The sequence below is a fragment of the Massilia sp. Root335 genome, from assembly GCF_001425685.1.
Taxonomy (GTDB): domain Bacteria; phylum Pseudomonadota; class Gammaproteobacteria; order Burkholderiales; family Burkholderiaceae_D; genus Telluria; species Telluria luteola.
Genome location: NZ_LMCY01000028.1, coordinates 56,402 through 111,848, shown reverse-complemented (window position 1 = coordinate 111,848; position 55,447 = coordinate 56,402). Strand labels below are relative to the sequence as shown.

Below are 55,447 nucleotides of genomic sequence, written 5' to 3'. Positions count from 1 at the left end.
GCGCCCCCGCGGCGGGCGGCGGCGGGAACACGGGCGGGTCGACGCCCGCCCCACCCGCCGCGGCCGGTCCGGCGATCACGTCGCAGCCGGTCCCGCAATCGGTCGTCGCGGGCCAGGCCGCCACCTTCGCCGTCGCCGCCGACAGCACGACCGTGAGCTACCAGTGGCAGCGCGACGGCAAGGACATCCCGGGCGCCACCGGTCTGACGTACACGCTGGCCCATCCACAGGCCGCCGACAACGGCAGCACATTCACGGCCGTCGCGACCGGGCCGCGCGGCAGCACGGCCAGTACCGCGGCGGTGCTGAGCGTGTCGGTGCCGAAAGGGCTGGCGCTGGTCGCCGGCACGCCCGGCGGGCCCGGCACCCTCGACGGCACGGACGGCCGCCTGGCGCTGCCCGGCGTCCTCGCCATCCAGCCGTCGGGGGCACTGTACCTCGTCGACGCCGTCGCCCTCTCTCCCTTCACGCCGGGCGTGCGTGCGATCGACCTCGCGACCGGCGCGATCGCCACGCTGGTGCGGAACCCGGCGCTGCTCGAGGCCCTCGCCATCGCCGTCGACCCCGCCGGCAATCTCTACGATGCGGCCCGGCCGACCGGGACGGCCACGGCGATCTACCGCACGGCGCCGGACGGCACCCGCACGCTGTTCGCCGGTGCCGCCGACCAGGCGGGGAACGCGGACGGACCCGGCGCGAGCGCGCGTTTCACCGACGCGCGCGGCCTCCCGATGGACGCCGCCGGCAACCTGTACGTCAACGACGGCGGCAAGACGATCCGCAGGGTCGCGCCAAACGGCACCGTCGTCACCCTGGCGGGCGGCGGCGGCGGCGACATGAACGACGGCACCGGCGCCCAGGCGGCATTCCAGCAGATCGGTGCGATCGCGGCCGACCGCGCCGGCAATCTGACGCTGATCGACAACGGCGTACTGCGCAGGGTGTCGGCGGCCGGCGTCGTGACGACGCCCAGGCTCGTCTTCGCCGACGGCGGCACCGCGTACCTGGGCGGCTGGACCCTTGCGGTCGACGGGGCCGGCAACGCCTACGAGCGAGAGTCCGATTACCCGCCGCGGATCCGCAAGATCGCGCCGGACGGCACGGTGACGACCCTGGCCACGCTGCCCGCCTCCGGATCGAGCGGCACCTATTACACCAACCTCGTGGCCGACGCAGCCGGCAACCTGTACGTGGGCGACGACAGCAGCCAGGTCATCCGCCGCATCGCGCCCACCGGCGCCGTGACCGTGTTCGCCGGGCGTGCCGCCGCCCAGGCCAACGTCGACGCGACCGGGGCCTCGGCGCAGTTCGCGCTGACGCCGGCCCTCGCGGCCGACGCGCACTACGAACTGGCCACCGACGCCCAGGGCAATATCTACGTGGGCGAAGTCGACCGCGTCCGCAAAGTGACCCCGGGCGGCGCCGTCACCACGCTGTCCCTGCCGCCCGGGAATCGCGCGACCAGCTACTACCCGACCAGCGAGGCCGTCGACGGCAGCGTGCTGGCGGTGTCGAACGGCGTCATCTCGCGGATCGACGCGGCGGGCGTGTCCCATTTCATCGCCGGCCAGGCCGGGGTCGCGGGCGTCGCGGACGGCGTGGGGGCGAAGGCAAGCTTCACGACACCGCAGCGGCTGGTGGAGGACGGGCTCGGCAACATCTGGCTCACGGACACGGTGTACGGCCCGATGACCGACGTGGGCGTCAAGGTCTATCACCGGAAGATCGCGCCGGACGGCACGGTCACCACCCTGGCCGACGACGCCGTCGGCATCGTGTACTGGGGCAAGGGCGGCACGCGCTGGGGCCTCGATGCGGACCGGAACGTGGTCAGGATCGCCGCCGACGGCACGCGCGCCGTCGTGCGCCGGTCGCGCGGCATCGACGAGCAGATCACCGGGATGACGGCCGACCGCGGCGGCAACCTGTACCTCGCGCTGCGCGAGGGGGCGGAGCTGTACTCGGTGCGCAAGATCACGCCGGCCGGCATCGAGACCGTCGTCGCGGGCAATCCGGGCGCCGTCGGCGTGCGCGCCGGCACGCCGGGCAGCCTCGGGCCGATCGATGCCATCACGACCGCGCCCGACGGCACCGTCTACGTGATGAGCGAGGGCGCGCTGGTGCGCATCCTGCAGTAGGGTTCCGTTTCCGCGCACAAATGAAAAGCGCGGGCTGTTCAGGATGTGTACGATTGTTGTTTGACCAAACAATCGTTTCAGTTCCATGGCCGGCGAGAACCATTGTCCGCAAGATACGGCACCCGCCTGCGCGCGGCACGCGGGCCGGGTGCCGTCGTGACGGAAAGGCGGACATGACCGACGAGCAGCCCGCGCCCGGCGAGGACAAGGACGAGAACGACGACGGCAAACCAAAGGTCTCGCCCGAAAAGAAGCGCAAGATCCGCACCGCGCTGATCGCCGGCGGCGGCGTCCTGCTGCTGGCCGGAGCGGGCTGGTACGCCTACCACGCGCTGGTCGGCAAGTACCACGAGACGACCGACGACGCGTACCTCCAGGCCGACGCGGTGACGGTGTCGCCCAAGGTCGGCGGCTATGTCGACGCCGTCCTCGTGCGCGAGAACCAGGACGTCGCGGCCGGCCAGCCCCTCGTGCGCATCGACCCGCGCGACTACAACGCCCAGGCCGAGCAGTTCCGGGCCCAGGTCGACATCGCCAGGGCCAACGCGGACGCCGTGCGCGCCCAGATCGCCGAGCAGGAATCCAGCGTCGCGGCCGCGCGCGCCCAACTGGCGGCCGCGCGCCAGGCGGCCACGTTCGCCGCGGGCGAGGCGCAGCGCTATGCGCCGCTCGTCGCGATCGGGGCGGAAAACGCGCAGGCGCTGGCCGACCGGCGCAACCAGGCCGCCCAGGCCGCCGACCAGGTGGCCGCGCAGCGCGCCGCCCTGGCCAACGCGGAAAAGCGCATCGCATCGCTGCGCGCCCAGGTGCGCCAGGCCGAGGCGCAGGGCGAAGCGGCGGCGGCCCAGCTGAAGGCGGCCGGCGTGAACCTGCAGGCGACGACGGTCGCCGCCAGCATCGCGGGCCGCATCGGCGACGCCACCGTGCGCCTGGGCCAGTTCGTGCAACCGGGCGCGCGGCTGATGACGCTCGTCCCCGTGGCCAGCCTGTACATCACGGCGAATTACAAGGAAACGCAGATCGGCCGCATGCGCGTGGGCCAGCCGGCCGAGATCAAGGTCGACGCACTGCCGCACGTGAAGCTGCGCGGCCGCGTGGACAGCATGGCGCCCGGCACCGGCGCCCAGTTCTCGCTGCTGCCGCCGCAAAACGCCACCGGCAATTTCACGAAAATCGTCCAGCGCATCCCCGTGCGCATCGCGCTCGACGCCAGTCCCGAGGTGCGGCAGGTGCTCGTGCCGGGGCTGTCCGTCAAGGTCACCGTCGACACCAGCGACGACAAGGATGCCATCAAGGACGTACGCAAGGACGAGAAGGAGCACCAACGGCGCGAGGACCGCCGATGAGCGGCGCGCAGCGGGCCGACGCCGCCGCCTGGCTCGCCGTGGCCGCCGGCACCCTCGGCGCGCTGATGGCCACGCTGGACATCTCGATCGTGAATTCGTCGCTGCCCACGATCCAGGGCGAGATCGGCGCCAGCGGCACGGAAGGCACGTGGATCGCCACCGGCTACCTCGTCGCCGAGATCGTGATGATTCCCCTGTCCGGCTGGCTCGAACGCGTGTTCGGCCTGCGCACCTTCCTGCTCGCGGTGGCCGCGCTGTTCACGGCGTTTTCCGTGATGTGCGGCCTGTCGACGTCGCTGGCCATGATGATCGCCGGCCGCGTGGGCCAGGGCATCACGGGCGGCGCGATGATCCCGACGGCGCAGACCATCATCGCGACGCGCCTGCCGCGCAGCCAGCAGCCGATCGGCACCGCGATGTTCGGCGCCACCGCCATCCTCGGCCCCGTCGTCGGGCCGCTGATCGGCGGCTGGCTCACGGAAAACCTCAGCTGGCACTACGCGTTCTTCCTCAACGTCCCGATCTGCATCGGCCTCGTCGTGCTGCTGCTCGTCGGCCTGCGCCACGAACCGGCGCGCCTGGACATGCTGGCCGACGCCGACTGGCTCGGCATCCTCGGCCTCGCCGCCTTCCTCGGCGGGCTCACGGTGGTGCTGGAAGAAGGCGAGCGCGAACAGTGGTTCTCGTCGCCTTCGATCGTCTGGATCAGCATCCTGTCGTTCGCAGGCTTCGTGCTGATGATGATCGGGCAGCTGACGGCGCGGCGTCCCGTGATCCAGCTGCGGCTGCTGCTCGACCGCCAGTTCGGCAGCGTCGTCGTCATGGGCATCACGGTGGGCATGGTCATCTACGGGACCTCGTACGTGATCCCGCAGTTCCTCGCCGCCATCGCCGACTACAACGCGCTGCAGGCGGGGAAGATCGTCGCCCTCGGCGGGCTGCCGGCGCTGCTGATGATGCCGCTCGTGCCGCTGCTGATCCGCTGGGTCGACATCCGCCTGGCCGTCGGCTTCGGCCTGTCCGTGCTGGCATTCAGCGCATGGCACGAGACCGACCTGACGGCGCAGGCGGCCGGCGCCCAGTTCGTGTTCTCGCAACTGTTGCGCGGGGTCGGCACGATCTTCGCGATGGTGTTCCTGAACCAGGCCGCGATCCAGTCCGTCACGCGCGACCACGCGAGCGACGCGGCCGGCCTGTTCAACGCGGCCCGCAACCTGGGCGGCTCGCTCGCGCTGGCCGGCATCGCCGTCATCCAGGACCGGCGCCTGTGGCTGCATTCGCGCCGGCTGGAAGAGACCCTGGACGCCAACCGCGTGGCCGTCGGCGACTATCTCGCCGCGCAGGCGCACGGCCTGGGCGGCATGCCGCAGGCGCTGCGCAGCCTCGCCGGCACGATCCGCCTGGAGGCGCTGACGATGACCTACATCGACCTGTTCTGGATCCTGGCCGTGTTCATCGCCTGCGTGATCCCGCTCGTGCTGTTCCTGCGCCCGCTGAACACGGGCGCGCCCATCGCGGGCCATTGACGCCGCCGGAGCCCCGCATGCGACGACACATCGTTCTCGTCCTTCCCATCGCCGCGGCGCTGCTGGGCGGCTGCCGTACCGTGGGCCCCGACTATGCGGGCCCGCCCGCCGCCCCGCCGGCCGCCGCGTTCGCGCGCGCCGGCGGCCAGGCCGGCGCGACCCCCGGCGCCGCGCCGTCGCGCTGGTGGACGGCGCTGGGCGACCCGGCCCTCGACCGCCTGGAAGAACAGGCGTTGCGCGCGAACCCGAATCTCGACGTCGCGCGTGTGCGCCTGCGCCAGGCGCGCGCGGCCCTGCGCGGCGCGCACGCGGACACGCTCCCGAACGGCACGGCCACGGCGCTCGCCGCCCACGCGCGGCTGCCGCCGGCGGGCGCCAGGCCGGGCGGAAGCGGAAGCGGCGGCGGCTTCCAGCTCCCGCCGTCGCTGACCCTGTACAGCGTCGGCTTCGACGCCAGTTGGGAAATCGACCTGTTCGGCGGCCAGCGCCGCGCCACCGAGGCGGCAGCGGCGAGCGCGCAGGCGGCCGAGGCGGGCCTCGCCGATGCGCAGGTGAGCCTCGCGGCCGAAGTGGCGCAGGCCTACGTGCAACTGCGCGCCACGCAGGCCCGCATGGCGCTGGCCGGCGCCGCCGTCGCGCGCCAGCAGCGCATCGTCGACCTGACCCGGCGGCGCGTGCAGGGCGGCACGGCGTCGACGCTGGACCTCGTGCGGCTGCAGGGACAACTGGAAGCGACGCGGGCCGAGGCCGAACCGCTCGCCGCCCAACTGGACGCCAGCCGCGACGCGCTGGCCGTGCTGGCCGGCGCGGCGCCGGGCGCGCTCGACGGCGCGCTGGCCGCCGCCGGTCCCGCCACGGTGGATGCCGTGCCGCTGCCGCCGGCCAGCGTCCCCGTCGGCGATCCGGCCGGCCTGCTGCGCCGCCGGCCCGACATCCGCGCGGCCGAACGCACGCTGGCCGCGCGCACGGCCCAGGTGGGCCAGGCGGAGGCGGCGCGGTTTCCGCATCTGACCCTGCTCGGCCTGATCGGCATCGGCGGCACCCACCTGTCCGACCTGGCGCGCCTGGACGATTACTCGGCCATCGCCGCGCCGCGGCTGACCTGGAATGTCCTCGACTTCGGCCGCAACGGAGAGCGCGTCGACCAGGCCGAGGGCGTGCGCGCGGAGGCCGAAGCGCAGTACCGCGCGGCCGTGCTGGATGCACTGCGCGACGCCGAGGATGCGCTGGCGCGCTTCCGCCAGGGCCGCACGACGGTGGCGACCGTCGCGCGCGCCCGCGCCGCGGCCGCGCAGGCGGCGACGCTGACGCAGGCACGCCGGCGCGCAGGCACGGCGAGCCTCATCGACGTGCTGGACACCGAACGCCAGCTGCTTGCCGCCGACCAGAACCTGGCCGCCGCCCGCGCGGCATTGACCAGCGACTTCATCGCGCTGCAAAAGGCGCTGGGCCTCGGCTGGACCGCGGCCGCGCCGTAGCAGCGGATCCTTGACGAACGCGAAATATCGGTGTTACTGTACTACCCGTACTAGTACAGTGAATGAACCATGAACCGACGTCCCCCTTTGATGCTGCAGATCGTGACCGGCGACCCGCGCCCGATCACCCGCCAGATTACCGACGGAATCAAGCGCCACATCGCCAGCGGCGAGCTGGTGCCCGGCGACGGGCTGCCCAGCGTGCGCGGACTGGCCCAGCAGCTGGCCATCAATCCGAACACGGTGGCCAAGGCCTATGCGGAGCTGACGGCGGAAGGCTGGCTGCTGGCGCGCACGGGCCTGGGCCTGTTCGTGGCCGAGCAGCGCCAACGCCTGTCGGACGCCGAACGCGAACGCCGCTTCGGCGAGGCGGTGGACCGCTTCGTCAGCGCCGTGATCGGGCTCGATTATGCGCAGCAGACCATCCTCGACCGCATCGCGGCCGAGCTTTCCCACTACGCGACCAAACATTCCGCATGAGCGACTACGCCATCGATACCAAGGACCTGTGCCTGTCCTACCAACACAAGCCGGCACTCGACCGCCTGACACTGCGCCTGCCGCGCGGCGGCATCCACGCCTTCGTGGGCGCCAACGGGGCCGGCAAATCGTCGCTGTTCCGCGTGCTGCTCGGCTTCGAGCCGGCCACCACCGGCAGCGCGCGCATCCTGGGCCATGACTGCCACCGGCTCACGCCCGCGCTGCGCGCGCGCATCGGCTTCGTCAACGAGGAGCACACGCTGCCGGCCTGGATGCGCGTGCGCGACCTCGTCGCCATGCAGCGGCGCCAGTACCCGCGCTGGAACGACGCCCGTTACGACGAGGTCGTCGGCCATTTCGACGTCGACCCCGGCCAGCGCATCGGCGGCCTGTCGCGCGGCGAACGCGCGGGCCTGAACCTGGGCGTCGCGCTGGCGCAGGGCCCGGACCTGCTGATCCTCGACGAGCCCACGCTGGGACTCGACGTCGTCGCCAAGCGCGCCTTCCTGGAGGCGATGCTGCAGGTGGCGCTGACCGATGCCGGCAACACGGTCGTCTACTGCTCGCACCAGATGGACGAAATCGAGCGCGTGGCCGACAACCTCGTGATCCTGGAACGGGGCCGCATGCGCTACATGAGCGGCCCGGACGACTTCTGCGACCGCATCCGCATGTGGGTGGCCGCGTTCCCGGCCAGGGTGCCGGAGATCCGCCAGCTGCCCGGCGTGCTGCAGGTCCAGGTGATCGACCACCTGACCCACGTGGTCGTGTTCGACCAGGACGACGGTTTCGGCACGCGGCTCGAGATGCTCGGCGCGCAATCCGTCCACGCCATGCCGCTCGGCCTCGACGGCGCCGTCAACGCCTTCCTCGCCCATGGCCACGCCCGTCCCGCGGCCATGCCCGCCGCCGTCCCTCTTGCCGCATAAGGATCTCCCATGCCCGAATTCTTCCTGGCCGAACTGCGCCGCTTCCGGAACGGCGCCGCCGCGTTCGGCCTGGCCAATCTCGTCGCACTGACCGTCCTGCAGCAGATCGTCGACGTGCCCAACGCGCCGGTGGGCCTGCACATCATCATGCTGGGCTTCTACATGCTCTCCGGCCTTGCGCTCGCCGTCTTCCAGTTCGGCAGCTACCGCCAGCCGAGCCGCTGGATCTGGCTGCAGCACCGGCCCGTGCACCGCGCCCGGCTCCTCGCGGCGCTCGTGCTGGCGGCCGTCGCGCTGATCGCCCTCGCCGTGGCGCTGCCGCTGTGCGCCGCGCTGCTCATGCAGGACCATTACACGCGCGGCGTCATCGACGCGCGCCACTACGCCGGCGCTGCTTACCTCGCCCTCTCGGCACTGTGCGCCTGGCTCGCCGGCGGCTACATCATGCTGCACCGGAGCCGCTGGGCCTTCGTCGTCCTCGTGCTGCCCGTCGTGCTGACGATGCGCCTCGCGACCGCCGCGACGGTGCTGGGCCTGACGGTGGCCTGCGTCGCCGTGCTGCTGGCGCTCCTCTACACGGTGTTCCGCCCCAACCGCAGCGCGGCGGACGACACCGTCGCCACCGCCGCGTCGGCCATCCCGCTGCAGGTGTGCTGTTACGTCGCCCTGTTGTGGGCCGGATCGATGCTGTACCAGGCGGGCCTGGTCGCCGCCGGCGCCCATCCGCAGGTGCGGGAACCGGCGCTGGCCGGTGGCCTGACCGAAACGCGCCGTTTCAAGCCGGTGGAAACGCTGCGGGCCGGCCTGGCGGGGAGCGCGGACCCGCGCGCGGCCGCGTGGCGCGCCGCGCTCGACCCGCATGCGATCGCGAGCCTCGCGCCGATCTTCCGCCAGTACGGCGTGCGCGACCTGATGACGACGCAAGGCATGGCCCGATTCGTCCAGGGCGAAACCATCTGGACCTTCAGCCACGACCGCATGCTGTTCCGCGGCGTCGACGCGCGCAACCGCACCGACCAGGGCGTGTTCGGCGCGGGTGGTCCCGGCACGCGCGAGCGCTTCGATACCGTGCCCGAGACCCTGGGCGGCATCCATGGCGTCCAGTGGTTCTTCGACGCCCACAACCTGTACCGCGTCGACGAGCCGGGCATGCGCCTGCGCCACGTCCTGCGCGTGGACGGGCAGGAACAGCTGGGCGCCGTCACCGTGCTGGAGCAGCGCATCCTCGTGCTCACCAACCATCGCCTCGCATTGCTCGCACCGGCGACCGGCACGCCGTCGTCTTCGGCCGACGTGAGACTGCCGCTCCCGTTCGGCGATCTCGATCGCGTGTACGTCGCCCAGGTCGCGGAAGGCATGCTCGTCTCCTTCGTGTACGGCCACCGCGAGTTCGACGGCGCGCTGCCGGCGCAGCAGATCACGTACCTCGTCGACCCGTCGGCGCGGGTGCAGGAGGTGGGACGGCGCGACCTGGCGCACGACTTCGCGCCGCTGTACGAGCACCGGGCCTGGTGGCTCTCGCCGGCGCTGCACGCGCTGGTCGAGCTGCCCGACCTGCTCATCGACGCCGGCGCCATTCCCGACTACGGCCTGAACCGCTTCGCGCCGCTGCTGCAGGCGCGGCCGGCGACCGTCTGGGCCGCCGCGCTCGCGGCCGCGCTGCTGGCCGGCGCCGGCGCCGTCTGGTGGACCCGGCGCACGCACCTCGGCCGCACGGCGCGTGCCGTGTGGTGCCTGGCGTGCCTGCTGCTCGGCGTGCCGGCCCTGCTGTCGCTGATGATCCTGCAACCGCGCCTGCGCGGCGCGCCCGTGGCCGCGGCCGCGCCGGAGCGGTTGCCGGTCCGGGCGGGCTGATGAAAAGATGACAAAGGACTTCCTGGCGCATTTATACTGCCGGTTTTACCCGCCGCCAAGGAAGTCATGACCCGTCTCTCCCTGCCCGCACGCCTGCCCCTGCTTACCCTGCTGGTGGCTATCGCGTGCTCCGCCCTGCCCCCGGCCGCCGTCCACGCGGCCGACGACGCCAGGCCCGCCCCGCGCGACCTGCGCGAGACGTACACCAAGTACGAGTACCGCATCCCGATGCGCGACGGCACGAAGCTGTTCACCGTCGTCTACGTGCCGAAGGATGCGTCGAAGGCCTATCCGTTCCTCATCAACCGCACGCCGTACAGCGCGGGCGTCCAGGCCGAGGGCGAGCTGCACTACGGCGAGGACTGGTATCCGAAGCAGATCGGGCCATCGAAGGAATTCGAGGACGCGGGCTACATCTTCGTCAAGCAGGACGTGCGCGGCCGCTACATGTCGGAAGGGAAGTGGCAGGAGATGACGCCGCACGTCAACCCGCGGCGCGCCGCCGGCGAAGGCCAGGAAAGCCAGGACATGTACGACACGATGGAGTGGCTGCTCAAGAACGTCCCGAACAACAACGGCAAGGCCGGCATATGGGGCATCAGTTATCCGGGCTTCTACACGTCGGCCAGCATCATCGACTCGCACCCGGCCATCAAGGCCGCGTCGCCGCAGGCGCCCGTGACGGACCTGTACATGGGCGACGATTCGTACCACGGCGGCGCCTTCATGCTGGCCGCGAACTTCGGTTTCTATGCGTCGTTCACGGAGCAGCAGAACCCGACGCCGCTGCCGAAGACGTGGGCCGACTTCGACTACGGCGCGGCCGACGCCTACGACTTCTTCCTCGAGCACCGCACGCTGCCCCGCATCCTCGGCACGCTGACGGACAGGCAGCGCGCCCTGCTGGCGCCCACGATCGAGCACGACACGTACGACGCGTTCTGGCAGACCCGCGCCATCGCCCCGCACCTGAAGAACGTGAAGGCGGCCGTGCTGACGGTGGGCGGCTGGTTCGACGCGGAGGACCCGCAAGGTCCGTTCACCACCTACCACGCCATCAAGAAGTACAACCAGGGCAGCTTCAACGGCCTCGTGATCGGACCGTGGGTGCACGGCGGGTGGGCGCGCTACGACGGCAGGCAGCTGGGGCGCGTCTCGTTCGACAGCAAGACGGGCGAGTACTTCCGCCAGCATATCCAGTTCCCGTTCTTCGAGCAGCAGCTCAAGGGCGTGAAGCCCGCGCAGCCCATCGCGGAAGTGACGGCCTTCGAGACGGGCAGCAACGTGTGGCGCCGCTACTCGGCGTGGCCGCCCGTGCAGGCGCAGGCACGCACCTTGTACTTCGGCCCGCACGGCACGCTGACGTGGCAGCAGCCGCCGGCGGCCGGCGGCTTCGACGAATACGTGTCCGATCCAGGCAAGCCGGTGCCGTACATCGGCTACCCGGCGACGTCCGTGCCGCAGGAATACATGGTGTCGGACCAGCGCTTCGCCGCGACGCGCCCGGACGTGCTGGTGTACCGGAGCGCCGTGCTGGAAGACGACGTCACCGTCGCCGGCCCCGTGACACCGCGGCTGTTCGTCTCGACCACGGGCACCGATTCGGACTGGGTCGTGAAGCTGATCGACGTCTACCCGGCCGACTATCCCGCGGGCGACCAGCCTGCGCGCGGCAGCGACGTCGCGCCGCCGCGCGGCACGATGGCCGGCTACCAGCAGCTCGTGCGCGGAAATCCGCTGCGCGGCAAGTTCCGCAACGGCTTCGAGAAGCCGGAGCCCTTCGTGCCCGGCAAGGTCGAAGCGATCAGCTACCACCTGGGCGACGTGAACCACACGTTCCGCCGCGGCCACCGCATCATGGTGCAGGTGCAGAGCTCCTGGTTCCCGCTCGTGGACCTGAACCCGCAGACGTTCGTCACGATCCCGCAAGCGAAGCCGGAAGACTTCAAGGCCGCCACGCAGCGGGTCTACCACGCCGCGCAGACGCCGTCCGGCCTGCAGCTCCTCGTGCTGCCCGCGCACTGACGCCGCGGACGGACGTCACGCCCCGATGCGCACGCTGCGCGTCACGGCGCCCGTGGCGTCCATCTCGTCCAGGTAGGCGCAGCGGCGGCCGTCCTGCTTGCCGCGGTACAGCGCCCGGTCGGCCAGCGCCACGGCGTGCTGCCAGTCGATGGCGCCGTCGCCGCCAGCCGGCAGCGTCAGCGCGCCCGCGGTGATGGTCACGTCGACCCGCTGGCCGTCCGCCGTCGTCACGGCGCCGTCCGCGACGGCGGCCAGCAGCGCGCGCACGAGCGCCGCGTGGCCGGCCGGATCGCCGCCGTCCACGTGGACGAGGAATTCCTCGCCGCCCCAGCGCAGCGCGAGTCCGCGCTCGGCCACGGTGGCGCGCAGCCGGCGCGCCACTTCCACCAGGACCTCGTCGCCGGCCGTGTGGCCGAGGCCGTCGTTGATCGCCTTGAAGTGATCGATGTCGAGCAGGATGAAGCAGTGGCTGGCGCCCGGCGCGCGCGCGGCCATCGCAGCGCGGAACGAGCGCCGGTTCAGGAGGCCCGTCAGCGCATCGTGGGTCGAGTGGAACGCCAGTTCCTCGTTCAGTTCGCGCAGGCGGCGGCTCGTGCGCACCGAACGGCGGTACAGCACCCAGACGAAACCGCACAGCAGCAACGCCACCCCGGCGCCGGTCGAGGCGATCAGCTGCCACACACGGCGCTTGCGGATCTGGACATCCTTCATCGCGTTCTCGCGGCGCAGGCTCTCGATCTGGATGGCGCGGCGCTGGGCCTCGAACTGCTCCTGCAGCACCTTGGCCGTGTGCTCGTGTTCCGCCGCGGCCAGCCTGGCCGCCACCTCGCGCTGCTCCTGCAGCGCCTGCAACGCCTGGCGCACGAGGCCGGCCTTGTCCAGCATGCGGCTTTTTTCGAGCAGCACGTTCGCCATGTCGGGCAAGGCGCCGTCCGCACGCTGCTCGGCCAGCACGCGGTCGATGTACGCGAGGCCCTGCGGCAGGTGGCCCTGCCCGGCCAGCGCGAAACCGAGGTTCGCCTCGGCGATGCGCCGGGTGGCCGGGTCGCCCGCCTTCGCGGCGAACGGCAGCGCGGCGCGCGCGGCGCGCTCGGCCTCCACGTAGTTGCGGTCCTCGAGCCAGCTGTCGGCGATGTTGCCGAGCGCGTTCGCTTCGAACAGCGCGAGGCCGTGCGCGTGCGCGATGGCGAGGCCCTTGTAGTAGGCGGTGCGGCCCTGGTCCGGGTGGCCCTGCATGACGTGGGCAATGCCCTCGATGACGAAGCGCCGTGCGGCCGACGGCGGCGGCAGCGCCCCGCCGTCCGGACCGATCGCGGCCAGCGTGGCCAGCACCTTGTCGGGCGAGCGCGTGTACACGTAGACCTTCGCGATCGCCAGCAGCAGGCCATTCGCGCTCGTCTCCAGCAGCTCCGGATGCCGGCGCGCGATCTCCAGCGCCTTCAGGTAATGGCTGTGCGCGAAGTCGTACTGCCCCAGCTCGAGGTAGCCGTCGCCGTAGGCCTGCTGCAGCGCGGCCGTGAATTCCGGATCGCGCAGGTCGGCGTGGCGGATGTCGATGTCGTTCACGGCGGCCAGCGCCGTCGACTGGCCAAGGCCGCCCGTCGCGCCGGCGCGCGCCAGCCGCCCGAGCGCCGTATTCAGCGCGTCGCCCTGCGCCCGCGCCATCCGCACGATCCGCTCCGCGACCTGCCCGGCCGCGGCGGTGTCGCCGCGATCCGCGTACGCGCGATGCAGCAGCTTCAGGTACGCGATGCGGTCCGCGTACGGGCCCGCCATCGCATCGCCCTGCGCCGCCAGCAGCGCCGGCAGCGCGCCGGCGTCGGCCGCGCGCACGAGGCGTTCCAGCCGCGCCAGCTCCGCGGCGCCGCCGTCCGCCCGCGCCCCCGGCGCCGCGCACCCCAGCGCCAGCAGCAGGGCCAGCGCAGCCCTGGCGGCCCGGCGGCCGGCGGCGTGATTCGGATGGGATGGGCTCATGGTCGTTCGAAGTGGACAGGACCGGCAACGCGTGTGCGGGGCCGGACAAGTCCACTATAGCATCGGCGACGCCGGATGCTTTACGACGGGCAACTATTTTTCAGGATGCGTCGTCGAATCCAACACATTCTTGCCAGACATGCATGATTCTCGGTACGGAATGCCGCACATCATCGTCATTTCCGTCAATGCGCAGGCCATGCGCCTGGCCATGCCGGCAAACGCTAGCGCTTGTTCAGGGCCGCCACCGTGGCGGCCAGCGTGGCGCGCGCCTGCTGCCACGGCGTACCGGCAAGCGCCTGCGCGCACTCGGCGCACGGCTCGAACGGATTGCAGGCATGGGGGAGCTCGACGTAGTTGGCGCCGACGACGGGCCTGGCGGCGGCCGAATCGACGCGCCCGCCGCCGTCTCCCTCCTTGAGCCATTTCTGGAAGGGGTCGAGCGCGACGCCGGCCGGCACGTACCAGCGCTTGCGGCCGGGATTCCAGCGGGCGCCGAGGGCGCGGGCTTCGTCTTTTTCTGCGTAGGGAACGTTCAGGAAAGTCATCTGGCTTCTTCGTCGGGCGGCCGCGCATGGCGGGCGCCGGCGCGGGATGCCGATCCTAACCGATCCGGCGCCCGCGCGCAAACGGCCGTCATCCCAGCCGCGCCAGCATGGCGCGCAAATCGTCCAGCCGGTAGGGCTTGGCGACGACGTCGTACGCGAAGCCGAGCGCGCCCCGGTCCGGCGCACCGTAACCCGACGCGAACACGACGTGCAGCCGCGGATGCAGTGCCCGCGCGCGGCAGGCCAGGTCGACGCCGGACTTGCCGGCCAGGTCGATGTCGGTGAACAGCACGTCGCACGCCCCATCCTCCAGCCGCGCCAGCGCCTCGTCGAAGCTGACGGCGCCGCGCGCGTCCTGGCCCAGCGCGTCGAACAGGCTGCACGCCATGTCCAGCAGGTCCGGATTGTCTTCCACGATCAGGATGCGGGTGCGGCGCGGCGCGGCCGCCGCGGCTGCGCCCGGACGGTTGGCCAGCACATGCCGCACCTTGCGCGCCAGCTGGTCGCGGCCATAGGGCTTGGACAGCAGCTCGACGCCCGGATCGAGCCGGCCGCCGTGCACGATGGCGTTCTGCGTGTAGCCGGACGTGAACAGCACGGCCAGGTTCGGCAGCAGCGCCTTGGCCAGGCGCGCCAGTTCCGGGCTGCGCATCGGGCCCGGCATGACGACGTCGGTGAACAGCAGGTCGATCGGCAGGCCGCTCTTGACGATGCCGTAGGCGTCGGTCGCATTGTCGGCCTTGAGCACGCGGTAGCCCAGGCTGCCCAGCATCTCGACGACCGTGCCCTGCACGGCCGGATCGTCCTCGACGACGAGCACCGTCTCGCTGCCGCCCTGCGGGGCGACGTCGGACAGGCGCGCGGTCGCGTCCTCGGCCTCGAAGGTGCGCGGGAAGTACAGCCGCACCGTCGTGCCCTCCCCGACCTCGCTGTAGATGCGGAAGTGGCCGCCCGTCTGCTTGACGAAGCCATAGGCCATCGACAGGCCCAGGCCCGTGCCCGCGCCTTCCGGCTTGGTCGTGAAGAACGGCTCGCACGCGCGCTCCAGCACGTCGCGGGCCATGCCGCAGCCCGTGTCGGACACGGCGATCATCACGTACTGGCCCGGCCGCACGTCCGGCTCGGCGGCGACGTAATCGTCGTCGAGCATGGCGTTGGCGATCTCGATCGTGAGCCGGCCGCCGTTCGGCATCGCGTCGCGCGCGTTGATCGCGAGATTCAGGATCACGTTTTCCAGCTGGTTCGGGTCGACCACCGTATGCCACTGGCCGCCGGCACGCACGGTCTCGATGTGGATCGTTTCGCCGAGCGCGCGCCGCAGCAGGTCGTCCATGTCCGCCACGATGCGGGCCGGATTCACGACGACGGGCTGCAGCGGCTGCCGGCGCGCGAACGCGAGCAGGTGCGAGCACAGCTTGCCGCCGCGCTCGACGGCATGCAGCGCCACCTGCAGCAGGTTCTGCACCCGGGGGTCGCCGCCGCGGTGCTGCAACAGTTCGAGGTTGCCGCCCACGACCTGCAGGATGTTGTTGAAGTCGTGCGCCACGCCGCCCGTCAGCTTGCCGATGGCTTCCAGCTTGTGCGAGCGCTGCAGCGCTGCCTGCGCCGCCGTCAGCTCGGCCGTCCGTTCGGTCACGAGCGTTTCCAGCTCGGCCTGATGGTGGCTCAGCGCATCCTGCGCGACCTTTTGCTCGGTCACGTCGCTGCCCTGCACGAAGATGCCGATGACCTGGCCGGCCGGATCGAGCACGGGCTGGTAGATGAAGTCGAGGTAGCGCAGCGCCGGTCCCTGCGCGGGATCGTTGTGCAGCTCGACCGGCACGGCGCGGCCGATATACGGCCGGGCGCTGCGATACACGCTGTCCAGCAGATCGCCGAAGCCCTGGCGCTCGACCTCGGGCAGCACCGCGCGCAGGGACTTGCCGAGCAGGTCGCGGCCGCCCACCAGGCGGCGATAGGCGGCGTTGGCCAGTTCGTACACGTGGTCCGGGCCGCGCAGCACGCAGATGAAGCCGGGCGCCTGCTCGAACAGGCGCTGCAGATGCATCTTGTCGCCCTGCAGCTCGCCCGCCAGCTTGAGCGCCGCATGCGCGTCGGCCAGCGCGCGCGTGCGTTCCTCGACCATGCGCTCCAGTTCTTCCTGCTTGCGACGCAGCTGTTCCTCGGCCAGCACGCGCTCGGTGACGTCGTTCCCCTGCGAGAAAATGCCGACGACGGCGCCGCCCTCGTCGACGATCGGCTGGTACACGAAGTCGATGTAGCGCAGCGTCGCCGGACCGCCGCCGGCCGGCGCGACGGCGAGCGGCAGCGCCTGGCCGACGAACGCCTGGCCGCTGGCGAACACCTGGTCGAGCAGCTCGAAGAACTGCTGTCCTTCCAGCTCGGGCAGCGCAGCGCGCACCGGTTTGCCGATGATGTCGCGGAAGCCCGCCAGGCGGTGGTGCGCCTGGTTCTGCAGTTCGTACACGTGCTGCGGGCCGCGGAAAAAGCATACGAAGCCCGGCGCCTGTTCGAACAGGCGGAGGAGCTCGCGGTAGGGTCGGCTGGACTTGACCTGCTCGACGGACGACAGCTCGGACGCGGCCGCCGGGGTGGCGCCGGCGGGCGCGTTCGTGGCTGGATTCATAAGCGTGAAATCTTACCCTCCGGCGCACCGCGTTGACAATATGTTTACGCCTTGCGTGCGCGCCCGTTGTCGGCGTTGCATGCCCGCGCGCGGCGCGCTTGCCATTGTGTCAAGGCACGTGTTCCACTATGATCGACTTTCCCCATTACCGGACAACGCCATGCCGCTCGACCGCCATCCGCCCGCCATCCGCACCCTGCATCCCGCCGACTGGGCCGTCTACCGTGCCCTGCGCCTGCGCGCGCTGGCCGATGCGCCGGATGCCTTCTGCAGCACGCTGGCGGAGGAATCGCAACGCCCGGACGACGTCTGGGCCGCGCGCCTCGCCGCACCCGCGCTGGGCGCGCATCAACAGGGTTGGCCGTTCGTCGCGGAACTGGACGGCACGCCCGTCGGCCTGGCGTGGGTGAAAATGGAAGGCGCCGGCGCGAGCCTGTACCAGGTGTGGGTGGCGCCCGAGGCGCGCGGCCGCGGCGTCGGCGCGGCGCTCCTCGACGCGGCCATCGCATGGGCGCGCGCACGCCGGGCGCAAGCGCTGCACCTCGGCGTGACGGCGGGCGACGGCGCGGCCGCGCGGCTGTACCGGCGCACCGGCTTCGTCGACGTCGGCACACCCGTGCCGCGCGCGGGCACGGCGCTGTCCGAACAGGCGATGGTGCTGGCGCTGGGAGACGCGTGAGCGCCCCCGCGCCTGGTCAACGGCACAGGGCGTCCAGATTGCCGACCGGTTCGACGGCCGGCAGTCCGGACAGGTCGACCCCTGCATCCTGCGCGCGGCGCTCCATCAGCGCGCCGTTGCCGGAACGCGGGCTCGGCGTGCGGTACGCGGCATCGGACTGCGCCTGGTCCAGCGTCACGTAGCGCGCGCCCGCCGCGTCCATGCGCTTCATCACTTCCGGCAGCGTGGCCGCGCTCCAGGCCCCCATGTGCGTGAGCAGCACCTGCGGGATCATGCGGCCGTACACGCGCTGCGACATGGCCTTCGTGCGCACGAGCTGCTGGTCGACGCGGCGGTAGTAGCTCGCCTTCATGCCCTCGATGGCGGCGTCGTCGCCCTTCGCGAGGCAGCGCGCATACGTTTCCGTGTATGCCCAGTCGTCGAAGCCAAGGCTGACGTCCGCGATGCGGTAGCCGCGCCTGGCCAGCCAGTCCAGCGCGCCGTCGTGGCGCGCGCCGCTGCCGCCCGCATCGAGGAACGGGTAGCGCAGCACGTGCCAGTCCTTGCCGGCCATGTGCTTCTCCAGCACCGCCTCGCCCGCGCGCGCGTCGGCCTCCCAGGCTTCCAGCGACGGCGCCTGCGACAATCCCATGTGGCTGTACGTGTGGTTGCCCAGCGGGTAGCCGGCCTGGCGCCAGACGTCGAGCGCCGCTTCGCTGTGCGGATCCTCGGCGATACGCTTCGCGTTGACGAGCCCCCAGGCCTCGGCAACGCCATGCGCATGCAGCGTGCCCACATACGAACGGGCGATGCCGGCCCAGGTCATCCCCGCGGGCAGCGTGCCATGTGCCGGCAGGTCGTCGGCCGTGACGGCGACGTCGAAACGGTCCGAAGCGGAGGCAGCGGCCGCGCCGGCGCCAAGCAGCAGCGCGCACAGCAAGATACGTGGTTTCAAGGGAGTCCTCTCGATGACATTGTGAGTGTGGGCAATTGGTTCGACCGATGCAATTATTGCCCGGATCGCGTGGCCGAGGCAACGGCCGTAAACCGTTTTATCGTGCCGGCGCGCGACGTGCGCCGGCACGAACGGCGCCCGTATTGACGGGCGTTCTTTCGATCCGGCGATTGACTTTGCTTTTCCCGGCAAGGTACGATGAAATCGATTACAACTACAACCGAACTTCCCTGGAGATCCCATGCATCGTCCCACCCTGCTCGCCTGCGCCGCGTTCCTCGCGGCCGGCACCGCGCACGCCGCCGCCGGCATCGAAGTCAACCAGCTGGGATTCCTGCCCGCCGCGCAGAAGCTGGCCGTCGTGCCGGCCGGCGCGGGCGACGGCGCGTCGCCGCGTTTCACGGTCGTCGACGCGGCAAGCGGCAAGATCGCGTTCGAAGGCACGCTGGGCCCGGCCGCGACGTGGGACGCATCCGGCGAGCGCGTACGCATCGCCGATTTTTCCGCGCTGCGTACGGCCGGCAACTACCGCATCGTCCGCGCGGGCCTGCCGGATTCGCCCGCGTTCGCGATCGGCGCGGAACCCTATCGCGCGCTGGACGCGGGCGCCATCCACGCCTACACGCTGCAGCGCGCCGGCATCGCGCTGGGCGCGCGCATCGCGGGCCCGTACGCGCGCGCGCTCGGCCATCCGGACGACAAGGTGCTCGTGCACGAATCGGCGGCGTCGGGCAAGCGTCCGGCCGGCACCGTGATCAAGAGCCCGAAAGGCTGGTACGACGCGGGCGACTACAACAAATACATCGTCAACTCCGGCATCAGCACGTACACGCTGCTGGCCGCGTACGAACACTTTCCGGCCTGGTTCGACAAGCTCGCCGTGAACCTGCCGGAAGCCGGCAACGGCGTGCCGGACATCCTCAACGAAGCGTTGTGGAATCTCGACTGGATGGTCACGATGCAGGACCCGGCCGATGGCGGCGTGTACCACAAGCTGACGAACAAGGCCTTCGACGGCATGGTGATGCCGGACCGCGCGACCGCCCCGCGCTACGTCGTGCAGAAGACGACGGCGGCGGCCCTCGATTTCGCGGCCGTGATGGCGACGGCGAGCCGCGTGCTGGCGCCGTTCGACGCGCAGGCGCCGGGCCGCTCGCAGCGCTACCTGGCCGCGGCGGAAAGCGCGTGGCGCTGGGCCGTCGCCAACCCGGCCGTCCTGTACCGCCAGCCGTCCGACATCCAGACCGGCACCTATGGCGACGACAAGGTCGACGACGAGTTTTCCTGGGCTGCGTCCGAACTGTATATCGCCACGGGCAAGGACGAATACCGCACCCGCGCCCTCGCCGCCGCGCCGGCCGTGCAGACGGCGCCCGGCTGGAGCGACGTGCGGCCGCTCGGCTGGATCTCGCTCGCGCAGCAGCGCGCGCGCCTGAAGAAGCCGGGCGACGCCGACGGCGCGCGCCGCCAGATCCTCGCCGCCGCCGACAGGCTGCTGGCGCAATGGCAGGCGTCGCCGGCACGCCTGGCGATGGCGCCGTCCGACTTCGTCTGGGGCAGCAACGCCGTCGTGCTGAACCAGGCCATGATGCTCGTGCAGGCTTACCGGCTCACGCACAAGGCCGACTACCTGAACGCCGCGCAGTCGGCGCTCGACTACACGCTGGGCCGCAATCCGCTCGGCATGAGCTATGTGACCGGCTTCGGCGCCCGCGCGCCCATGCATCCGCACCACCGGCCGTCGGAGGCGGACGGCATCGCGGCACCGGTTCCCGGCTGGCTCGTGGGCGGACCGAATCCGGGCCAGCAGGACGCCAGGGATTGCCGCGTCGCGTACGCGTCGAAGGCGCCGGCGACGTCCTACCTGGACAATGCGTGCAGCTACGCCAGCAACGAAGTCGCCATCAACTGGAACGCGCCGCTCGTGTACGTGGCGGCCGCGCTGCAGGCGCTGGAGCGCTGAGCGCGGCCACCCAGCCGGAACGGCAACCGTCCGTGCCGGTCCGGTGCGCCCACCACCGTCCCGGACGCGGGAAGGCAGACCGGCGGTGCAGCACTTAACAGATCGACCCGTATGTACTTTTGCCGGTCGGTACATCGAGACCGAAATAGCAAACGTATCCGTCGCCTTTGTCCCAGATGCAGGCAAGATCGCGCCTGAACCGTATTCGACGATCGGGGCCGGCCCCACAGGTGTCCTTCCTGTCTGGCCCGATCTGGTCGAACAGCTCCTTGGCGAGTGGTCCCTTGAACGTGAATGCCACCTTCATGTTCTTTTTCGTTGGCGGCACGGTATCGCCCAACTCCCCGCCGTATATCCAGTACTCGCCCTTGAGCGGCTTCGGACCAGCGCCCGTAGTCTCCGGCTTCTCCGCAGCCTGAGTCAGAGAGCACAGGGCGAGGGCCGCGGCAATGAATACCGAGCGCGCGCTCATGATGCGTACCTCGGCCAGAGCTCGACGTGGAAGTGGTTATTGTGGCCCATGAGGGACTTGACCCGTGCGCGACCCAGCGCTTTTTGCACTTCGTCGTCGTTGAAATAAACAATTTTCACCCACGGATCATCCAGGAACAGGCGAATTAGTTTGATCGTGGCATCCCGATCATATGCCTTGTCCCTGTACGAGCAGCGCGCGCCTTGACCGGTCATGTAGTCTTTGCGCACCGGACGACAGTCCACCTCGATGCCCAACTGGTGGGACTTGTGGTTGTCGTAGGCAAAACCACCGTCGATGCTGATATTCCCGATACCGAATTTTCGGTCACAAATGGCCTGCCACTCCCGCTCGACCCGAAAAATCACCGTGAGCAGGTTCGGGTGCGCGTACTGCGCCAGGTGGCCTGTCCCAGGTGCATCGTGCAGGGTACCGTACACATAGTATCCGGCCTCCTCGGGGGCTTGGGGCAACATGAAATATCCACGCCGGTCTTTCGGTTGGATTGGAACTCCGCCACTCATCGTCGCCCCCTCTCACACACAGCACTTTTTCGCGGCCAGATCCCAGCCGCCGGCCGTGCTGCCGCCGACGCCGCCCCCGATCTTCTGCTGCGTGTACGTCCACATGACCTTCGAGAAGCAGAGTCCGATCGCGTCCTCCAGGACACCGCCGCCGTCACCCAACACCTGATCCATGTCGGACAACATCACGTTCTCCAGTTCGACCTGATAATACTTCACCCGCTTGCCGTCGCCGTCGGCGCGCATGAATTCGATCCTGGCCCTCGGGATTGTCTTACCCATCGAGCAGTGCTGCATCAGGATTGGTGAAGCGAGATCCGCGAGCTTGGTAATCGACAGGGTACGGTGCTCGGAATGACCGGTCGTGTGGCCGCCTGCGGTGGAAACACTCGCGCTCATCGGCTGCGTCACGCCCCAGTGAGCGGACTTCAGTTCGATCCAGCCTTGATGCGCGGAGTCGGTCGATTCGCCTTTGATGCCGTCGACCTGCAAGTATGCGTCGATCATGTTGCCTCTCCTGATGGTGATGAGACGCTGATTCTTGCTCAGCAGAGGCCGACACAGATTGGGGCGGCGCAATGACCGGCATTGCCCGGAACTTCTCCCTTGCGTGACGACGAACAGCCGAAGCACCGCCCGGGCGCGGGCCGGCCGCCGCAAGAACCGGGCCCCGGCGCCCCGCCGGCGGCGCTGCTTACCAGCCCATCTTCTTCCGGATGAACGCCGTCAGGATCTCGGCATTGTTGCGCTGGTGCTTGAGGCGCGGATGCTGGCCGTAGCCGGTGAACGGGAAGAACACGGTGTCGATGCGCGCATCGCCGTTCTTGCGCATGTCTTCCACCGCCGACTTGATATAGCCGGGCCACACGGAGCCGGGACGCGTCGCATCCATGCTGCCCAGCGCGCACACGATATACGCGTGCGGGTACAGCTGGCGGATGCGCTTGGCGAACGTCTCGTACGCGGCCACGCGCTGCGCGTCGTTCGGCTCGGGCTGCAGCTTGTGGTGCTCGCCGATCAGCCAGCTGTCGTTCTGCAGCAGATTGATGACGACGACGTCCGGCGTCCAGCTCGCGAAATCCCAGTGCGTGTCATTGTTGCCGACGGCGCTCAGCTGGTCGTAGAAGTCCGGCATCGTGAACGGGAACCAGCTGATCATGATGCCGATGCCGCTCTGCGACGTCTGGTGCAGTTCCGCGTTCAGGCTGCGCGCCGTGATGCCGGCATACGACAGATAGCTGTTCTTGTCGCGGACGACGTCGTCGCGGCCGTTCATCGGCGCCTCGTCGCCCATGCCGCTCGTGATGGAATCGCCGAAGAATTCGATGTGGCGCTTGAGCCGCGCGGGCGGCGCCAGCATCTGGCCGCCGTCCGCCAGTTCCAGCCCGCGGAAGACGGTCGCGCCCTCCTCGCCTTCGGTACGCTTGGTGATCAGGAAGCTGTGCTTGCCCGGCGCGAGGCCGGCCGCCACGTCGTATTTCTTCGTGCCCTGGCCCGCCTCGATGATCAGCGGACTCGCGGTGTCGCCGTCGAGGAATACGTTGAAGTAGTTCTTGCCCTTTTCGTCGTCCAGCGTCACGGCCAGCGACGTACCGGTGAAATTGCCGGCGATGGTCGTGTTCGGCCACGTGATGACCGGTGCGTCGGGCTTCGAAAAATCGATGCGGCCGGTATACGACAGGTTCTTGTCATCGGGTGCGACGGCGACGCCGGCGCATGCCAGGCCCGCATGCAGCAGCGCGGCCAGGGCGAAAGTGGTAGTGAGTCGTTTCATTGGGGAGCTTTCAGGAAGGCGGGCAGTTTGTCGAGGGTGATCACGTCCGGATGGTGATAGACCTTCGCCTTGTGCGCCGCCGTGTTGTAAAAATCGCCGGTCCAGAAATTGTCCTTGTCGGCCGTGCCGGCGGGCGCGCGGCCGTCATTCCACGTCAGGAACCAGAGCCAGCGCGCACCGTCCCGCTTCATGTTGTCGGGATCGGGGATGTAGCTGTTCTCGCTCATGGCCACCGGCTTGATCGCGGTGCCGACGGCAGCCATGCGGCGGTACGTGTCGGCCTGCGACTTGTACGACTTGGCATCGCGCTCGTCGTACACGTCGTAGCCGACGATGTCGACGACGTCGTCGCCCGGATACCAGGCCGCGTCCTGTCCATTCCACACCCAGATCAGGTTGTGCAGGGCGTGCCGGTTCACGAGCCGGTCGAACATGTGGCGGTACAGCAGCACGTACGCCGCGGCGTTCGAAGCGCCGTCCGTACGCGTGCGGCCCCACCAGAACCAGCCGTCGCCCCGGTTCCCGGACGCCTCGTGCAACGGCCGCCACAGCACCGTCACGCCGGCCGCCTGCAGCTTCGCGAGCTCGGTCGCCAGGCGGTCGATGTCCGCGTCGATCCGGCGTCCGGCGCTGCTCGCCGTGTCGAGACGGCCGTCGCGCAGCGGGATCGTGAACGCCGTGTTCTTGCGCGCATCCGGCTCGCGCGCATAGAAGTTGGCAGTCGCACCGGACGGGTCGCGCCAGTGCCAGCAGAACGTCACGAGGCCGCCGCGGCGCGCCCAGGCGATCGCCTCGTCGACCTGGTGCGCGCCGTCGCCCTTCGTCCACGTGTTCATGAAGTCGAAGCCCATCAGCGCGGGATAGCGGCCCGTGTCGTCGAATACGCGCCGCGCCATGTCGACGCTGTCGTTCCACGTCAGGTCCTGCTGGCCGGCGATGGTTTGCCGGCCCCAGGTCGCGCGCAGCCAGGCAAACGCCGCGCGGGTGCGCGCGTCCGCCCGCGCGTCGACGGGCGCGTCGGGCGCGTCAGCCCGGGCCGCGGCGGACGCCAGGCACTGCGCACCCGCCAGCAGCAGCGCGGCCGCCACGCGCCGCTTCACAGCTTGACCGTCACGGGCTTGCCGTCATAGGTCACCGTCTTGTCGAACGCGTCCATGTCGGCGCTCGTCGCCACGCCGGGACGCAGCATGCGCACCTTGATCTGGCGCGTGTGCGGCATGCCCTTGTACGCGCCGCTGCGCGCGCCGATGGTGACCGTGCCCGTCTTGTCGTCGTAGGTGAACGGGATGCGGCTGTACTCGCCCCGTTCGTACGCGTTCGTCACGCCGTCGTCCTCGTACAGGCTCGATTGGCCGCTGGCGCCCGCGTACACCTGCAGCACGAGCGGCGCATCCGGCTTCTCGTCGACGTATTGCGTGACGGGGCCCGTCGGGACCACGGCGCCCGTGCGCACGAACACGGGGATGCGGTTCAGCGGCGCCGGCACCGTCGCGCTGGTGCCGCCCGCGTAGCGCTTGCCGGTGTCGAAGTCATACCAGTCGGCGCCCGCCGGGAAGTAGACGGTGCGCTCGCGTGCGCCGTAGCGCGTGACCGGCGCCACCATCAGCGCGTGGCCGAACAGATACTGGTCCTTGATGTCCTTGACCTTGTCGTCGTGCGGGAAGTCCATCACGAGGCCGCGCATCATGGTGCCGCTCTGGTAATGCGTGTCGGCCGCCATCGAGTAAATGTAAGGCATCAGGCGGTAGCGCAGCTTCAGGTAACCCACCATCGAATCGCGCATCGCGTCGTCGCCGGCCGCGATGTTGTAGATCTCGCGCTTGACCACTTCGCCGTGCGAGCGGAACAGCGGCGAGAACGCGCCGAACTGGAACCAGCGCAGGTTCAGCTCGCGCCATTCCTTCATGTCTTCCGGCTTGGCCTGGTGGCTGGACGTCACGCGGTTTTCCTGCGCCGAGCCCACGTCGCCGTACTGGTAGCGGTTTTCCTGCGCGTAGCCGCCGATGTCGTGCGTCCAGTTCGGGATGCCGGACATCGAGAAGTTCACGCCCGCCGCGATCTGGTCGTACAGGTTGTTCCAGCGGCCGGCCGTGTCGCCGCTCCACACGGCGACCGAATTGCGCTGGATGCCGGCGAAGCCCGAGCGCGACAGGATGAACTGGCGTTTATCCGGCTGGTCGCGGCGCAGGCCGTCGATCATGCCGCCCGAGTGCACGAGGCTGTACGGGTTGAACGTGATCTCGCCGGGGCCGTAGACGGTCGGGCCGATCAGCTTCTTGAAATCTTCCAGGCGCGAATTCGACAGCACGTCGGGTTCCGTGTTGTCCATCCACCAGGCGTCGAAGCCCTTGTCGACCAGCTTGTGCTGCAGCTGGCGATAATAGATGTCGCGCGCTTCCTTCGTGTACGGATCGTAGTGGCTGTTCTTGTAGCCCTTGCCCACCCAGTCCAGCGCGCCGTCCTCGACGTTCTTGGTCCACATATGGCCCTTGGCCGCCAGCTCCTTGTAGTTGTCGGTATTGGCGTAGAACTTGCCCCAGATGGAGATCATGATGTGCGCGTGCTGCTTGTGCACGGCGTCGACCATCCCCTGCGGATCGGGAAAGCGGACCTTGTCGAAGTCGTGCGAACCCCAGCCGTCTTCCGGCCAGTAGAACCAGTCCTGCACGATGTTATCGAGCGGCCAGCCGCGCTTGCGGTATTCCGCGACCGTGTCCAGCAACTGCTGCTGCGTCTCGTAGCGCTGGCGCGACTGCCAGAAGCCGTAGGCCCACTTCGGCATCATCGGCTGCTGTCCGGTCAGCGTGCGGTAACCGCCAATGACGTTGTCCATGCTGTCGCCGCTGATCACGTAGTAGTTCACGGCTTCCGCGATCTCCGACGACATCGTCAGCGAATGGCGCTCGGGCGCGGGCAGCGGATCGTTGTGCGTCATCGCGACCATGCCGCCCGACGGTTTCCACTCCAGGTGCAGCTTGACCGGCTTGTTCGGTTCGAACCTGACTTCGAAGTTGTGATACCACGGGTTCCACCCCTGGCGCCACACGTCCATGACCTGCTTGCCGGCGACGGTGAGCGTCGCGTAGTCGGAAGCGTACAGCTGCATCTTGTGCACGCCCGCTTTCGGGCTCGCCATCGCGCCGTCCCACACGACCTTGACGTCGTGGCCACCCAGCGCCTTCATCGGCGGGAGTTCTTTCGGCCAGTTCTCCGCGACGTCCTTCAGGTATTGGTAGGCGATGTCCTTTTCCTGGCGCGTGAACGCCAGCTTGCCGTCGATGTAGTAGCTGGCCGTGAGTCCGCCCGGCTTGCCCTGCGCGTCGGTCAGCGTCAGGTCGCGCGACAGCCACGCGTACGGCTTCGCATCGCCGAAGCGCGTGATCGCATTGTTGTCCCACAGGAGGCCGTAGTTCTTGTCCGAGACGACGAACGGCACCGAGGCGATCATATTGTGCTGCTGCAGCAGCACGTCCTCGCCGTTGTAGTTCATCTGCGCGTTCTGGTGCTGGCCCAGGCCGTAGAACGCGTCCTTCGTGCCGTAGTTGAAGCCTTCCTTGATCGCGAAGAACGGCTTACCGCCGACCTGGATCGGGGTCATGGTTTCCGCGGCCTGCGTGAGGAAGGGCTTGCCGGCGGCGTCGAAGAACGCCACCCGTCCATCCTTCAGCGATACCTGGGCCGAGATGTGCGCCGCCTTGAGCGTCACGGCATCCTTGCCGTTGGCGACCGTGAAGGCGCAGGCGCACGGTTTTGCCACCGTCATCAGGGACGGCGTCAGTTGCTTGTTCGCGGCGTCCAGCTTCACGACGTGGACGATGTTATCGGCCATCAGTTCCAGGCGCACGAGCTTCGCGGGCCCGGCGTCCGGGCGCACCTCGATGCCGGTGGCGGTCTGTTCGAAACTGCCCGCGAGGGCGGAAGCGCCGGTGGCGAGCAGCAAGGCTGCGGTTGCGATTCGGGTTAATTGCATGGTCGTCTCCATTTAGTACGTCCCCATCCTTACCTTCAACACGGTCGGCGTGGCCGGCAGGTTCAGGCCGTAGTCGGTCTGGTCGCCGTTCCAGTTGCGTTCCATGATCCATTTGCCGTCGGCGTCGAAATGGCCCTCTTCCACCCGCGCGAACATCGCGGGCTTGCCGGCGTTGGGGCCGGTGCCGGACAATTTGACGCGGATCTGCTGGCCCACGAGGACGAATTCGTCCGGGCCGATCTGCGCGATCGCGACGCCGCCGGACGGGTGTTCCGTGCCCTCGGCGTATTCGTTCTTGTCTTTCAGGTATTCGCGCTCGCCGAACTGGAATTCGCGGAACGACAGCTGCGCGTCCCAGCCGTTCATCGCGACGGTCTGCGGCTTGCGGTCGTCGCCCTCGGCCGCGCCGTACGTGCGGCCCTCGTACGCCCATTTCGCCCACACGCGCTGCATCGGTGCGAACACGTCGTAGACCTTGGCGAACGGCTCGACCATGCGGTGGTCGGTGAATTTCGAGCCGAGCGGGTAGTTGCTGTACATGGCATAGTCGATGCCGAACGGCGCCACGCCCAGCGCGCCCTTGCCGATGATCTGGTAGACGTAGCGCGCATAGCCCGCCGCATTGCCCATCTCCGGCACCATCAGCGGATTGTCCGGACGCTGGAACAGCTGCAGCGTGGCGCTGACCTTGTTCGACTCCGGCATGTAGATGTCCGGGCCGGCGAAATCGATGTGCGGCGCAGCCGCCTTGTAGATGCCGATCACGTCGTAGGTCGGACCGCCGCTGGCGAAGTCCGCCTTCCATGGCGGCGTCGCTTCGTTCAGGTGCGGCTCGCGCAGCGCATTGTTCACGTACATCGGCAGGTCGTACACGGCGCGGCCGGCCTTGGCGATGTCTTCGATGTAGCTGGCGATGGCCCAGGTGTGGAAATACTGGTCGGCGTAGTCGCCGTACACCTCGCTCCACGTGCCCTGCTTCGCCCGGCCCTTGGGCGGCGGCTGGTGCGCGAGGACGCTGGCCGGCACCGGCTGCCCGAACGCGGCCTGGGCCCGCGCCGCATAGTCGCGCGCGACGCCGTAGGTGCCGACCTCGTTCTCGACCTGCACCATGATCACGGTGCGCTTGTCGGCGTCGATCTTCCTGATGTGCTCCATCAGCGCCACGAACGCCTTCTTGTCCGCCGCCAGCGTGGCCGTGCCGAACGGCGACAGGCAGTAGCTCGTCTTGCCGTCCTTGGCGATCATGCGCGGAAAGCGCTTGTTGTCGAACTTGACCCACTCCGGCGCATAGGCCGGGCCGGTATTCTTCCAGGTGCCGAACCACAGCAGCACGAGGCGCATCTTGTGCTCGCGCGCCTCTTGCACGAGCTTGTCGACGTAGCCGAAATCGAACGTCCCCTCTTTCGGTTCGATCTGCTCCCATGCGACCGGAATCTCGAGCGTGTTCGCATGCGCATCCTTGAGCGCGGCCCAGACCTTCGGCAAGGCGGCCGGGTAGTTGCTGGAATTCTGGGCCTGGCCGCCCAGTACGAGGAACGGCGCGCCGTCGACCATCAGGGCGTAGTGGCCGTCCTTGCCGACGATGCGGGGCAATTCGGGGGACGGCGTCGCCGCGTGCGCGGCCTGGACGGCGAGGAGCAGGCTTGCCGCCAGCAGGCGGAAGGATACGGTTTTCATGCGCGAACGGGTCTCCAATCGTTATCGTGGTTGAAAAGACGGGCGGCCACGCGGCCGCCCGTCCGCGACTCGCTTAGAACGAGTAACGCAGCGACGCCGTGTAGCGGCGGCCGGACACGAAGACCGCGCGGGTCATCATGCCGATCGACTGCTGCATCAGCTGTCGGTATTTGGCGTTCGTCAGGTTTTGCGCCTCGACGCCCAGCGACAGGTTCTCGCTGATATTGTAGAAGACGGAACCGTCCAGCTGGCCGTAACTGTCGGACCACGTCGGCAGCGCCCACGCGACGCTATGCGTACCGACGGTCGGGCTGGCCGGATTGGTGTCGGTGCCGTCGCCGCCGTTGGTGCCGTTGACGTTCACGTTCTGCAGGCTCTTCGAACGCCACGCGTACGCCAGGCGGGCCGATACCTTGCCCTTGTCGTACAGCAGGGCCAGGTTATACGACTGGCGCGACAGGCCTTGCAGCGGCAGGTCGCCGAACGTCGTGCCGTTGGTATCGCAGCCGTTCAGGTTCAGGTTGTAGTTCGCCGCCGAGCTGCTGCCCGAGCAGTAGGCCGAGAACACCGGGTGGTAGAGGTCCTGCTTGCTGCCCACATACGTGTAGTTGGCCTGCACGCCGAAGCCCGACATCCAGCCCGGCAGCTTGTCGAAGTACTGCTGGTACGCGATCTCCGCGCCGCGCGCATGGCCGCGCGCGCCGTTGACCGGGCCCGTGACCGTGAACGTGTACGGCTTGCCGTCCGTGCCGGTCACGTTGTAGCCATAGGACTGGTTGATGATGATGTCCTTGAGCTGCTTGTTGAAGACGGCGAACGTCAGCGAACCGGCCGGCGCGAAATACCATTCGGCCGACAGGTCCATCTGGCGCGACTGGATCGGCTTCAGGTTCGGATTGCCGCTGCCCGTGCCGGTCAGCGTGACGTTATTCACGTGCAGCGTGTTGGTCGGCGTGTCCATCGTCGAATCGACGTTTTCCGACAGCGTCGCATAGCTCTGGAGCTGCGAATAGTCCGGCTTCGAGATGCCCATCGCAGCGGCGAAGCGGAATTGCAGCTTGTCCGTCGCCTTCATGCGCAGGTTCAGGCTCGGCAGGATGTTGTGGTAGCTGTTGCTCGCATCCTGGGCGGCCGAGAAGCCGGCGATGTTCGGGATGGCCGGACCGACCACCGTGGTGCCGGCGGACGGCTGGGTGTAGGTCGGATTGAACACCGTGTAGCCGCGTGCCTTCAGCAGCGTCTGCACGTAGCGCACGCCGATGTTGCCGTCGACCGGATACTTCAGGTCGTCGAAGCCGAAGCGCAGCTGCGTGTAGAACGCGCCGGTGCGCTCGGACAGGTCGTTCGTGCCTGCCGGATCGGTGCCGAACGTCGCCGGCGCCCAGGGCGTGCACGGGTTGGACGAGCCGGTATCCTTGTTCGCCTGCTGGCACAGGATGTCGTGGTAGCTGTGCAGCGTCGCGTAGCTGCCCGGATAGCCGGTGGCCAGCGCCACGTTCGGGAACACGAGCGCCGGGACCGGCGTGTCGTTGTTGAAGAAGTTCGTGAACTGGTGGAGCTGCGTCTGGTTCGAGAAGCGCGGGTCGCCCAGGTAGGCGAGCTTGCCGTTGACGTCGCCCTGCCACGGCTGGCTGACCGCGGCCCAGTTGAAGCTCGGATTCGAGTTCGTCGTCGTCGAATCGGCCTTCGTCAGGCGCACGCCGAAACGCACGTCGCGCAGGACCGGGCTGTCGAACGTGTACTTCGCATCCGTCTTCCACGCCCATTCGCCCGCGTGGCTGTCGTCGAAGTGCTCCTGGGTGAACGCCCAGTAGTAGTTGTTCGGATCGGCCAGGTACGCCGTCTGGTACTGATCGAACGTGAGCTTCGGCACGGAGCCGGACAGGTCGACGTTCTCGTACGGCATCTTGACGGCGGTGGCGACCGTCGAGTCGAAGCTCTTGCTCGTCGCGCGCACGCGCTGCACGTCGGTGTCGATCTGCCAGTCGCTGGTCGGACGCCAGGTCAGGTGCCACGAGATGTCCGTCGTGGCGGAATTGCGGTTCGCGGCGCGCGTGTCGGCGCCGAAGTCGATGCCCTTGTCGGCCGTGTCGGTCAGGGTGCCGGTCAGCAACTGGCCGTTGGCGCCATAGGTGCCGTTCGTGACGCCGATATTGTACGGGCTGGCGGACGAGAAGATCGCCTGTTCGTCCCACTGCATGCGGTACTTCGACTTGAAGTACGTGAGCGTGGAATTCAGCGTGGCGTCCTTCTTCCACTGCAGGGCGCCGTAGATGCCCTCGCGCTTGCGGTCGAAGTTCAGCGTGCGGTATTGCGAGCCTTTCGGCACCCACACGTTCTGGCCGGCGGCGACGTCGCTGCGCGGGTAGTAAGGCTCGACCTGGAAGGCGTCCGTGCGGGTGCCGCTTTCCGAGTACGCGAGGTCGACGAGGGCGCCGACTTCACCGAAGCCGGTCTTCCAGCGGTCCGAGAACATGAAGGAGCCGGACGGCTGGCGCTTGCCCTTCTTGAGTTCCGAATAGGTGTCCTGCAGCGACGCGGCCATCTTGCGGCCCTTGAAGTCGAACGGCAGCGCCGTGCGCAGGTTCACGAGGCCGCCGATGGCGCCTTCGATCTGCTCCGCCGACGGGTTCTTGTAGATGTCGATGCCGGCCATCAGTTCCGGCGGGACGTCTTCGAAGTTCAGCGCGCGGCCGCCGTTCGCGGAGAACGAGTCGCGGCCGTTCAGTTCCGAACGGGTGTACGACAGGCCGCGGATGGTCACGCCCGAACCTTCGACCGAATAGTGTTCCGGGTCGCCCTTGGACATCGTGCGGTCGATGGTGACGCCCACGACGCGCTGCAGCACTTCCGTGATCGAGCGGTCCGGCAGCTTGCCGATGTCGTCCGCGACGATCGAATCGACGATCTCGTCGGAATCGCGCTTGATCGCCTGCGCCGAATCCAGCGCCTTGCGCTGGCCCGTCACGACGACGACATTGCTTGCCGTCGGCGCCCCGGGTCCGGTCTGCGCGACCGCCATGCCGCTGGCCAGCAACGCGATTTGCGTGGCCGCCAGCGCGATGGCTGTTTTCTTGAACTGATACATTCACATCTCCTCTTGACAAACAACAGGGCCCATCGAATGACGGCGCCCGCTCACTGCAAAAAGGCGACCTCTCGGGGTCTGCCTTTGAACTTCTTAAAACTGCGCCGCGTCCAGATGCCGGCTCTCGCCCGGCCGCAGCGTCAACCCCACGGTCCGGTCGCCGTAGCGCACCTTCGCGGTCCCGCCGCCGCCGGCGACCGAACGCACGGCGGCGTCGACGAGGCTGCCGCGCTGCCAGCGCATGTCCACCTCGAATCCGCCGCGTGCACGCAAGCCCTTGACTTCACCGTCCGGCCACGCGGACGGCAGCGCCGGCAGCAGCTGGATCACGCCGGCCTGCGACTGCAGCAGCATCTCCGCGATGCCGGCCGTGGCGCCGAAATTGCCGTCGATCTGGAACGGCGGGTGCGCATCCAGCAGGTTCGGATAGGTGCCGCCCGCATTGTTGTGCTCCGAGCCGGGCCCCGCCTGCTGAGCCGCGCGGGCGCCGGGGCTGGCCAGCAGGCCGCGCAGCATCGTGTAGGCGTGGTCGCCGTCGTACAGGCGGGCCCAGAACGCCATCTTCCACGCCATCGACCAGCCGGTGCCGGCGTCGCCGCGCGCTTCCAGCGTGCGCTTCGCGGCCGCGGCCAGCGCGGGCGTGCGCGCGGGGCTGATCTGGCGGCCCGGGAACAGGGCGAACAGGTGCGAGACGTGGCGGTGCGTGTCGCCCGGCGTGTCCAGTACCGGGTCCTTCTTCTCGTCGAGCCACTCGAGCAGCTGGCCCCAGCTGCCGACCTTCGGCGCCGCCAGCTTGTCGCGCATCTGCGCGAGGCGCGCGCGCAGCGGCTTGTCGACGCCGAGGATGCCGGCCGCCTCCACCGTATTGTTGAACAGGTCCCAGACGATCTCCTGGTCGTACGTGACCCCGTCCTCGACCGGGCCGTGCTCGGGCGACCAGCCCTGCGGCGCGACGAGGCGGCCGTCCGGCAGTTCCTTCAGGTAGTCCTGCCAGAACGCGCTGGCTTCCTTCATCATCGGATACGCGACGTTCGCCAGGTAGGCCTTGTCCTGCGTGAACGCGTAGTGCTCCCAGAAGTGCTGGGCATACCAGGCGTTCGCCGTCTTGTTCCACAAATAGCCCATCGCGCCGAACGGATTCGATTCCGTGCGCAGGGTCCAGCCGCGTACCGGCTTGCCGTCCCTGGTCGTGAATTCGGCCGCCGTCGCCTGGCGCCACACCGGCGCGACGCTCGTGACGAAGCCGAAGAACGGCTGCGCCAGCGCGGACAGGTTCGTCACCTCGGCCGGCCAGTAATTCATCTGGATGTTGATGTTCGTGTGGTAGTCCGAATTCCACGGCGGCGTGAGGCTGTTGTTCCACAGGCCCTGCAGGTTGGCCGGCAGCGAGTCGCGCGAACTGGAGGCCAGCAGGTAGCGGCCGTACTGGAAGTACTGCGCCTCCAGTTCCGGATCGTTGCCCGCTTTCGTGTAGGCCAGCACGCGCGCATCCGTCGGCAGCGCGCGGCGTTCCGGCGCGCTGGCGCCCAGATCGAGCGTCACGCGCCCCAGCAGGCCGGCCACGTCGCGTTCGTGTTCGGCGCGCAGGTCGGCGACGGGCCGCGCGGCCGCGGTCGAGACCTGGGCCGTCACGCGCGCCAGCGGCGCCTCACCGTTGAAGTGCCGCGCGGCGTCCGCGACATAGCTCGTGCCGGCGCCCAGGATCAGGGTCAGCGCATCGCAGCCGCTGAACACGACGCGGTCGCCCTCGACGGCCGCCTTGCCGCCCTCGTTCACGACCTGCACCTGGCTCGCGTAGTCCAGCGCGTTCGTGCTGGGCGCCTGGCCCGGCAAGGTCCAGCCGGCGAGCGTGCCCGTCGCGTACAGGCGGTTGTGCGCGGCGGCCAGGTGCGCGCCGTGGCGGTCGGACAGCGCGATCGAGCCGCTGTACTGGCCGGGCCGGTCGGCCGTCAGGCGCAGGACGATCACCTGCGCCGGGTGGCTGGCCCACGTCTCGCGGCGGAAGTGGACGCCGCCGTGCGTGTACGTGACGGCGTGGATGCCGTGCTCGAGGTCGAGCGTGCGGCGATAGTCGCGGGCGTCCGCGTCATGGCCCGGCAGGTCGACGACGACGTCGCCGAACGGCTGGTACGCCCCCATCGTCGTGGCGTCGCCCGACCACAGCGTGATGTCGTTGAACTGCAGGTGCTCGCGCGCCACGCCCCCGAACACCATCGCGCCGATGCGGCCGTTGCCGATCGGGAGCGCCTCGCGTTCCCAGCCCTGGTCGTTGTCCTGGGCCGGGCGGTCGTAGCGCAGCACGAGGCTGGGCGCCGCCAGTGCCGCGCACCCGATGCTTGCCAGCGCCAGCGCGAGAATCGTCTTGTGCGCGGCCTTGCGCGCGACCGTGAGCATTCGAGTTGGCATCATGTTATGAAATCGATTACAAAGAAAGGCCATAAAAAATCGCTGTGCAGGCGCCGTCAATGCGCGGCGGGTCGGCCGTAGACGATGCCGCGGCCGGCCGTGCTCATATAGACGACGCCGTAGCGGTTCATGTCGCCCACGATGAACTGGCCGTCGCCCGGTCCGCCGTACTGGTGGGCGTCGTCGTTGATGCGCATCCAGCTGGCGCCGGCATCGATCGACCGGTGGATGCCGCGCACGCCGCCGACGTCGCCCCAGATGTAGACGGCCGGGTAATCGTGTCCCGGTGCGGCCTTGCCGAAACCGACGGCGCCGCAGTAACGCACCGGGCCCAGGGAAGCGAAGTGCGCGCCGCCGTCGACCGAGCGTACCAGGCCGCCGTTCTTGAGCGCGACCCACACGTCCCCCTTGCGGCCGGGCGCGACGCGCACGCGGTGCGAACCGCCCGCGGGCAGGCCGGCACGCGGCGCGAACGTCGCGCCGCCGTCCGTGCTGGCGAGCAGCGCCGCTTCGTCGTAGACGTAGAACACGTGCGCGTCGAGCGGGTCGGCCACGGGCCGCATGTCCGGCTTCGCGAGGCCCGCCACCCGCGTCCACGTGGCGCCGCCGTCGCCCGAACGCCAGACGTCCTTCGCCTTTTCGGGCGCGTGCAGGATGACGGCGCCGTCGGCCGACAGCGCGACGTGCCCGCGCCGGCCCATGAGCGCGGCCGTCCTGTTCCAGCCGGCGCCGCCGTCGTGCGTGACGAGCATGCTGTCGCCCACGCGCACCATCGTCCGGACGTCTTTTGCCGCGACGGCGAGGCCGGTCGTGGTGCCGATCTGCGGATCGTGGATGCGGCCGTGGCGCGCCGGGTCGTCGTGCAGGAAGCCGTCGTAATCGCCGATCGCCGACACGAGCGGTCCGCCCGGAATGCTGGCGAGGTCCAGCGGCACCGTCTCTTCCAGGCCGTCCACCGTGAAGGTCCACGTCGCGGGCGCCGCATCGATGTCCGCGGTGCGGAACACGCCGTTGCCGGACGTGACCCACACGGCGTGGGTGTCGGCCGGATCGAATTCGACCGAGCCGGCCCAGTGGATCGCATGGCCCTTCAGCCACGGCACGCCGGCCGCGTCGCGCACGAAGCCGCGTGCGATCACGTCGGTCCAGGAGGCGCCGCCGTCGTGCGAGAGGAAGATGCGGTCGCCCTTGGCGTCGCCCTGCGGCAAATACGTGTTGATGGTCGAGACGACGAGGCGCCGCGGATTCTTCGGGTCGACGCTGATCCCGGCGAACGGCCGCGTCCAGCCGGCCGGCGTGATGTTCGTCCACGCGCCGCTGCCGATCGCGTACTTCCAGACCTGGCCCCGGTCCATCGGTTCGCGGCCGCTGCGGTCCGGATGCGGACCCGCGCCGTTCGCGAACGTGACGATCAGGTTCCCTGCGCCGTCCGGCACGGCGCGCTGCGGCATCAGGTCGACGGGCGCGCCGGCCACCGGCGCGAACGTGGCGCCGCCGTCGTCGCTGCGGTACAGGTTGGGCCCGACGGCGCCGAAGCGCGACACGCCGGCGAACACGCGGCGCGCCTGGCCGTCGCGCACGCTGGCCGGATCGGGCACGACGAGATCGATGCCCACGTCGTTCGGCGTGATCGTGACCGGCAGGCCGGCCACGCGGGTCCACGTGCGGCCCGCGTCGACGCTCCTGAACAGGCCGTCGCGGCGCGTGCCGACGTACAGCATCTTGCTGTTGCCCGGATCGACGACGAGGCGCTCGCCGTCCTGGCGGCCCATGCCGTTGCCGTGGGTCTTGAACTGGTGCGTGACGTCGACCACGGAAAAGGTCTTGCCCGCGTCCGTCGAATGCAGGATCGCGGTGCGGCCGCCGTTCAGGTAGGCGATGCCGGCGAGGAGCCAGATATTGTCGGCGTCGCGCGGATCGACGGCCAGCGAATCGATGCCGAGGTAGCCCGTCTGGCCTTCCGCCACCCAGTCGAGCAGCGCCGACCAGCGCTTGCGGCGCGGGTCCCAGCGGTACGCGCCGCCCACGTCCGTGCGCGCGTACGCGACGCCGGGCGCGGCGCGACTCGGCACGACGGCCGTCACGAAGCCGCCGCCGCCGATGACGACGCTGTCCCACACGTACGGCGCCTGCTGCGCGCCCGCGCGGCCCGCCGGCAATGCCAGCGCGAGCGCCGCGACCAGCGAGGACAAATGCGGGGCGAGCTTCAGCGACTTCATCGAACCGTCTCCATCACGCGTACATACACCTTTCAGCTCTTGAAAACCCGGAAGCTGTGCGCCGGGATCACGACGTCGCTCACGGTGTCGCGGCCGGCGCCCGGCACCCGCTCCGCCGCCGGACGCCGGTCGCCCGGCGCCGCGTGCTTCACCACCTTCACGGTCGTCGCCGTATCGCGGAACGACTCGATCACATACGCGCCGTTATCGTAAGTGAACAAGCTCACGCCGGCCGGCGCCTCGATGCGCACGGGTGCGTCGGCCATCAGGTATTTCTTCACGCTGTTCATCACGCCTGGCGGCATACTATACAGGTCGCCGATATTGCTGGGAATGGACAGGATGTAGAGAATGCCTTTCGAATACCGGTTCATCAGCAGCACCGGGAAGCCGCGCGCGCCCGCCACGCCGCGCACGATGGGCCAGGCGTCGTTCGTGAAGTAATGCAGCTCGGGGAACAGCACGTCGCGCGGCGCCACCTTCGGATCGTCGCGCAGCGATTCGCCGTTGCCCGCGCCGTAGCCGTTGTAGTAGTCGTTCAGCAGCACCTGGTTGCCCGTCGCGTAGACCTCGACGAGGTCCTGGAAACCCCGGTCCTTGCGCCTGGGGTCCTGCGTGGCCTTGACGAAGCCCGACGTCACGAACACGGACTTCCCCGCTTCCAGCTGGCGCTTCACTTCGTTCAGCACGTCCGGATCGCTGGCCGAGGCCTGCGTCAGCAGGATCGTCTGCGCATCGTGCGGGAAGCGCGCCGTCAGCGCGATCGGGATCCCCACATTGCCCAGGTAGTTGGGCAGGAAGTCCTCGGCGGACGACGAGTTGGCGGGGCGGTAGGTCGGGATGCCGGTCGGATTGCCCAATTGGTCGAGCGCGGCGTCGATCTGCTTCAGCGCCGCGCCGGCCGCGAGGCCCCAGCCCGGCGGCGCTTTCGCGTCCGGATGGGCGGACGTCCAGTCGGCGACGATGCGGTCCCAGTTGAAGCTCGTGTCCTCGTGCGCCCACGGCCGTTCGCCGGCGACGGCCGGGGTATCCTGCGCGGCCGGGTGCCAGTTGAACAGCGTGATCTCGGGCGCCTTCGCCAGCAGCGTGTCCCACAACTGCTCGGCGTAGCGGTCGACGTAGCGGATCGAATACGTGTCGACCCAGCCGCCGCCGTTCTTTCCGTCGCGACGCAGCGTGCCGTAATAACGGATGATGTTGTACGACTCGTACTGCTGCAGCAGCTGGTCCGTGATGACGGGGTCGCGCGTTTCGGTGCCGGCGTAGATCCCGTCGAACATCTCTGGCTGCTGCGCGAGGTCGAAGCCGAGGCCCTCGAAATGCTCGTACCAGTTCGGGTACTTGATGACGACCTTGACGTTCGGGTTGGCGGCGCGCGCCGGCGCGAGGATCAGGTCTTGCGACACCTTGCGCATCGTCGCCAGCCGATAGTCCGTCCACGTGCGTGCGCCCTTGGCCTTGATGTCGGCGTCCGACTTCGACGTGTAGAACGTGAAGTCGTCGAGGATCACGTGGTCGAAGTGGCGCGCCATCAGCGCCATCGCGCGCTTGCAGGTGTCGCGGTCCGTGGGCGACTCGTAGTCGAAGGTCATGAACTGGCCATTGAAGCCGCCCGCCGCCAGGGTGACGCCGCCCGCGACCTCGATGCCCTTCGCCTGGAACTGGCGCTTGACCGCCTCGATCTCGGCGTCGCTGGCGAAGTGGCGGTCGCGGTAGCCTTCGATATACACCTTGTCGAACGGGACCTGGCTCATGGCGCGCGCGAACTGGTGCTCGAACACCTGCGGGTCGGCGAGGCTCTGCGTGACGTTCACGGGGATGTAGATCGCGGCCCTGAAGTGCTTGTAGTGACCGGCGCCGGTGGCGGCGGAAGCCTGGACAGGCACTGCGGCGAGCAGGGCCAGCGCGGCGGCGGTGGCGCCGGCAAGGCGGGTGAACGTGGTGCGCATGGCGTCTCCGTATATTTTTCGAGCACTACTTATTGCTATGCTAAGCGAATCGATGTTAGCGACGCAAGGAAAATGTTCGCGCTAACAAGCCGCAACGTCTCCCGGCGCTGTGTTTAGTGTGTTTAGTTGTCCTCCCGGGAGACACTGCGCGACGCTGTAAAAAGATAGCGCTTTCAGGTCACAATTGTTGTATTTATCTCACGTACATAAAATTTTTTTGACGGCCATGAAATCGATTGCGTATAACATTGAGTCGTGATCTTACTGCTGGGAACGATTGTGTACGCTATCAGGGCCGCCATCTGAAAATTGCCGTTTTCACTCGCAAATTCAGTACCTTGCCAGCGGTCGGGCGGCGCGCCCTCCCCACCGCGCCGCCCACCAGAGCGAGGACCTTGCGGTGCCGTCTTTTCCACCACACGCAGGCAACAGCGTGTTGCGTTGTCATAAAACGTACACGCACGTCAGCTAAGGGGAAAAGATTTATGGTAGCGTACAACAACCAGTGTTAGGCATCACAACAACCCTGGCTTTGTTAGAGCTTGTTATAAAAACACTACCTGTTATCGGGGGAGACAATGAGGAAGTTCCAGAAGACCGCAATCGCGGCTGCGGTTGCGCACGTAGCCGTCCTTTCCAGCGCCGCGGCATGGGCCCAGACGAACGGTGACGCCAACACCGATCCGAACGCCGCCAAGGCTGCCGTCGTCGTCGTCAGCGGCCAGCGCGCCGCGCTGCAGTCGGCACAAAAACTCAAGCAGGATGCGGACGAAGTCGTCGACTCGATCGTCGCCGAGGACATCGGCAAGCTGCCGGACCGTTCGGTGACCGAGGTGCTGCAGCGTATCGCCGGCGTCACCATCGACCGCAACATGGCGGGCGACCCGAACCGCCAGTCCGTCGAAGGCTCCGGCGTGTCGGTGCGCGGCCTGACCTACGTGCGTTCGGAAATCAACGGCCGCGACGCGTTCTCGGCCGGCGGCGGCCGCTCGCTCGGCTTCGCCGACGTGGCGCCGGAGCTGATGGCCGGCGTCGACGTCTACAAGAACCCGTCCGCGGAACAGATCGAAGGCGCCGTCGCGGGCCTGGTCAACCTGCGCACCGCGATGCCGTTCGACTACAAGGGCTTCAAGGGCTCGCTGGGCGCGTCGGAGACGTATTCCACGCTGCGCAAGGGCGCCCCGTCCCCGACCGGCACGATCCTGCTGTCGAACCGCTGGAAGAGCGACACGTTCGGCGAATTCGGCGCGCTGGTCGATTTCGCCAAGGCGAAGAGCCCGACCCGTTCGGACGGCGTGGGCGTCGACCCGTACTGGCCGCACGTGAATTCGACCGATCCGGCCAAGTACGATCGTTCCAAGACGCAGTGGATTCCGCTGGGCGTCGGCTACCGCTCGCAGAATTTCGACCGTGACCGCCGCGGCGACTATGCCGCCTTCCAGTGGCGTCCGAACAAGGACCTGACGGCTTCGCTCACCTATTTCAAGACGCACTACACCGAAGACCTGGACGAGCACGTCGTTTCCTCGTCCGAGGACAAGTGGTACCAGCAGGTTGCCAGCGCCGACGCGGTCTTCAACAGCAATGGCGTGTTCCAGAGCGGCACCATCTCGAACCCGACCTATGGCGGTTCGCCGTTCAACAGCTCGCAGCGCATCAACAAGCGTGTCAACGGCACGGCGGACACCTCGCTGAACCTGCAGTGGCGCGTCACGCCGGACCTGACCTGGACCAACGACTTCCAGCATGTTCGTTCGACCACGGAGGGCTTCGACGCCGACGTCTCGACCGGCTTCATCATGCCGAACCAGACGATGGACATGACCGGCAGGGTCCCGCAGATCACGCTCGGTTCGGCCGCCTACATGGCGGATCCGAACAACTACTACTGGGCCTATACCCAGGAGGCGCTGGACCACGCCCTGGCGACGCAGAACGCATGGAAGTCGGACTTCAGGTACACCTTCGACAACCCGGTGCTGCGCGACGTGCGCTTCGGCGTACGCCTCGCCAACCGCGAGGGCGAGAACCACAAGGCCCAGAAGTTCTACAACTGGCAGGCGATCACGTTCCCGTGGATGGAAGGCTGGCAGATCCCCCACGTTGCCCGCCTCGGCGATCCGCGTTTCGCCGGCGGCGCGTCGCTGCAGCAGATCGACAACTTCTTCGGCGGCAAATACAACCTCCCGCCGATGCTGTTCGCCGACGAGTCGACCGTGCGCGGCTTCCCGGACGAATGGGCCAAGATCCACGCCTACCACGACGTGCTGTGCAAGGAACAGGGTTCGACCTGCGACCCGTGGAAGGCGGCGACCTTCAACGATCCGGCCGCGACCAACACGCAGAGCGAGAAGACCCGCTCCGCCTACGGGCAGCTGCGCTTCGGCTGGGATGACCTGAAGTACCCGATCGACGGTAACATCGGCCTGCGTTACGTGCGGACGAACGACTCCGGCAGCGGCTACGTCGCGTACACGCCGCCGTCCACCATCACGGCGACGGATGGTGCCGCCTTGTCCGGCCAGGAAAACCTGATCACCATCGCCCCGTTCGCGCAGCAGATGTCGGTCCACAATTCGTACAGCAACTGGCTGCCGAGCCTGAACCTGCGCCTGAAGTACAGCGACAAGCTGCAGTTCCGCTTCGCCATCGCCAAGGCGATGTCGCGCCCGGACTTCGGCCAGTTGCAGGTCCAGACGACGCTGAATGCCACGAACCTCCAGACGACCACCAAGGACGCTTCGGGCAAGACGACCGCGGTCCATATCGACGGCACCAGCCTGAACGGCACCAGCGACGGCAATGCCATGCTGAAGCCGACCACGTCGACCAACGTCGACCTGACCGCCGAGTGGTACTTCGCCAAGGCCGGTTCGCTGACCTTCGCGGTGTTCAACAAGGACCTGAAGGACATCATCACCACGCAGGCCTACAACTACACGGCGACCGACGTGGCGGGCAAGCCGCAGACCTTCGTCGTCACCGGTCCGGTCAATGGCGCCAAGGGCTTCGCCCGCGGTTTCGAGATCGCGCACCAGCAATACTACGATTTCGTCCCGGACTGGCTGAAGGGCATCGGCACGCAGGCAAGCTGGACCTATGTGTCGAGCGAGCGCACGCTGAATCATCCGGTGTACAACGCATGGTGCCAGGGTAACGACGCGTCGTCCAACTACAACCTGTTCATCAACGGTTGCGACACGGACGGACGTGCGTTCGGCAAGACGCCGCTGCAAGGCCTGTCGCGCCACACGATCAACCTCGCGGTCATGTACGAGCAGCACGGCCTGTCGATGCGCCTCGCGTACAACTGGCGTTCGCGTTACCTGCTGGGCGTGACCCAGTGGGGCAGCCGCGGCAACAACGGCCTGAACACGAACCCGGACGCACCGGCCGACAAGTACCTGATCCCGACGACCGTCAACGACCAGGCATTCGGCCTGCCGCTGTACCAGGCGCCGTACGGTCAGCTGGACGGTTCGATCTTCTACGACTTCACGGACAAGTTCCGCGTCGGCCTGGAAGCCACGAACCTGACCAACGCGTACACGCGCCAGATCATGGAGCAACACGCGGGCAATTTCACCCGCCAGGTCTTCATGAGCGGCCCGCGCTACACGATCCAGGCGCAGTACTCGTTCTGATGAAACGATTCCCGCGCCGACGGGAATCCGCCTGATTCGATACAATCGACGTTCGATCGCACCGCACCGCCGCCGCGGCCGACAAGGCCCCGGCGGCGCTTTTTTTTTAGAGACAGACAAGGAGTCCTCATGACCATCCAAGGCGAAATGATCATCGGTAACAAGGCCGTGCGCGGCACCGCCGCGACGCTGCGCGCCTTCAACCCGGCCACGCGCGCCGAGATCGAACCCGTGTTCGGCGCGGCCACCATGGACGACCTCGCGGCCGCCTGCCTGCTCGCCGAGCAGGCCTTCGACACCTATCGTGCCGCGCCGCTCGAGCAGCGCGCGCGCTTTCTGGAGACCATCGCCGACCGCATCATGGACATCGGCCCGCTGCTGATCGAGCGCGCGTCCGCCGAATCCGGCCTGCCCGCGGCACGCCTGGAAGGCGAACGCGGACGCACCTGCAACCAGCTGCGCCTGTTCGCCAAGGTCGTGCGCGACGGACACTTCCTGGAAGCGACGCTGGATTCCGCCCTGCCGCAGCGCACGCCGCCGCGGCCGGACCTGCGCATGCGCAAGATCGGCCTCGGCCCCGTCGCCGTGTTCGGCGCGTCCAACTTCCCGCTCGCGTTTTCCGTCGCCGGCGGCGATACGGCGTCCGCGCTGGCGGCCGGCTGCCCGGTCGTCGTGAAAGCCCACAACGCCCACCTGGGCACGTCGGAGCTCGTCGCCAAGGCCATCCGCCAGGCCGTCGTCGATTGCGGCATGCCCGAAGGGACGTTCTCCATGCTGATCGGCACCGGCTTCGAGATCGGCCAGGCCCTCGTGTCGCACCCGTCCATCAAGGCGGTCGGCTTCACGGGCTCGCGCGCGGGCGGGCTCGCGCTCGTGAACGCGGCGGGCGCGCGCAAGGAACCGATCCCGGTGTACGCCGAGATGAGCAGCATTAACCCGTTCTTCCTGCTGCCGGGCGCTCTCGCCGCGGACGGCGCGAAACTGGCGCAAGGCTTCGTCGATTCGCTGACCATGGGCGTGGGCCAGTTCTGCACGAACCCGGGCCTCGTGATCGGCCTGGCCGGCGCCGAACTGGACGTGTTCCGCACCGCCGCCACCGAAGCGCTGGCCGCCAAGGGCGCCGGCACGATGCTCACGGCCGGCATCCACCAGACCTATGTCGACGCCGTGACGCGCCGTTCCGGGCTCGCCGGCGTGGAACTGGTCGCGCAAGGCAGCTCCGACGGCTGCGGCTGCGCGGCCCAGGCGGCCCTTTACGAGACCGACGCCGCGACCTTCCTCGCCAACAGCGCGCTGGAAGAAGAGATCTTCGGCCCGACCTCGCTGATCGTGACGTGCAAGGACGAGAACGAACTGCTGGAAGTCGCGCGCCACGTCGAGGGCCAGCTGACGGCCACGATCCACGCGACGGCGGCCGACCGCGCACTGGCCGGCAGGCTGATCCCGACCCTGGAACGCAAGGCCGGCCGCATCCTGTTCAACGGCTTCCCGACCGGCGTCGAAGTGTGCCACGCGATGGTGCACGGCGGCCCGTTCCCGGCCACGTCGGACAGCCGCACCACGTCGGTGGGCGCGACGGCCATCGAGCGCTTCCTGCGTCCGGTGTGCTACCAGGACGTGCCGGCCGAGCTGCTGCCGGACGCGCTGCGCGACGACAATCCGCTAGGGCTGGCGCGCATGGTGGACGGGACGCTGCAGGTCGCGCGCTGAGGCGCCTGCGCGCGTGACGTCATCCGTCGACGCGGTGGCGTGACGCGCGGCGCGGCATCCCGGGATGCCGCGAGACGCAGCAGCCTTGGGCCCCTGCCTTCGCAGGGGCGACGGTCCTGCTTCCGGCGACACCAGTCGGCCGGAAGGAACTAGTGCACGGCGCCCGGCGCCACAGCGTCCGCCGGCGCGGCGTCGGCCAGGTGCACGATCTGGCCGCGGCTGGCGGCAAGGGCCACGCGCACCGTGCCGCTGCCGGTCCGCGCCTTGAGCCACTCGTTGATGCGCCGTACCTCGCTCGCGCGCGGCAGCCGGCGGCAGTCGGCACTGAGGATGGGAACCCCGCCCTCCTTGGCGTCGGGCGGCACGGCGGTGCCGAACAGGACGTTCCCGCACTGCGGATACTGGGCTTCGAATTCACGCGTCACGGCAGCGGCCTGCTGCACGTGATCCTGCTGGGTCGTCAGCTTGCCCTTGAGGGCGGCGATTTCCGCATCCTTGTCCTGCACCGTCTCTTGACTGCTGCGTACGATCTCGGCGAGGATGTCCGCCTTGAGGCTGCCGACGTCGATCTTGTTGGTGTCGCCGGGTTCGGCCTGGTGCACGCGCAGGCGCGCCTGCTGCAATCCGCCCGCGGCGAGCCGCCCTTCGATCGCCTTGATCGCCGCCGGCGGCATGCGTGCGCCGATCAGGGTGACTTCGATGTCGCGCGACCCCGGAGCCACGCGCGTCTCGAGCACATGCACCTGGGGCGCCGCCTTGAATTCCCTGCGCACGAACTCGCGTGCGCGGCTGCTGAACAATTCGTTGTCGACCAGGCGCGCGGCCAGGAATATGCTCGGCAGGCCAGTCAGCAACACGATGCACAACAAGGCGCGCTTGACCCGGCGCCCCTTGGTGCTGTCGACGAATTCGTGCCGCGGCAGGCGCAGGAATTCGATGACGATGACGACGGCGAAGGCAATGAAAACGCAGTTGATCGAGAACAGGTAAAAGGCCCCGCCGAACACCGCCCAGTTCCCGTTCGCCAGCCCGAAGCCCGCCGTGCACAACGGCGGCATGAGCGCGGTCGCGATGGCCACGCCGGGAATGACGTTGGATTTTTCGCGGCGCGTCTGGCCGATGATGCCGGCGAGGCCGCCGGCCAGCGCGATCAGGACATCCCACAACGACGGCGTGGTCCGTGCCAGCAATTCCGACTGGGCTTCGGCCAGGGGCGTCACCATGAAATACAGGGTGGACGTCAGCAGGCTGATACCGGCCGCGATCGCGAGGTTCGCGAGGGAACGGCGAATCAGTGCGAAATCGAAGATGCCGATGCCGTATCCGACCCCGACGATCGGGCCCATCAGCGGCGACACCAGCATGGCGCCGATGATCACGGCCGTCGAATTGGTGTTCAGGCCGACGGATGCGATCACGATCGCGAGCATCAGGATCCACGGCGTCGCGCCGCTCAGCTCCACGCCGGCGCGCAGGCTGCGGTCGATGTCGGCATCGTCGGCCTTGTCGTCGAGGAGGCTGAAGCGGTGCGCGATGGCGGCGCGCAGGGACGGGTGACTGGGCTTGGTCGAGTGCTCGGGTGCGTTCATGAACTTCGGTTGGCGGCTGAAAAATTCAGCCGAGGAGTCGTTGAGCGGCAATTTTCACCGAGATTCCGCAGGGGCACAAACGTTTTCGTGCCCAGGGGCAAATGGCGCCGCGTGCGCGCCACAGCCATTTTGTCATCATTTCCCGCACCGACGGCGCGAATCCCGGCACCCTGCCCGTCCATGCCGGCGTCACGCCTCGCGTTCGCGCAGCACGCTGTCCGGTTCCGGTCCGGCCGCGGCAACGGCCGTGAGAAAGTCGTCGCCCCAGCGGGCGACATCGTGCTCGGCCACGATCATGCCCATGCGCGCCGTGCGATAGGCGCGCTCGTCCGCGCCCATCGTCAACGCCTGGTGCAAGGTCGCCGTCATCGCGTTCGCGTCGTAGGGATTGGTGAGCAGCGCGCCGTGCAGTTCGACCGCCGCGCCCGCGAACTCGGACAGGACCAGCACGCCGGAGGTGCCGGCCGCCCTCTTGGCGGCGACGAATTCCTTCGCCACCAGGTTCAGGCCGTCGCGCAGGGGCGTGATCCAGGCGACGTCGCAGGCCGCGTAGTGGGCGATGACCTCGTCGAACGGCAGCGAGCGGTAGAAGTAGCGTACCGGCACCCAGTCGAGCGTCGAGAAGCGGCCGTTGATGCGGCCCACGGTGCGGTCCACTTCCTCGCGCAGGCTTGCGTAGATTTCCATGCCTTGCGCGGCGGGCGTGATGATGTTGAGCAGCGTGACCTTGCCGATATGTTCCGGGTGCGACTCGAGCAGGCGCTCGAAGGCCTGGAGCTTCTCGAGCGTGCCCTTGACGTAATCGAGCCGTTCGATCGACACGATGCCGGTGGCGCCGCCCAGGTAGTCCTGGATGGCGGCCGTGCGCTGTCGTACGTCGGGCGTCGCGACGACGCGCGCGACCATCGCCGCATCGGTGCCGACCGGATGGGCGCCCAGGCTCACGCGGCGTCCGCCCACTTCCACGGCGGTCGTCATGGTGTCGACGCCGAGCGCGCAGCCATAGGTAAGGAAACGCGGCGCGCAGGCGGCCGTCCCGCACACCTCGACCGGCGCGAACGAGCGCACCGCGTCGACGAAATTCTCGACGTAGCGCGGGATGTGGAAGCCGATGTAGTCGCACTGAAGCAGGCTGCCGATGATGTCGCGCCGCCACGGCAGGATATTGAAGACGTCGCTCGACGGGAATGCGGTGTGGTGGAAGAATGCGATCCGCAGGTCCGGGCGCAGCGGGCGCAGGCAGGCCGGCACCATCCACAGGTTGTAGTCGTGGACCCACACGACGGCGCCGTCGGCGGCCTCGCGCGCGGTCTGCTCGGCGAACAGCCGGTTCACTTCCAGGAAGCGTTCCCAGTGCGCCTGCCGGAACTCGGCCTTGTCGGGGAACGAGAAAATGATCGGCCAGAAGGCTTCCTTGGAGAACTTCTTGTAGAACACGTCGACGTCGTCGGCCGTCAGGGCGATGCGCGCCGCCTCCAGATTCGGGTAACGTTCGCGGTCGACATGGACGTGGGAGACGAAGCCTTCCGGACTCCGGCTGTCCTGTTGCGACCAGGCGACCCATGAGCCGGCGCGGCTGCCGGCGAAGAAGCGCAGCAGCGTCGGGATGATCCCGTTCGGACTCTTCGGGCGGCGGTGGTGCAGCACGCCGTCTTCTACCGCTTCGTCGTAGGGCAGGCGGTGGTAGACCATGACGAGCTCGGCTTTGCCGGACGGGACCTGCGCCGCCGCCTCGGCCCGTTCCTCGCGTAGCGCGCCGTGGTGCGCCAGGCCTTCGAGGATGCCGTCGCAGCCTTCCCCCGCCGCGATATGGACGAGCGGACGCTTGCGCACGTGCTCGACCAGTGCGGGTTCCGCGCCGCCGACGACGATGCCGCGCAGGCCCGTCTCGAACATGGACAGGTCGTTGAGCGTATCGCCGGCGACGACGATGTTCGCGGGCGCGATCCCCGCCGCCTGCGCCAGGCGCAGCACGGCTTGGCCCTTGGCGACGCCGCGCGGCAGCACGTCGAGGTAGCAGCCGGCCGACAGCAGCAGATCGCAGCCGAGCGCGTCGACCGCGGCATGCAGCGCGGGCGTGACGTCGCTTTCGCTGACGAGGAACGAACAGCGCCGCTCCTGCGGCACGCTCTGGCGCCGCAGGCCCGGAAAACCGGCAAGCGCTTTCAACACGGCTTGCGACCCCGGCCAGCGTGCGGCGATTTCCTGCTGCAATTCGTCAACCGGGCTCAGGTCGCCCCGCACGATGGTGGCGCCGACGTCGGCAATGATGTAGTCCGGTGCCGGGATCGTGGGGTCGCTCAGCAGCGGCAGGATCGATTCGAGGCCGCGGCCGGTCACGAACACGAGGCGCGCGCCGCGCGTCGATTCCGCGGCGGAAAACAGCTCGCGCACGCGGCGCCGGGCCTCGACGCCACCGGCCAGCAAGGTGCCGTCAAGGTCGGTCGCAAGAACAAAGTTATCGGGAGACAGGCGTTGGGCCAGCCTGGGCGGAAATGGAAGAGTCATCGTCTTCGGCCTTTCGGATCGATGTGCTCGGCGCTGGCGCGCCGACCTGGTGGGTGCCGGCGCTGCCGGCACAAGGCGAACACAGTCGGGTGCGGCATGGCGCGCTTGCGCCTGCACCTGCGACTGCCAGGGGGGATGGACGCGAAGGGCAACGCCGCCGCATCCGGACGGGAACAGGATTCCCGGTTAGAAGCTTGGATTATAGCAAGTTAACAGCATTTGCACAAATGCATATAACATTCACCGCCGCAAGTGCGTGGGCGCGGCGACCGCCTTCCCGCCGGCCAGGCGATGCGGTACAATGTTGCAAGGGTGATCATACTGCTCCGGTATGACAGGATTTGCGCTGGTCGGGCCGCCACGCGGCTCGAACACGACCGCATGTCCACCTTTCACTTACTCATTGCCCAGTCACCCGCTTCCCGTCCGGGACCGCGCTCCACGTTTTTCAACGGGAGCCGTCATGGCGATTGACCTCCCGCTATCGGAAGCCTTCAAGGAATTCGCCGCGTCGGGCAAGGCCGGCGGCGCCGTGCTGATCTTCTGCACGCTCGCGTCGCTGGTGCTCGCCAATTCGCCGCTGGGCCATGCCTACCTCGACGTCTGGCATCTGCCGCTCGCCGGCCTGAGCATCGAAAACTGGATCAACGACGCCCTGATGGCCGTGTTCTTCCTGCTGATCGGGCTCGAACTGAAACGGGAGCTGCGCAACGGCGAGTTGTCGGACCTGAAGAATGCGACGCTGCCGATCGTGGCGGCCGCGGGCGGCATCGTCGTACCGGCATGCATTCATTTCAGCATGAACCACGGCACGCCGGCGCAGGCAGGCCTCGGCATCCCGATGGCGACCGACATCGCCTTCGCACTCGGCGTGCTCGCCCTGCTGGGCAATCGGGTGCCGGCGTCGCTGAAGATCTTCCTCACCGCGCTCGCTGTCATGGACGACCTGGGCGCCATCGTCGTGATCGCGCTGTTCTACACGGCGCAGCTGTCGATCGGTTATCTCGCCGCGGCGCTGGCCGTGTTCGTGCTGCTGGCGGGGCTGAACCGGCTGGGTCGCGTGAGGTCCCTGCCCCTCTACCTCGCCGGCGGTGCGCTGATGTGGTTCTTCATGCTGAAGTCGGGCGTGCACGCGACGATCGCCGGGGTGTTGCTGGCGTTCGCGCTGCCCGATGCGGCCACGCGCGACGCTCCCTCCCTGTCGGATCGCCTCGAACATGTCCTGCACAAGCCGGTCGCTTTCGCGATCCTGCCGATTTTCGCGCTCGCCAATACCGGCGTCGTCATCGGCCCCGGCTGGGCGCAGGCGCTGGTCTCGTCCAACAGTCTCGGCATCGTCCTCGGCCTGGCCGTCGGCAAGCCGGTCGGCATCGTGGCCGCCACTGCCGCGGCGGTCGCGACGGGCTTGTGCCGCCTGCCGTCCGACCTGGCCTGGCGCCACGTGCTGGGCGCCGGGCTGCTGGGCGGGATCGGCTTCACGATGTCGATCTTCATTACCAACCTCGCGTTCGGCGACCAGGCCGGCGTCGTCACCGCATCGAAGATGGCCATCCTGCTGGCGTCGCTGGCGTCCGGCCTGGCGGGATTCGCCTGGCTGAATTGGCACGGCGCGCCGCTGGCCGCCGGCGCGGATCGCGACACCAGCGCATGACCGGCGGCGGTCGCGCCGGGCTCACGGCGCGGCGTTGAAGCGGTGGCCGGGCACATCGGGCGCGACCTTCGCGAACGGGACGAATGCGCCGCCCGTTTCGATGAAGCGGTACGGGCCGTCCTCGAGCGAGACCACGCGGCCGCCGTCGTCGGCGCGCAGCAGTGCAGGCGGCGGCCCTTGGTGCCGACGAACCAGGCCAGCTGGTGGTCGGCATCCCACAGGACGCCCTCGCCCAACGTGGCCACGTCTTCCATTTCCACGCGCCCGGGGATGCACTGGCCGGCCAGGATGCGGGCCTCTTCATCCGGAACGCGCTCGCTGGTCATCCGCTGCGCGAACGGCGGCACGGCCGCGCGCACCGTGAGCGTCACGCTCAACGGCGTCGCGAGCAACGTCACCTTCCCGGTTACCGGCTCGTGGAACGACTACCAGCAGATGACCCTCTCGACCCCGCTCAACAGCGGCACGACCAATTCGGTCAGGATCCAGTCGGCCGGCCAGGACGGACCGAACATCGACGAGATCGGGACGCGCTGAGACGGCCCCGGTAACGGCAGGCGCCCACTTCAGTGAACCGCCCCCAAAAGCCGGACGCCGGCTTTTGGGGATTCGACCCAGCCATCAGTGGTGTCTGCAGGGGTCCTTACGCCTTATCCCGGCCACCGTGCACGATTTGCTTGCACGATCCTTACGTCGACGTGACGAATTAACAACTAAAAGCGGCTGGACCAATTGCCGTCTTTGTTAAACGGTGTAATTATCTTGTCGGACCAGTTCACGAGGCAGGTCCGACCAATTTTCAACGATGGAAGCTGGTCGACGCCCCAGGCCGTGCGGAATCCGCGCCGGCGCCTGGCACACGGCGACACAACCAATATAAAAAACCGGAGACCACGTTGAAACGTTCCAACCACTTCACGACCACGCGCCTGGCGCTGACTTCCATCGCCCTGGCGGCGTTGACCCTCGCCGACCAGGCCGGCGCCCAGGCCCAGGAGACGATGACCCGCGTCGAGATCACGGGTTCCTCGATCAAGCGGATCGCGACCGAGAACGCACTGCCCCTGACCACGTACAAGGCCGAGGAACTCGAGGCGCAAGGCCTGACGACGATGTCCGAAGTCGCGGTCTCGCTGGTGACCGCGTCGACCAACGAACCGGTCGGCGGCGGTGGCAGCGGCACCATGATCAACATGCGCGGCCTGAACACCAACCGCACCCTCGTGCTGTTGAACGGACGCCGCCTCCCGAACGAGGCGATCGGCGACAGCTCGATCAACGTCGACGTCGTGCCGATGAGCGCCGTCGAGCGCGTCGAGGTGCTGCGCGACGGCGCCTCCTCGATCTACGGCACCGACGCCATCGCCGGCGTCGTCAACTTCATCACCAGGCGCAGCTACACGGGCGCCAAGGTCGTCGCCGGCTACGTCGACCCCGAGCGCCACGGCGGTGGCCAGCAGCCGAAGCTTTCCGTCATCGGCGGCAAGGGCGACCTGCAGAAGGACGGCTGGAACGTCTATGCCGCCATCGATTCCCAGCGGCGCAACACGCTGATGCAGCGCGACCGCCCGAACATCTGGAACCCGCAGGACATCGTCGCCCTGGGCGGCACGGCGTTCTCCACCAACACCTCCGGCTCGTCCTCGGCGCCCGCCAATTTCACGGTCTATAACAAAGGCAAGGCCACCAGCACCACCGGCAACCCCTACTTCGCCACCGGCTGCACGAGCAATTACGACGCCCGGTACAGCCTGGCCTCGACCAAGGCCTCGGGCTCGGGCACCAAGACCTGCATCCTGGACCCGACCCTGTATCCGCAACTGCTGCCCGAGGCGATGCAGACCACCCTGATGACCAGGGCCTCGCTGCGCCATGGCGCCAGCGGCGTGCTGTCGGTCGAGCTACTGACGACCGAGTCGTATATCGACGCGCTCAACCCGCCGCAAGTGTTCGGCGCCCAGACCGACTACGACAAGCTCCATCCAGGCGTGCGCAAACCCTTGTTCATCCGCAGCGGCAGCAAGTGGTACCCGGGCGGCAGCGGCGGCGTGCCGGCCGTCGCCGGCGTGACCGGCCAGGACCTCGCGCTGACCTGGAGCATGGACGAACTCGGGCCGGCCGGCACCGACGACCGCCAGAACACCCACCGCATCGTCGTCAACGACGAAGGCGTGATCGGCGCATGGGACTACCGCGTGGGCTTCAACGCCGCGATGAGCCGCCGCCGGGTCGGCTGGAAGACGGGCTTCTCGTCCACCCCGGGGCTGTACGCGGGAGTCGAGAACGGCATCCTGAACCCGTTCGGCAAGCAGGACGAGGCCGGCCAGCAGTACCTCGACAGCATCAGCATGGACGGCCAGACCTATCGCAGCGCGCGCGTGCGCTACTTCGGCCCGGACTTCAATCTCTCGCGCTCCCTGATGGATCTGGGCGGCGGTGCGCTGGCGGTCGCCGTCGGCGGCGACCTGCACCGCGAGATGTACGAGGACAGCACCAGCATGGACGCCAACCTGGTCACGTACAAGGTCTCGGGCAGCCCCGGCGCCAGCCCGTCGGGGGCACGCACCGTGGCCGGCCTGTACGCCGAAGTCGATGCCCCGATCACCAAGGACATCGACCTGACCGGCGCCGTGCGCGTGGACCACTTCAGCGACTTCGGCTCGACGATCAACCCGAAGCTGAGCGTGCGCTGGGAAGCGCACAAGCAGGTGATGTTGCGTGCGACGGCCAGTACCGGCTTCCGCGCCCCTACCCTGCCGGAACTGTATGGCACCCCGCGCGTGAAAACCCCGTCGACCCAACGCTGGGACGACCCGCTGCTGTGCCCGAGCGCGACGCCGTCGCAGCCGAACACCGGCTCGGTGACCACCGATCCCCGGTACGCGGGCCTGAACCTCGACCCGGCAACCGTCTGCAACACGACGCTGCCGATCCTCACGGGCGCGAACCCGAGCCTCGATCCCGAGAAGTCGCGTACGTTCACCGCCGGCGTCGTGATCGAGCCGGTCAAGAACGCAATGGTCTCCTTCGACTTCTGGGACATCCGCATGAAGGGTACGATCGCGCAGCAGACCGAGGACACCATCTTCGGGGATGTGGCGAAGTACCAGAACCTGTTCGTGCGCCTGCCCGACGGGCGGCTGGACTACATCGTCGTCACCCGCCAGAACATGGGCGGCCTGCATACCCAGGGCATCGACACCAGCTTCAATTACCGTATCCCGACCGCGGCGATGGGCAAGTTCGGCATCGCCCTGGACGGCACCTACGTGCGCAAGTACGAGGGCCAGAACGATGCGGGCGGTCCATGGGAAGACAGCGTCGGCCAGCCCGGCGCGCTGGCGACCGGCTCGACCTCGGCCAATACCTACGTGTTCCGCTGGCGCCACAACCTGCGCTTCTCCTGGACCCTTGGCGGCTTCGGCGCGACGCTGACGCAGCAGTGGACCTCACACTACATCGACACCAATGCGCTGCCGACCCAGAAGCCCGGCCAGCCGTTCTACCACGTGATCTCGCCGTACAAGCTGTACAACCTGAGCACGAACTACAAGTTCAACAGGCACCTGAAAGTCACGTTCGGCATCAACAACCTGTTCGACGTCGATCCACCGCTATCGAACCAGCGCCTGTCGTCGCGCGTGGTGTTCGCCCAGAACATCGCCAAGCCGATCGGCCGCACCTGGGTTTATCGCGCCGAGTACACGTTCTGATCTTGCTGTATCAACCAGAAACAAAAAGGAGGAGAGATGAAAAGATTGTTATCCGCCTGGATCGGTACGCTGGTCCTCGCAAGCGGTTTGACGGCATGCGGCGGGGGGGCCCGGGACGACGGCTCCGCGAGCGGTACCAGGCTGTTATCGACGATGGGTTCGGTCTCGGCGTCGACGGTCCCGACCATTCATATGCTGGGCGACTCCACCATGACGGCCTATACGGAAGACCGCCGTCCGCAAATGGGATGGGGCGAAGCGATGCCCCAGTTTTTCGACGCCGGCGTCAAGGTCGACAATTGGGCCCTTGGCGGCCGCAGCTCGCGAAGTTTCTACTATGAGGCGACGCGCTGGCCCGCCATCCTGCCGAAAATCGCCGCGGGCGATTACGTCATCATCCAGTTTGCCCACAACGACCAGAAAGCCGGCGGCGATTACGCCCAGTTCGGCACCTATGCGTTCTGCAGCGACGGCTCGGGTAATGGCGAGGCCTGTACGGGCCGCCCGGACAAGGTCGATCCCACCGTCGATATTTCAGAGCACTCTTATTACCAGTTCCTGAAGAAATACGTCCTGCAGGTTCGCGCCAGAGGGGCGACGCCGATTCTGATGTCGCCGATCGTGCGCAAATATTTCAGCGGCACGACGATCACGCCGCAGGGCCAGCACAATGTCGGTATCACGGCAAACGAGGCCTATGCGCGCGGCGATTATGTCGCCGCGATGAAGGCGGTCGCCACCAGGTATGGCGTTGCTTTCGTCGACATCACCGCCGAGACCAAGAAGATCGTCGAAAGCTACGGCAACGCGGCGGCGACCGCAAACCTGTACATCGCTGCCGACAGCACTCACCCGCAAGTGCTTTTTGCGAACCTGATCGCCAAGCGCGCCGTCGAAGGCATGCGGGGGCTGAACATCCTTGCCAACCATATGGTGCCCGTCACCTCGCTCATTCCCAGTCCGGGCACGCTCGACTGGTCGACGCGCTACGTGGGCATGCCGACGACCAGGACGGTCACGCTGTCCGCATTCGACCTGATGCCGGCGCAGGGAACGATGACGATATCCGCCCCGGCCAATTTTGACCTGTCGCTCGATAACAGCGTCTGGTCGCGCAACGTGACCGTCGACTATACGAATGGCGCTTTTACACAAGCGCTGTATGTCCGTTTCACCCCGAGCGAAGCAAGGATTTACAGCGGCAGCGTCAGCTTTGCGATCGGCGGCGCCGCCCTGCCCACGACCATCGCCCTGCACGGACAAGGCGTATCGGCCGCCGGCGGCATCGCCTCGTATGCCAGCTGGTTCAAGGCCGGATTCGCATTGGCGCCGGCGACGGACGGCCTGGTGAGCGCGGACGACGCCGTCGTGCACGGACTGGCGGCGTCGACGGCCAAGGTCATCGCGGTGGATGGGCAGGACACGACGGTCGCCCGTTACGTGGCGAATTCCCCCACGCGCGACAACAACCAGTACCTGCAATTCGCCGTCCACGCCGGCACGGCGACGCTGTCCGTCGACACGATTTCCGCCTATCTCACCAGCAGCGGCGGTTCGACCGTGGTGGCCGACATCGAGTATTCGCTGAATCCGGACTTTTCCGGTTCGACCAGGCTGAATACCAGTCCGTTATCGTTTGTGAAGGATACGTTCACGGCGAAACTGAGCTACCCCGTCGTCGTTCAGGTTCCCCCGGCGGCAACCGTGTATGTCCGCGTCTATCCGTGGAATTCGGCTGGCGTCACCGGCAAGACGCTTGCCGTCTACGGTGTGACGGTGTCCGGCAGCGCGACCAGCAAACAGTCGACGCCCACTGTCGTCGACGCCACGTCCAGTTTCTCGCTGCTGCGTTCCGGCCTGGCCTGGAACCGTATCACGAACAAATACAGCGCGTCGATCACGCTGACCAACACCAGCGGCGCGACGCTCGACGGGCCGTTCCAGCTGGTCTTCGACAACCTCACGGCAGGCGTCACGCTCGACAATGCGAGCGGCGTGCGCGACGGGGCGCCTTATATCGCCATGACGGGCACGCCGATTGCCGCGGGCGCGT

The 55,447-nt window shown here is 68.2% G+C and carries 33 protein-coding genes (1 of these 33 only partly in view); 16 read left to right on the top strand and 17 right to left on the bottom strand.

Annotated features, from left to right (window positions below; translation table 11 throughout):
• The 8 genes from ASC93_RS16285 to ASC93_RS16250 form a co-directional block, all read left to right on the top strand.
• The coding region (locus tag ASC93_RS16285; protein WP_200958348.1) for a hypothetical protein at positions 1 to 2,138 on the top strand (2,138 nt) is incomplete at its 5' end.
• Positions 2,139 to 2,311: 173 nt separating this feature from the next.
• Positions 2,312 to 3,484, top strand: coding sequence for an HlyD family secretion protein (locus ASC93_RS16280; RefSeq protein ID WP_056444232.1), 1,173 nt, complete (start codon positions 2,312 to 2,314; stop codon positions 3,482 to 3,484).
• Positions 3,481 to 5,010 carry an MDR family MFS transporter gene (locus ASC93_RS16275; protein ID WP_056444227.1) on the top strand — a complete coding sequence of 510 codons (1,530 nt, stop codon included), beginning with the start codon at positions 3,481 to 3,483 and terminating at the stop codon, positions 5,008 to 5,010. Before ASC93_RS16280 ends, ASC93_RS16275 begins: the two co-directional genes overlap by 4 nt.
• 17 nt (positions 5,011 to 5,027) lie before the next feature.
• The gene (locus tag ASC93_RS16270) at positions 5,028 to 6,488 is read left to right on the top strand and encodes an efflux transporter outer membrane subunit (RefSeq protein WP_056444225.1); all 1,461 of its coding nucleotides are present in this window, start codon (positions 5,028 to 5,030) and stop codon (positions 6,486 to 6,488) included.
• Between the two features lie 69 nt (positions 6,489 to 6,557).
• Positions 6,558 to 6,968, top strand: a complete 411-nt coding sequence (locus tag ASC93_RS16265; RefSeq protein WP_056444222.1) for a GntR family transcriptional regulator — start codon at positions 6,558 to 6,560, stop codon at positions 6,966 to 6,968.
• Positions 6,965 to 7,897, top strand: coding sequence for an ABC transporter ATP-binding protein (locus ASC93_RS16260; protein WP_056444219.1), 933 nt, complete (start codon positions 6,965 to 6,967; stop codon positions 7,895 to 7,897). Before ASC93_RS16265 ends, ASC93_RS16260 begins: the two co-directional genes overlap by 4 nt.
• Positions 7,898 to 7,906: 9 nt before the next feature.
• A complete protein-coding gene (locus tag ASC93_RS16255; RefSeq protein ID WP_056444216.1) occupies positions 7,907 to 9,751 on the top strand; it encodes a hypothetical protein in 1,845 nt (614 codons plus the stop codon).
• 66 nt (positions 9,752 to 9,817) lie between these two features.
• Positions 9,818 to 11,776, top strand: coding sequence for a CocE/NonD family hydrolase (locus ASC93_RS16250; protein WP_056444214.1), 1,959 nt, complete (start codon positions 9,818 to 9,820; stop codon positions 11,774 to 11,776).
• 15 nt (positions 11,777 to 11,791) lie between these two features.
• Here ASC93_RS16250 and ASC93_RS16245 read toward each other — a convergent pair whose 3' ends face one another.
• The 3 genes from ASC93_RS16245 to ASC93_RS16235 form a co-directional block, all read right to left on the bottom strand.
• Positions 11,792 to 13,750 carry a GGDEF domain-containing protein gene (locus ASC93_RS16245; RefSeq protein ID WP_056444210.1) on the bottom strand — a complete coding sequence of 653 codons (1,959 nt, stop codon included), beginning with the start codon at positions 13,748 to 13,750 and terminating at the stop codon, positions 11,792 to 11,794.
• A gap of 224 nt (positions 13,751 to 13,974) precedes the next feature.
• The gene (locus ASC93_RS16240; protein WP_056444207.1) at positions 13,975 to 14,298 is read right to left on the bottom strand and encodes a DUF5710 domain-containing protein; all 324 of its coding nucleotides are present in this window, start codon (positions 14,296 to 14,298) and stop codon (positions 13,975 to 13,977) included.
• An 88-nt stretch (positions 14,299 to 14,386) separates the two neighbouring features.
• Complete coding sequence (locus ASC93_RS16235; RefSeq protein WP_056444206.1) at positions 14,387 to 16,924, bottom strand: response regulator; 2,538 nt, start codon at positions 16,922 to 16,924, stop codon at positions 14,387 to 14,389.
• A gap of 160 nt (positions 16,925 to 17,084) precedes the next feature.
• Here ASC93_RS16235 and ASC93_RS16230 point away from each other — a divergent pair, with 160 nt between their 5' ends.
• Positions 17,085 to 17,603, top strand: a complete 519-nt coding sequence (locus ASC93_RS16230; protein WP_056444204.1) for a GNAT family N-acetyltransferase — start codon at positions 17,085 to 17,087, stop codon at positions 17,601 to 17,603.
• Positions 17,604 to 17,619: 16 nt separating this feature from the next.
• On the opposite strand, the gene ASC93_RS16225 is transcribed toward ASC93_RS16230, so the two are convergent.
• Positions 17,620 to 18,537 carry a polysaccharide deacetylase family protein gene (locus ASC93_RS16225; RefSeq protein ID WP_056444202.1) on the bottom strand — a complete coding sequence of 306 codons (918 nt, stop codon included), beginning with the start codon at positions 18,535 to 18,537 and terminating at the stop codon, positions 17,620 to 17,622.
• Between the two features lie 241 nt (positions 18,538 to 18,778).
• Here ASC93_RS16225 and ASC93_RS16220 point away from each other — a divergent pair, with 241 nt between their 5' ends.
• The gene (locus ASC93_RS16220; protein ID WP_056444199.1) at positions 18,779 to 20,500 is read left to right on the top strand and encodes a glycoside hydrolase family 9 protein; all 1,722 of its coding nucleotides are present in this window, start codon (positions 18,779 to 18,781) and stop codon (positions 20,498 to 20,500) included.
• A gap of 94 nt (positions 20,501 to 20,594) precedes the next feature.
• Here the strand turns inward: ASC93_RS16220 and ASC93_RS16215 are convergent, their stop codons facing one another.
• From ASC93_RS16215 to ASC93_RS16165, 11 genes are all read right to left on the bottom strand, one after another.
• Positions 20,595 to 20,972, bottom strand: coding sequence for a hypothetical protein (locus ASC93_RS16215; RefSeq protein WP_056444196.1), 378 nt, complete (start codon positions 20,970 to 20,972; stop codon positions 20,595 to 20,597).
• Entirely contained in the window at positions 20,969 to 21,448 is a 480-nt protein-coding gene (locus ASC93_RS16210; protein ID WP_056444194.1) for a penicillin-insensitive murein endopeptidase, read from the bottom strand. Before ASC93_RS16210 ends, ASC93_RS16215 begins: the two co-directional genes overlap by 4 nt.
• Positions 21,449 to 21,508: 60 nt before the next feature.
• Complete coding sequence (locus ASC93_RS16205; protein ID WP_056444192.1) at positions 21,509 to 22,003, bottom strand: type VI secretion system tube protein Hcp; 495 nt, start codon at positions 22,001 to 22,003, stop codon at positions 21,509 to 21,511.
• A 187-nt stretch (positions 22,004 to 22,190) separates the two neighbouring features.
• A complete protein-coding gene (locus tag ASC93_RS16200; protein WP_082548094.1) occupies positions 22,191 to 23,270 on the bottom strand; it encodes an SGNH/GDSL hydrolase family protein in 1,080 nt (359 codons plus the stop codon).
• Positions 23,267 to 24,370: a glycosyl hydrolase gene (locus ASC93_RS16195; RefSeq protein ID WP_056444189.1), complete on the bottom strand. Its 1,104-nt coding sequence runs from the start codon at positions 24,368 to 24,370 to the stop codon at positions 23,267 to 23,269. The genes ASC93_RS16200 and ASC93_RS16195 overlap by 4 nt, the downstream gene beginning before the upstream one ends.
• Positions 24,367 to 27,240, bottom strand: a complete 2,874-nt coding sequence (locus tag ASC93_RS16190; protein ID WP_056444696.1) for a TIM-barrel domain-containing protein — start codon at positions 27,238 to 27,240, stop codon at positions 24,367 to 24,369. Before ASC93_RS16190 ends, ASC93_RS16195 begins: the two co-directional genes overlap by 4 nt.
• Before the next feature lie 12 nt (positions 27,241 to 27,252).
• The gene (locus ASC93_RS16185) at positions 27,253 to 28,917 is read right to left on the bottom strand and encodes a DUF5597 domain-containing protein (RefSeq protein ID WP_056444186.1); all 1,665 of its coding nucleotides are present in this window, start codon (positions 28,915 to 28,917) and stop codon (positions 27,253 to 27,255) included.
• Positions 28,918 to 28,990: 73 nt separating this feature from the next.
• Entirely contained in the window at positions 28,991 to 32,005 is a 3,015-nt protein-coding gene (locus ASC93_RS16180; protein WP_056444184.1) for a TonB-dependent receptor, read from the bottom strand.
• A 93-nt stretch (positions 32,006 to 32,098) separates the two neighbouring features.
• Entirely contained in the window at positions 32,099 to 34,414 is a 2,316-nt protein-coding gene (locus tag ASC93_RS16175; protein ID WP_229412752.1) for a glycoside hydrolase N-terminal domain-containing protein, read from the bottom strand.
• Between the two features lie 53 nt (positions 34,415 to 34,467).
• Positions 34,468 to 36,630: an exo-alpha-sialidase gene (locus ASC93_RS16170; protein WP_056444178.1), complete on the bottom strand. Its 2,163-nt coding sequence runs from the start codon at positions 36,628 to 36,630 to the stop codon at positions 34,468 to 34,470.
• A gap of 32 nt (positions 36,631 to 36,662) precedes the next feature.
• Entirely contained in the window at positions 36,663 to 38,579 is a 1,917-nt protein-coding gene (locus ASC93_RS16165; protein WP_056444175.1) for a hypothetical protein, read from the bottom strand.
• A 578-nt stretch (positions 38,580 to 39,157) separates the two neighbouring features.
• Between ASC93_RS16165 and ASC93_RS16160 the strand changes: the two genes are divergently transcribed.
• Together ASC93_RS16160 and ASC93_RS16155 are read left to right on the top strand one after the other, a co-directional pair.
• Entirely contained in the window at positions 39,158 to 42,223 is a 3,066-nt protein-coding gene (locus tag ASC93_RS16160; RefSeq protein ID WP_056444172.1) for a TonB-dependent receptor, read from the top strand.
• A 129-nt stretch (positions 42,224 to 42,352) separates the two neighbouring features.
• A complete protein-coding gene (locus ASC93_RS16155; RefSeq protein WP_056444169.1) occupies positions 42,353 to 43,933 on the top strand; it encodes an aldehyde dehydrogenase (NADP(+)) in 1,581 nt (526 codons plus the stop codon).
• 149 nt (positions 43,934 to 44,082) lie between these two features.
• Here the strand turns inward: ASC93_RS16155 and ASC93_RS16150 are convergent, their stop codons facing one another.
• Together ASC93_RS16150 and ggpS are read right to left on the bottom strand one after the other, a co-directional pair.
• Positions 44,083 to 45,522 carry a DUF389 domain-containing protein gene (locus ASC93_RS16150; protein ID WP_082548113.1) on the bottom strand — a complete coding sequence of 480 codons (1,440 nt, stop codon included), beginning with the start codon at positions 45,520 to 45,522 and terminating at the stop codon, positions 44,083 to 44,085.
• A gap of 189 nt (positions 45,523 to 45,711) precedes the next feature.
• Positions 45,712 to 48,030 (bottom strand): glucosylglycerol-phosphate synthase, encoded by a 2,319-nt coding sequence (gene ggpS / locus ASC93_RS16145; protein WP_056444163.1) that lies wholly within the window; start codon positions 48,028 to 48,030, stop codon positions 45,712 to 45,714.
• A gap of 463 nt (positions 48,031 to 48,493) precedes the next feature.
• On the opposite strand from ggpS, the gene nhaA reads away from it, so the two are divergent.
• From nhaA to ASC93_RS16125, 4 genes are all read left to right on the top strand, one after another.
• Positions 48,494 to 49,681 carry a Na+/H+ antiporter NhaA gene (gene nhaA, locus ASC93_RS16140; protein WP_056444160.1) on the top strand — a complete coding sequence of 396 codons (1,188 nt, stop codon included), beginning with the start codon at positions 48,494 to 48,496 and terminating at the stop codon, positions 49,679 to 49,681.
• Positions 49,682 to 49,969: 288 nt separating this feature from the next.
• Positions 49,970 to 50,218: a carbohydrate-binding protein gene (locus ASC93_RS16135; protein WP_162251905.1), complete on the top strand. Its 249-nt coding sequence runs from the start codon at positions 49,970 to 49,972 to the stop codon at positions 50,216 to 50,218.
• 359 nt (positions 50,219 to 50,577) lie between these two features.
• Complete coding sequence (locus ASC93_RS16130; RefSeq protein ID WP_056444148.1) at positions 50,578 to 53,394, top strand: TonB-dependent siderophore receptor; 2,817 nt, start codon at positions 50,578 to 50,580, stop codon at positions 53,392 to 53,394.
• 36 nt (positions 53,395 to 53,430) lie between these two features.
• Positions 53,431 to 55,447, top strand: partial view of a rhamnogalacturonan acetylesterase gene (locus ASC93_RS16125; protein ID WP_082548093.1) — the 5' portion only. It continues 83 nt past the right edge of the window; the window shows 2,017 of its 2,100 coding nt (coding positions 1-2,017); its start codon is at positions 53,431 to 53,433; its stop codon lies off the right edge, out of view.

Bases quoted from the DNA above. Each gene is read 5' to 3' on its own strand.
- ASC93_RS16280 (WP_056444232.1), top strand. From the start codon at position 2,312: ATGACCGACGAGCAGCCCGCGCCCGGCGAGGACAAGGACGAGAACGAC.
- ASC93_RS16275 (WP_056444227.1), top strand. From the start codon at position 3,481: ATGAGCGGCGCGCAGCGGGCCGACGCCGCCGCCTGGCTCGCCGTGGCC.
- ASC93_RS16270 (WP_056444225.1), top strand. From the start codon at position 5,028: ATGCGACGACACATCGTTCTCGTCCTTCCCATCGCCGCGGCGCTGCTG.
- ASC93_RS16265 (WP_056444222.1), top strand. From the start codon at position 6,558: ATGAACCGACGTCCCCCTTTGATGCTGCAGATCGTGACCGGCGACCCG.
- ASC93_RS16260 (WP_056444219.1), top strand. From the start codon at position 6,965: ATGAGCGACTACGCCATCGATACCAAGGACCTGTGCCTGTCCTACCAA.
- ASC93_RS16255 (WP_056444216.1), top strand. From the start codon at position 7,907: ATGCCCGAATTCTTCCTGGCCGAACTGCGCCGCTTCCGGAACGGCGCC.
- ASC93_RS16250 (WP_056444214.1), top strand. From the start codon at position 9,818: ATGACCCGTCTCTCCCTGCCCGCACGCCTGCCCCTGCTTACCCTGCTG.
- ASC93_RS16245 (WP_056444210.1), bottom strand. From the start codon at position 13,750: ATGAGCCCATCCCATCCGAATCACGCCGCCGGCCGCCGGGCCGCCAGG.
- ASC93_RS16240 (WP_056444207.1), bottom strand. From the start codon at position 14,298: ATGACTTTCCTGAACGTTCCCTACGCAGAAAAAGACGAAGCCCGCGCC.
- ASC93_RS16235 (WP_056444206.1), bottom strand. From the start codon at position 16,924: ATGAATCCAGCCACGAACGCGCCCGCCGGCGCCACCCCGGCGGCCGCG.
- ASC93_RS16230 (WP_056444204.1), top strand. From the start codon at position 17,085: ATGCCGCTCGACCGCCATCCGCCCGCCATCCGCACCCTGCATCCCGCC.
- ASC93_RS16220 (WP_056444199.1), top strand. From the start codon at position 18,779: ATGCATCGTCCCACCCTGCTCGCCTGCGCCGCGTTCCTCGCGGCCGGC.
- ASC93_RS16215 (WP_056444196.1), bottom strand. From the start codon at position 20,972: ATGAGCGCGCGCTCGGTATTCATTGCCGCGGCCCTCGCCCTGTGCTCT.
- ASC93_RS16210 (WP_056444194.1), bottom strand. From the start codon at position 21,448: ATGTTGCCCCAAGCCCCCGAGGAGGCCGGATACTATGTGTACGGTACC.
- ASC93_RS16205 (WP_056444192.1), bottom strand. From the start codon at position 22,003: ATGATCGACGCATACTTGCAGGTCGACGGCATCAAAGGCGAATCGACC.
- ASC93_RS16200 (WP_082548094.1), bottom strand. From the start codon at position 23,270: ATGAAACGACTCACTACCACTTTCGCCCTGGCCGCGCTGCTGCATGCG.
- ASC93_RS16190 (WP_056444696.1), bottom strand. From the start codon at position 27,240: ATGCAATTAACCCGAATCGCAACCGCAGCCTTGCTGCTCGCCACCGGC.
- ASC93_RS16185 (WP_056444186.1), bottom strand. From the start codon at position 28,917: ATGAAAACCGTATCCTTCCGCCTGCTGGCGGCAAGCCTGCTCCTCGCC.
- ASC93_RS16180 (WP_056444184.1), bottom strand. From the start codon at position 32,005: ATGTATCAGTTCAAGAAAACAGCCATCGCGCTGGCGGCCACGCAAATC.
- ASC93_RS16175 (WP_229412752.1), bottom strand. From the start codon at position 34,414: ATGATGCCAACTCGAATGCTCACGGTCGCGCGCAAGGCCGCGCACAAG.
- ASC93_RS16170 (WP_056444178.1), bottom strand. From the start codon at position 36,630: ATGAAGTCGCTGAAGCTCGCCCCGCATTTGTCCTCGCTGGTCGCGGCG.
- ASC93_RS16165 (WP_056444175.1), bottom strand. From the start codon at position 38,579: ATGCGCACCACGTTCACCCGCCTTGCCGGCGCCACCGCCGCCGCGCTG.
- ASC93_RS16160 (WP_056444172.1), top strand. From the start codon at position 39,158: ATGAGGAAGTTCCAGAAGACCGCAATCGCGGCTGCGGTTGCGCACGTA.
- ASC93_RS16155 (WP_056444169.1), top strand. From the start codon at position 42,353: ATGACCATCCAAGGCGAAATGATCATCGGTAACAAGGCCGTGCGCGGC.
- ASC93_RS16150 (WP_082548113.1), bottom strand. From the start codon at position 45,522: ATGAACGCACCCGAGCACTCGACCAAGCCCAGTCACCCGTCCCTGCGC.
- ggpS (WP_056444163.1), bottom strand. From the start codon at position 48,030: ATGACTCTTCCATTTCCGCCCAGGCTGGCCCAACGCCTGTCTCCCGAT.
- nhaA (WP_056444160.1), top strand. From the start codon at position 48,494: ATGGCGATTGACCTCCCGCTATCGGAAGCCTTCAAGGAATTCGCCGCG.
- ASC93_RS16135 (WP_162251905.1), top strand. From the start codon at position 49,970: ATGCGGGCCTCTTCATCCGGAACGCGCTCGCTGGTCATCCGCTGCGCG.